This window comes from Adhaeribacter sp. (assembly GCF_057359045.1).
This window is the reverse complement of record NZ_JBMQUD010000131.1, coordinates 1-41,816: the sequence shown is the minus strand read 5'-3', so window position 1 is coordinate 41,816 and position 41,816 is coordinate 1. Positions and strand designations below refer to the sequence as shown.

At 43.9% G+C, this 41,816-nt stretch carries 30 protein-coding genes and 1 pseudogene; 15 read left to right on the top strand and 16 right to left on the bottom strand.

Annotated elements, in window-relative coordinates:
• Positions 1 to 358: 358 nt before the first annotated feature.
• The 6 genes from ACO1R6_RS21035 to ACO1R6_RS21010 all read left to right on the top strand — a co-directional run bounded on the left by ACO1R6_RS21035 (position 359) and on the right by ACO1R6_RS21010 (position 10,674).
• Complete coding sequence (locus ACO1R6_RS21035; RefSeq protein WP_486267080.1) at positions 359 to 970, top strand: RNA polymerase sigma factor; 612 nt, start codon at positions 359 to 361, stop codon at positions 968 to 970.
• 327 nt (positions 971 to 1,297) lie between these two features.
• Entirely contained in the window at positions 1,298 to 2,338 is a 1,041-nt protein-coding gene (locus ACO1R6_RS21030) for a FecR family protein (RefSeq protein WP_486267079.1), read from the top strand.
• A 118-nt stretch (positions 2,339 to 2,456) separates the two neighbouring features.
• A complete protein-coding gene (locus tag ACO1R6_RS21025; protein ID WP_486267078.1) occupies positions 2,457 to 5,939 on the top strand; it encodes a SusC/RagA family TonB-linked outer membrane protein in 3,483 nt (1,160 codons plus the stop codon).
• Between the two features lie 20 nt (positions 5,940 to 5,959).
• Entirely contained in the window at positions 5,960 to 7,414 is a 1,455-nt protein-coding gene (locus tag ACO1R6_RS21020) for a RagB/SusD family nutrient uptake outer membrane protein (RefSeq protein WP_486267077.1), read from the top strand.
• A 113-nt stretch (positions 7,415 to 7,527) separates the two neighbouring features.
• Complete coding sequence (locus ACO1R6_RS21015) at positions 7,528 to 8,994, top strand: BNR-4 repeat-containing protein (protein ID WP_486267076.1); 1,467 nt, start codon at positions 7,528 to 7,530, stop codon at positions 8,992 to 8,994.
• A 414-nt stretch (positions 8,995 to 9,408) separates the two neighbouring features.
• Positions 9,409 to 10,674, top strand: a complete 1,266-nt coding sequence (locus ACO1R6_RS21010; protein ID WP_486267075.1) for an alginate lyase family protein — start codon at positions 9,409 to 9,411, stop codon at positions 10,672 to 10,674.
• A gap of 33 nt (positions 10,675 to 10,707) precedes the next feature.
• Here the strand turns inward: ACO1R6_RS21010 and ACO1R6_RS21005 are convergent, their stop codons facing one another.
• The 10 genes and pseudogenes from ACO1R6_RS21005 to ACO1R6_RS20960 form a co-directional block, all read right to left on the bottom strand.
• A complete protein-coding gene (locus tag ACO1R6_RS21005; protein ID WP_486267074.1) occupies positions 10,708 to 11,280 on the bottom strand; it encodes a pentapeptide repeat-containing protein in 573 nt (190 codons plus the stop codon).
• 171 nt (positions 11,281 to 11,451) lie between these two features.
• A complete protein-coding gene (locus ACO1R6_RS21000; RefSeq protein WP_486267073.1) occupies positions 11,452 to 11,649 on the bottom strand; it encodes a hypothetical protein in 198 nt (65 codons plus the stop codon).
• Between the two features lie 1,422 nt (positions 11,650 to 13,071).
• Positions 13,072 to 13,644, bottom strand: a complete 573-nt coding sequence (locus ACO1R6_RS20995; protein ID WP_486267072.1) for a class I SAM-dependent methyltransferase — start codon at positions 13,642 to 13,644, stop codon at positions 13,072 to 13,074.
• Between the two features lie 245 nt (positions 13,645 to 13,889).
• Positions 13,890 to 14,987: a glycoside hydrolase family 43 protein gene (locus tag ACO1R6_RS20990; protein ID WP_486267071.1), complete on the bottom strand. Its 1,098-nt coding sequence runs from the start codon at positions 14,985 to 14,987 to the stop codon at positions 13,890 to 13,892.
• Positions 14,988 to 15,271: 284 nt separating this feature from the next.
• On the bottom strand, positions 15,272 to 16,648 hold the full coding sequence (locus ACO1R6_RS20985) for a sulfatase (RefSeq protein WP_486267070.1): 1,377 nt from the start codon (positions 16,646 to 16,648) through the stop codon (positions 15,272 to 15,274).
• A 145-nt stretch (positions 16,649 to 16,793) separates the two neighbouring features.
• Complete coding sequence (locus ACO1R6_RS20980; protein ID WP_486267069.1) at positions 16,794 to 18,857, bottom strand: hypothetical protein; 2,064 nt, start codon at positions 18,855 to 18,857, stop codon at positions 16,794 to 16,796.
• Positions 18,858 to 19,375: 518 nt separating this feature from the next.
• Positions 19,376 to 19,580 (bottom strand): annotated as a pseudogene (locus ACO1R6_RS20975) (IS1 family transposase); the annotation flags it as partial.
• A gap of 16 nt (positions 19,581 to 19,596) precedes the next feature.
• Positions 19,597 to 20,607: a glycoside hydrolase family 5 protein gene (locus tag ACO1R6_RS20970; RefSeq protein WP_486267068.1), complete on the bottom strand. Its 1,011-nt coding sequence runs from the start codon at positions 20,605 to 20,607 to the stop codon at positions 19,597 to 19,599.
• Positions 20,608 to 20,879: 272 nt separating this feature from the next.
• Entirely contained in the window at positions 20,880 to 22,118 is a 1,239-nt protein-coding gene (locus ACO1R6_RS20965) for an MFS transporter (RefSeq protein WP_486267067.1), read from the bottom strand.
• Between the two features lie 77 nt (positions 22,119 to 22,195).
• Positions 22,196 to 22,936: a 3-keto-disaccharide hydrolase gene (locus ACO1R6_RS20960; RefSeq protein ID WP_486267066.1), complete on the bottom strand. Its 741-nt coding sequence runs from the start codon at positions 22,934 to 22,936 to the stop codon at positions 22,196 to 22,198.
• 427 nt (positions 22,937 to 23,363) lie between these two features.
• Here ACO1R6_RS20960 and ACO1R6_RS20955 point away from each other — a divergent pair, with 427 nt between their 5' ends.
• Positions 23,364 to 26,750, top strand: a complete 3,387-nt coding sequence (locus ACO1R6_RS20955; protein ID WP_486267065.1) for a ThuA domain-containing protein — start codon at positions 23,364 to 23,366, stop codon at positions 26,748 to 26,750.
• Between the two features lie 685 nt (positions 26,751 to 27,435).
• Here ACO1R6_RS20955 and ACO1R6_RS20950 read toward each other — a convergent pair.
• From ACO1R6_RS20950 to ACO1R6_RS20940, 3 genes are all read right to left on the bottom strand, one after another.
• Complete coding sequence (locus ACO1R6_RS20950) at positions 27,436 to 28,482, bottom strand: sugar phosphate isomerase/epimerase family protein (RefSeq protein ID WP_486267064.1); 1,047 nt, start codon at positions 28,480 to 28,482, stop codon at positions 27,436 to 27,438.
• 220 nt (positions 28,483 to 28,702) lie between these two features.
• The gene (locus ACO1R6_RS20945) at positions 28,703 to 29,848 is read right to left on the bottom strand and encodes a Gfo/Idh/MocA family protein (RefSeq protein ID WP_486267063.1); all 1,146 of its coding nucleotides are present in this window, start codon (positions 29,846 to 29,848) and stop codon (positions 28,703 to 28,705) included.
• Positions 29,849 to 29,979: 131 nt separating this feature from the next.
• Positions 29,980 to 31,119, bottom strand: a complete 1,140-nt coding sequence (locus ACO1R6_RS20940; RefSeq protein WP_486267081.1) for a Gfo/Idh/MocA family protein — start codon at positions 31,117 to 31,119, stop codon at positions 29,980 to 29,982.
• Positions 31,120 to 31,515: 396 nt separating this feature from the next.
• Here ACO1R6_RS20940 and ACO1R6_RS20935 point away from each other — a divergent pair, with 396 nt between their 5' ends.
• The 3 genes from ACO1R6_RS20935 (at position 31,516) to ACO1R6_RS20925 (ending at position 34,223) form a co-directional block, all read left to right on the top strand.
• Positions 31,516 to 32,469, top strand: a complete 954-nt coding sequence (locus ACO1R6_RS20935) for a hydroxypyruvate isomerase family protein (RefSeq protein ID WP_486267062.1) — start codon at positions 31,516 to 31,518, stop codon at positions 32,467 to 32,469.
• A 282-nt stretch (positions 32,470 to 32,751) separates the two neighbouring features.
• Positions 32,752 to 33,123, top strand: coding sequence for a transmembrane 220 family protein (locus tag ACO1R6_RS20930; RefSeq protein ID WP_486267061.1), 372 nt, complete (start codon positions 32,752 to 32,754; stop codon positions 33,121 to 33,123).
• A gap of 272 nt (positions 33,124 to 33,395) precedes the next feature.
• Entirely contained in the window at positions 33,396 to 34,223 is an 828-nt protein-coding gene (locus ACO1R6_RS20925; RefSeq protein ID WP_486267060.1) for a transporter, read from the top strand.
• A 40-nt stretch (positions 34,224 to 34,263) separates the two neighbouring features.
• On the opposite strand, the gene ACO1R6_RS20920 is transcribed toward ACO1R6_RS20925, so the two are convergent.
• Positions 34,264 to 34,710 (bottom strand): GNAT family N-acetyltransferase, encoded by a 447-nt coding sequence (locus ACO1R6_RS20920; protein WP_486267059.1) that lies wholly within the window; start codon positions 34,708 to 34,710, stop codon positions 34,264 to 34,266.
• A 123-nt stretch (positions 34,711 to 34,833) separates the two neighbouring features.
• Here ACO1R6_RS20920 and ACO1R6_RS20915 point away from each other — a divergent pair, with 123 nt between their 5' ends.
• Together ACO1R6_RS20915 and ACO1R6_RS20910 are read left to right on the top strand one after the other, a co-directional pair.
• The gene (locus ACO1R6_RS20915; protein WP_486267058.1) at positions 34,834 to 35,325 is read left to right on the top strand and encodes a YajQ family cyclic di-GMP-binding protein; all 492 of its coding nucleotides are present in this window, start codon (positions 34,834 to 34,836) and stop codon (positions 35,323 to 35,325) included.
• A 314-nt stretch (positions 35,326 to 35,639) separates the two neighbouring features.
• Positions 35,640 to 36,443, top strand: a complete 804-nt coding sequence (locus ACO1R6_RS20910) for a TerC family protein (RefSeq protein WP_486267057.1) — start codon at positions 35,640 to 35,642, stop codon at positions 36,441 to 36,443.
• A gap of 100 nt (positions 36,444 to 36,543) precedes the next feature.
• Here ACO1R6_RS20910 and ACO1R6_RS20905 read toward each other — a convergent pair whose 3' ends face one another.
• Entirely contained in the window at positions 36,544 to 37,440 is an 897-nt protein-coding gene (locus tag ACO1R6_RS20905) for a phosphatase PAP2 family protein (protein WP_486267056.1), read from the bottom strand.
• A gap of 558 nt (positions 37,441 to 37,998) precedes the next feature.
• Complete coding sequence (locus ACO1R6_RS20900; protein ID WP_486267055.1) at positions 37,999 to 38,361, bottom strand: hypothetical protein; 363 nt, start codon at positions 38,359 to 38,361, stop codon at positions 37,999 to 38,001.
• A 291-nt stretch (positions 38,362 to 38,652) separates the two neighbouring features.
• Here ACO1R6_RS20900 and ACO1R6_RS20895 point away from each other — a divergent pair, with 291 nt between their 5' ends.
• The 3 genes from ACO1R6_RS20895 to ACO1R6_RS20885 form a co-directional block, all read left to right on the top strand.
• On the top strand, positions 38,653 to 39,354 hold the full coding sequence (locus ACO1R6_RS20895; protein WP_486267054.1) for an SGNH/GDSL hydrolase family protein: 702 nt from the start codon (positions 38,653 to 38,655) through the stop codon (positions 39,352 to 39,354).
• A gap of 220 nt (positions 39,355 to 39,574) precedes the next feature.
• Positions 39,575 to 40,465 (top strand): hydroxypyruvate isomerase family protein, encoded by an 891-nt coding sequence (locus ACO1R6_RS20890; RefSeq protein ID WP_486267053.1) that lies wholly within the window; start codon positions 39,575 to 39,577, stop codon positions 40,463 to 40,465.
• A 371-nt stretch (positions 40,466 to 40,836) separates the two neighbouring features.
• On the top strand, positions 40,837 to 41,816 hold a 980-nt coding region (locus ACO1R6_RS20885), incomplete at its 3' end, for an ROK family transcriptional regulator (protein WP_486267052.1).

Here is a 41,816-nt window from a genome sequence, read left to right as displayed (position 1 = left end):
TAGGATTCCAACGTGAATCGCTTCCAGGTTTATTTTTTTATATTAACTATGAATATGTCACCTTTTCAAAATATTTTGCGAATTTTGTTGTAACTTGCCAAAATTAAATGTAAAATTTTCCTATGAGCTCATTATGGTGGTGAGAAAATGGAGATCACGACACACCTTTTCATCAATCTCTCTCTGTTAATTATTTTACTATTTATTAGATAACAGCTAGTTGTTGTTTGTAAATTAAATTTGTAAGCTGCTAAAAGTTTTCCTTAAGGAGGCTATTTATAAGTTAGCTGGTAAAAGCCAATATTCCTGAATCAGCTTTTTAATCCAAAGAGCTTGGGCTAAAGTTTGTATTTTTACTATGAAAGATTTTGACCCGAAAGTAACCGGTAATTTAGCTACGGCAGTTAAAGACGCGGCGGTCTGGCAATCTTTTAAAAATGGCGAAGAACAAGCTTTAACCTATATTTATAACCAAAATTTCGATTCGCTTTATACTTATGGCCTTAAACTAGCCAGCGAGCCCGAAATAGTAAAAGATGCCATCCAGAATTTATTTCTGCAGCTCTGGCATACCCGGCAAAATTTAAGCGATATTTCGTTTATAAAACCTTACCTGCTCCGGGCACTACGCAACCATATATTTATTTCTATTAAGCAGTCTAAAGAGCACGACGACGTAAAATTGGCTTTGCCCGAACCTGATAATGTTATTTTCCCGGAAGAGGAAATATTAGTAGAACAGCAAATTGCGCAAAAGCAAAGCCAGTCTATTACAGCCATATTGCCTAAACTTACCAAGCGCCAGAGAGAAGCCATAAACCTGAAATTTTACGAAGGATTGTCTTATGAACAAGTGGCCGAAATAATGGATTTGAATATTCAGTCGGTACGAAATCTGCTTTACCAAGCCTTAAAAATATTAAAAGAATATTTGCTCTCCTGCTTAATCTTAAGCTGGTTTTTAGGTTGAGAATAAATTATCATCTCTACTATCTGCTTTCTTTCAGCCCCTTCATTTATTCTTACGCCCAATTATATACTCACCAATTTTTTTTAATTCAGGAAAATCGAGAATCGATAAAATTTAGAATATTTTTAAGTATTTAAATATCCTTTATAATTATTTCTATTAAAACAGTTTTCGTTACTTGTTGTACGCATCAGTTGCTGGGTTTTTGTTAAATAATTTTCAGGCAGATTTCTTATTCCGGCGAAATAAAATGAGTATAAAATATGGGTATTGTTATTAAGTATTTGAAAGTCATTCAACCCATTTTAGCAGCCAAACTTAGCGCGGATGAATTTTGAAAATTACAGAACAGAAGACCTTATTTTAGAAGAAACCTTCCAGAAGTTTGTCCTGAAAGCCGACCCGGCAGCGGAGGCTTTCTGGCATAACTGGCTGGCCGTTAATCCAGATAAACAACCGGATTTTGATCAGGCAGTGGCTTTACTAATGCAACTGGAGGCGGGGCAGGAGCAAGTACCCGCTACGTACAAAGAAGAAGGCTTAAAGCGTCTTTTAGCTTCTATTCATAACCCGGAAGCAGCGGCCGATACTAGCCAGGAAGCCGTAGTGCGGCCATTGCCTGTGTACCGTGCAGCTTGGTTTAAAGTGGCAGCGGCCATTACCGGATTAATTTTGGTAAGCGTACTAATCCGGTTGGTAGTTCTTAATTATTTCTCTACTAAACAATACCATACGGCTTATGGTCAAACCCAAACCATTTTATTGCCCGACCAGTCTACGGTAATTCTAAATGGCAATACCACCATCCGGTACGCGGTAAACTGGTCTAAGAATGCACCACGCGAAGTTTGGTTAGCAGGCGAGGCTTATTTTTCGGTTAGGCATAAAGCCAATAACCAGAAATTTACGGTGCGCACCAAAGATGGCTTTGCAATTGAAGTGCTCGGGACTCAATTTTCTGTTACTGACCGCAAAAGCCACAACCGGGTGGTTTTAAACGAAGGCAAAGTAAAGGTGCAAATTCCGGAAAAAAGCATTGGCTCCCCCACGCAGTTAATTTTAAAACCCGGCGAGTTGGTGCAGTTTGGTAGTGGTAAAAAGCTGGTGCACAAAAAAGTAAATGCCGAAGCTTATGCTGCCTGGAAAGACAATGTACTGGTTTTTGAGGAAACGCCTTTAACCGAAATTGTGAGCACTTTAGAAGAAAGTTATGGCCTGCAGGTAAAAATAACCAATGCCGCACTGGCCGACATAAAAATAACCGGAGCTACCTCCACCACCGATTTAATCGGGTTTTTAAACGGTTTGGCCAAGCTCCACAACTTTAATATTAAACAGACTGGCCGGAATATTTATATCGGTCCTTAAGCGCCGGATCAACTTATTTAAATATGCATTACAAGCTTAACCAAGGGTAAATTTAGCTTACCCCGGCGATAGCTATGCCCTATATATCCAAAATATCCACCATTAATATTAAACTGCTATGAGAAGAATTTTACAACCGGCAGGTTACTTTGTATGCGTACTAAGTTGGTGCCTGCCCACTTATGCAACTGCCCAGAGTTACGCGGCTTTACGAGCCCCCCAGGTAGCTGCCCAAACGGCTCAAACGTCGGAAGCGTACGAAGCCCAGTTACGAACCAAAATTTCGCGGCTGGCTTCTAAGTTTAAAGTTTCTATTATTTATTACAAAGAGGGCGCCACCTTTAACCCGGCAGCGCCTAATCCGCCTGTCCGGCAGGTTAATCCGGTAGAAAAAGAATTAGAAGTTTTATTAAAAGACTCGCCGTACAAATTCGAGAAGGTAAAAAGCAATTTTTACATTGTGGTGCCCCATAAACCCGAGGCGGATAAACAAAGTAATCTGCCAACCTTTAATGCTGTAACCCATAGCTTGCCGGCTCCTACCAAAGCGGTTCTGGCTACGGTTACCGGTAAAGTTACTGATAAAAATGGGAGCGCTTTACCGGGCGTAACAGTTTTAGAAAAAGGCACAACCAATGGCACTACCACCGATACCGAAGGTCGGTATACGTTGCCAGTAGCCACCGAAACCGGTATTCTGGTATTTTCTTTTATTGGGTACACCACCCAGGAAGTGCCTTACAAAGGGGCCGGCAATTATAATGTAACCTTAACCGAAGACGCCAAAAGCCTGGAAGAGGTGGTGGTGGTGGGCTACGGCGTGCAGCAGCGGAAAGATGTAACCGGGTCCATTGCTTCTATCTCAGCGCAGAAATTAAAAGACCAGCCTTTGCCTAGTGTAGATGCCGCTATGGCTGGTCAGTTGCCCGGCGTGCAGGTGGCCCAAACTACCGGGGTACCAGGCGGCGGCCTTACCGTGCGGGTACGCGGAGCCGGTTCATTAAGCGCTGGTAATGAGCCTTTGTATGTGATCGATGGTTTCCCGGTTTCGGGTAGTTACAGCCAGACCACCAACCCGCTTAACACCATTAACCCCAACGACATTGAATCTATTGAAGTTTTAAAAGATGCGTCGGCTACGGCTATTTACGGATCGCGCGGTTCTAACGGTGTAGTAATTATAACCACCAAAAGCGGTAAGGCCGGTAAAGCCAAAATAGATTTAGATGTTTATACCGGCGTGCAGGAAGTGGCCCACAAAATGGATGTGCTGGATGCCCGGGGTTTTGCCGAATACATTATTGATACCCGCAACAACGCCTGGGTAGATGCCGGCGGTAAAATAACCGATCCCAATGCCACCCGCACCAACGCTATTTACCGGATTCCGGATGCCCTGCAAAATCCTGCTGCTCTGGGAAAAGGAACCGACTGGCAGGATGAAGTATTCCGGCGGGCTCTGATGCAAAACTACCAGGTAAGTTTTTCGGGCGGCAACGAGCGGGTAAAATATTTTGCTTCTGGTGGCTACTTTAAGCAAGACGGCGTGGTCATTAATTCTGATTTTGAGCGCTATTCTTTTCGGATGAATTTGGAATCGGAGTTAACCAAACGCTTAAAAGTAGGTATTAATTTATCGCCTTCTTATACCTTTAGCAATATTAGCGATGCCGAAGGCCACTGGAGCTCCGGCGCGGTTATTTTATCGGCGTTGTTAATGGCGCCGCATTTGCCGGTATATAACCCCGATGGTTCTTACACCACCGGTTTAGACTTAGGCAATGGTTTTAGTAGCATTGAAAACCCGGTAAAAACCGCTAAAGAAAAAGTAAACCAATACGGCCGGTTACGGTTGCTGGGTACCACCTTTGCCCAGTATAATATTACCGATAACCTGGTTTTTAAAGCCACCGTGGGTACCGATTTTAGAACCAGCCGGCAAAATACTTTTGTACCTTCTATTGTGGGCCGCGACGGCGCCCCGCCGCCATCTATTCCAACCGGTACGTCGGCCTCGTCGCAAACCATCAACTGGCTTACCGAATATACCTTAGCTTATAATAAAACTTTTGGTAAACACAGTTTAAACGGTTTGTTGGGTTATACGGTGCAAAAAGAAACCGGCGAAGGCAACAATGTGTCGGCGACCAACTTCCCGAATGATATTGTCCAGACGCTGAATGCTGGTATTATTAACGGGGGCAGTTCCGACCGCGACCAATGGACTTTGCTTTCTTACATTGGCCGCCTGAATTATGTGTTTGCCGACCGGTATTTATTAACGGCTACTGTGCGCCGCGACGGCTCTTCGCGGTTTGGCTCCGCTAATAAATGGGGCGTATTTCCCTCGGCATCTTTGGGCTGGCGGGCTTCAGAGGAGGCTTTCCTGAAAGATTACAGTTGGTTAAGCGAACTGAAATTCCGGACGAGCTACGGCATAACCGGTAATAATTTTATTGGCAACTATGATCACGTGGGTTTACTGGCCGAGCAAAATTATGTGTTTGGTGGCAAAGTGGTTAACGGGTTGCGCCCCAGCCGTGTGGCCAACCCCGATTTAGGCTGGGAAACAAACCACCAGTTCGATGCCGGAGTAGAGTTAAGCATTTACCAGAACCGCCTGGGCTTTACCGTAGATTATTACGACAAGCGCACTTCTAATTTATTGCTTAATGTGCCGGTACCAACCGTTACGGGTTACGCTACAGCCATCCAGAATATTGGTAAAATCCGGAACAGTGGTTGGGAGTTAGCCGTTAATTCGCGCAATTTTGTAAATGCCTTTACCTGGAGTACTGATTTTAATATTGCTTTTAACAAAAATAAAGTATTGGCTTTAGGGCCCGAAGGCGCACCTATTTTTGGTAATTACCAGCTTACCAGCAGCCACATCACGCAAATTGGCAGCCCCTTAGGTAATTATTACGGTTACCTCGTCGAGGGAATATTTCAGGATGAACAAGATATAGCAAACAATCCGCACTTTGCCGATTCGGCGCCTGGGCAGTTTAAATTTAAAGATGTAAGCGGCGATGGTAAACTAAGCGTCGACGACCGGGTAATGCTGGGTAATCCGTTCCCGGATTTTACTTATGGCTTAACGAATAATTTCTCTTTTAAAGGCTTCGACTTAAATATTTTGCTGCAGGGCGTGCAAGGCTTTGAAATATTGCACCTAGGCCGCCGCTTCTACGGCAATTACGCCGGTACCGCTAACTCCCTCGCCGATGTAACCAATCGTTGGCGTTCGGCCGATGAACCCGGCGATGGAAAAACGCCCCGGGTAAACCGCGATTTGGCCAAGTACAGCAGCAGCAATGCCAGCGCCAATATTTCGTCGCAGTTTGTAGAAGATGCCTCGTTCCTGCGTGTCCGGAATATTTCGCTGGGCTATAATTTTTCGCAAAACCTGGTCCGGCGCTTAGCTTCACGCAGCCTCCGGCTTTACCTGAGTATCCAGAATGCCCATACGTTTACCAAGTATACTGGCTATAACCCCGAAGTAAGTGTTACCGGAGCCAGCTCCTTAGAACCGGGCGTCGACTACGGCGGTTACCCGGTGCCGCGCACCTATACCATTGGTTTAAATTTAGGCTTGTAGTATTCTTAATGGCTATTCTCATGAAAAATAATCTAATAAAAGGCATGCTTTTTTTAACCGGTTTACTGGTTAGCTGCAACGAAAAATTTATCGATCTGGCACCTATCTCGCAAAATAACGTGGTTAATTTTTACCGCAATGCCGCCGATATAGAAATAGCGGTAAATGCCGCCTACGGCGCCTTGCAATATTCGGGGCAATACAATCTGGCCCTACACGAGGTGGGCGAAGTGCGGTCCGACAATACCGAAATATTAGATGTGCAAACCGGTATTGATGTGGTGCAGATAGATGCTTTTACCACTATTTCCAACAATGGCCTGCTCAATACCATGTGGGCCGATTCGTACCGCGGTATTCAGCAGTGTAATATTGTAATTGATCGTATTGGTGCAGTTAACATGGATCAGGCCCTGAAAGACCGCTACGTAGGTGAGGTTAAGTTTTTAAGAGCGCTCATGTATTTTAATATGGTACGCACCTTTGGCGATGTTCCGTTGGTTTTAACAGAAATTCAGAATGTAAAGGAAGGCTATACTTTTAAGCGTGAGCCGGTAGAAACGGTGTATACCCAAATAATTACCGATTTAACCGATGCTGAACCAAGCCTGCCGCTGAGTTATGCCGCCAAAGATGTTGGCCGGGCTACCCGCGGCGCGGCCAAAACGCTGCTGGGTAAGGTATATCTCACTCAAAAAAAATACGACCTGGCCCTTACCAAGTTAAAAGAAGTAATAGACCAGAATAATTACCGGCTATTAACCAATTATGCCGATATTTTTAAAACGACCAACGAAAACCACGCCGAATCGATTTTTGAGATACAATATACCAAAGGCGGTTTTGGTGAAGGCAGTCCGTTTAATAACCAGTTTGCGCCCCGCCAATCCGGCACTATTGTAAGCACCATTGGCGCCGGCAGTGGCTACAATGTGCCTACCCAGGATATGGAAAATGCCTACGAAGCCGGCGATTTGCGCAAAGATATATCTATGGCCAGCGGTTACCTGGATAAAGGCAAATTTGTAGCGCTTAAGTACGTGAAAAAATACCTCGATACGCCTTTTCAGGCCGGCGATGCCGATAACAACTGGCCTGTTTTACGCTACGCCGATGTGTTACTGATGTATGCCGAAGCCCTGAACGAAAGAGGTTTTGTAGCCGATGGCGAAGCGTTTACGCTCCTGAACCAAATCCGGCGCCGTGCTGGCTTACCCGTTAAAACAGCCGTTAATGCCAACGCGGCGCTACAAGTAAATGATCAGCAAGCATTCCGGTTGGCTATTGAGCAGGAGAGAAGGGTTGAATTGGCATTTGAAAACCACCGGTGGTTTGATTTGGTACGTACCGGCCGGGCCTTGGACGTAATGCGGGCCAAAGGATTTAATATCCAGGAACACCAGCTTTTATTTCCGGTGCCGCAAAGCCAGATCGATATCAACCCGCTGGTAATTAAACAGAATCCGGGTTATTAAAACTAAAATCTTACTTTAAAATAATAGCAATAACAGATAAGCAGGCGTGAATTTTCTCCTGTTACTGCCAAAGTCTTCTGAAATATTAGATCATTATTTTTAAATAATTACTTATGCCGAAATTTATTTTAATACTCCTTCTGGTTCTGATTTATTATCCGTTTAAAGTGCAGGATAACCCTTCGGTCACGCTCAATACCAAAGACGATGGCTACCGCGGTATCTGGTACAGCAACCAGCCTTCTAAAGACGAATACGTGTTTAAATACAGCGGTGGCCTGGGAACTTACCCGGCCAATCATTACCCGTTTTCGGTGTATGTGCCCAAAGTAAATAAAACGTTTTTCTGCTACGGCGGCTCCGACAAGCAAGGTAAAACTTTACTGCACGCCGTATCTTATTTTGATCATAAAACCGGTACCGTACCCCGGCCCACCATTGTAATGGATAAAAAAACCGACGATGCCCACGATAACCCGGTCATGAATATAGATGCACAAGGCTATATCTGGTTATTTTCTACTTCTCACGGCACCGGACGCCCTTCTTATATTCATAAAAGCAACAAACCTTACGACATAAGCCAATTTACTTTGGTAAATGCCACCAAGCAAGAAAATGGCAAGGCCGTACCACTCGATAATTTTTCGTACCTGCAAAGCTGGCACTTGCCGCAAAGTGGTTTTATTAATTTATTTACCCATTACGATGTAAACGTAGTGCCGGGCCAACCCAAAAAATCGCGGCGCACCATTAGCTACATGACCAGCCCCGACGGCGTAAAGTGGTCGGAGTGGAAAGATTTAGCCGCAATAGAAGAAGGGCATTACCAAACCAGTGGCCAGTTCGGGAAAAAAATTGCTACTTCTTTTAACTACCATCCGGTTACGGTGGGCGAAGCCGGTTTAAATTTTCGTTCTAATCTGTATTACATGGCTACTCAGGATATGGGTAAAACCTGGCAAACCGCCGATGGAAAAAGCATAACCTTGCCCTTACGCGAAATTAAAAATCCGGCTTTGGTAAAAGAATATCGTTCGGCTGGTTTAAATGTGTACATCAACGATTTAGCTTTTGATGCCCAGGGTAACCCCATTATTTTGTATATAACTAGCAAAGGCTTTGAAGCCGGCCCGGAAAAAGGGCCCCGGGCCTGGTATACCGCCCGCTGGCAAGGTAAAAGCTGGGAAATATTGCCGGTTGCCCAATCAGATAATAACTACGACATGGGCTCATTGTATATAGAGCAGGATGGCACCTGGCGCATTATTGCACCTACTACCGATGGCCCGCAAAAATATAATACGGGCGGCGAAGTAGTTATGTGGGTAAGCAAAGACAAAGGTAAAACCTGGAAAAGTACACCCATGACGGCCAATAGCCCCTTAAACCATTCGTATCCGCGCCGGCCGGTAAATGCCCACGATGATTTTTATGCTTTCTGGGCCGATGGGCACGGTCGCCAACCTTCCGAATCGACGCTGTATTTCTCGAATAAAAAAGGCGAAGTGTTTGTATTGCCCCGCGACATGCAAGGCGAAACGGCTAAACCCATGCGGCTAAAAACCGGAAATAAGTAAATGGCGGCTAAAAACGAATTAACTTAACCCAGCTTTTAATATTTGGTGACAAAAATTATTAAGTATTAGTACAAAATTAGATGGCTATATTTTTATTCAATCTTTCCGTCATTCTGGCAAGAATATTCTGGTTTACTTGTAGGTAACTCGCCAGATGCTTCCAGTAGGAAACGGGCAGATTGTTTCTTCTGTATTTATCCACTTACTTAATTTATAAAGGGCAAAGAAGAAACCTGCATGGGTAAACTTTTTTGCCCTTGTTATTTAGGTGTTGGCTAACTTAAAAGTGTATTATTTTATTTAACTTACCTGGGCAGTCTGCTCCCAGAATAATAGGGTAAGCCAATTATTATTTAACGCATTTGCGACAAGCTATAAGGTAAGGGGCAAATGCGATGGTTTAAAAGATAAAATATGTTAAAAAAATACTTTGCCCAGTTTAGATACAAGTATGTAAATGCCAGCTTATTGATTATTGGATTTCTGTTTTTTTGTATAAAAGTAGTGGTGGCCAAACCGGCAGAGGAAGTTCGGGTATTCTGGGCATTTATCCTGGACCCAGCGGCAATGCACGAAGCCAATTTAAAAATAAAAGCCGGTGATCCTACCTTTGTTGCTGCTTATAAAAATTTACTCGCCGAAGCCGATAAAGCCTTGCAAGCGGGGCCTTTTACCGTAATGCATAAACAGATTACCCCACCCAGCGGCAACAAACACGATTACATGAGTGTAGGGCCTTACTGGTGGCCCGACCCCCAGAAGCCCGCTGGGTTGCCCTACATCCGGCGCGATGGCGAAGTAAACCCAGAACGCCTGAAAAATGGCGACAATGATGCGTTAAAACAAATGCAGGATGCGGTTTGTACCTTGGCTTACGCCTATTATTTCAGCAGAAACGAAAAATATGCGGCCCACGCTACTAAGCTACTCCGGGCCTGGTTTCTCGATGAAGCCACCCGCATGAATCCGAACCTAAACTATGGGCAGGCCATTCCGGGTATTACGCAGGGCCGGGGCATTGGTATTATCGATACGCATGATTTGCCTTACCTAATAGATGCCGCAGGTATATTGGAGAATTCTAAAGCCTGGCGCCCCACCGACCAGCAGGCGCTGCAAAAATGGTTTGGCGAGTTCCTGACTTGGCTGGTAGAAAGCCCTTTGGGCAAAGACGAAGCCGATGAGCACAACAACCACGGTACCTGGTACGATGTGCAGGTAGTTTCTTACGCGCTTTTTTCCGGGAATAAAGATTTAGCCAAAAAGGTATTGGAGCAGGTTAAAACCCAGCGTATCGCCACCCAAATAAAACCAGATGGCACGCAACCCCACGAATTGGCGCGTACCTTGTCGTTTAACTACAGCGTGATGAACCTGCAAGCCCTTATGCACCTGGCCACAATGGGCAAACTGGTGGGCATAGATTTATGGCATTACACCACCCCCGACGGAAAAGGGATTAAAGCTGCCACTGATTATTTTTTGCCGCTGATAAACGGCGCCCAAAAATGGGAGCATCAGCAAATAAAACCAATTGATATTACCGCCGCTTTGCCTTTGTTTTTAAAAGCAGCCCGGCAGTTTCCCAATCCTAAATATGCGGTGGCCGTGGCAAAAATAGCGGCTGCGGGTAAACCTGGCAACAAAGCCTTTTTATTTAATCCTTTGCCTGGTAAATAACGGCTGCGCGAAGCCAGTACACGGGTTTAAATATTAACTAATCTGAAGGTCGTACTTATCTAGTAAACCGGCTAAACCTGAGCTGGAAAATTTGGCTTTTTTTAACCGGTTAATTTCCGGGTCAATCGAAAAATTAAAGGCATTCCGGAAGTCAGCTTTTTCTAAATTGGTTTGCCGGAAATGGGCCCGGTTCAGGTCGGTGCCGGAAAAGCTGGCCCCGGTTAAATTGCAATCGTTAAAAACGGCTTCTTTCAGGCTGCAGTCGTTAAACTTAGTGCCTTTAAGCTGTTTACGGGCAAAATTGCAAAAATCGAGCAGGCAATGGTTAAAATTGGCCGAAAAAAGAAAATCGGAACAGGCATTAAAATTAATGCCCAGCATTTTGCAGTAGCTAAAATGGGCGTTATCTAACTTAACCTGCGCGAGTTCAACCATGCTCATGTTACAGGTATCAAAAGTGCAATCGCTAAAGGTTGCGCCAACCAAAGTAGTACCGGTAAAATCGCAATGTTTAAAGGTACAATGGTTAAATTCTGCCCCTCTTAGGTTCTGGCCCGTAAAATAGACCTTGGTAAAAGTTTCCTGGTCGTGGAAGTGCTCCGGCATTGTTTGGTGTTCTGGTTTTTGCTACACCAAAACTACAAAGTTTACCTTAATATTAGCGACTGATTTTAGGTGTTTGTGCTAATCAGTTGCTCCAGAATACCTTTATAATTTAGAGCGAAATAAATAATTCTTTTACCAGGTTAACGCCATTGCGCGAGCAGGAAAAGGTATTTATTCGTTGATATAATATTTGTTGCCTTCTTCGTAATAAATAATATGGGCTACATGGTTGGTGCCGGTCCATTTCTCCTGTTCTTTCGGAAAAAAATATTCAATAAACGGGTCCTCGTTGGTATCTATTTTTGATTTATACCCGCCATAATAGCGGTTGGTAAACTGTTCGAATTCGGTTTGGGTAACTTCTCTCATAAAGTATAATCTAATAGTAAAAGCAGCTTTTAAATTTGGGGTAAGATACTGCTTAAACAAAGCTAGTGCAATTACCAATACTGCACAGGTAATTATAAATTAAACCATAGGAATATTTCCTATCCACGTTACACCATTCGCATTACTATAATTGTAGCAGCGGCTTATGGTTGCCTGGGTTTAGCCAGTTAAAGCAAATTTTTTAATTTACTTAGGTAACAGTTGGCTAACCTGGGTCAGGCAAGATTAAGCAGTTAATAAAATTGGTTTTTCAAGCAAATAATAGTTGTGGGGGAAAAGGGTTACTGCTGGGGGAAATACAATTTCTAATTATATAGTTAATTTAATATATTATAATAATTATATATAATTTTAAATCAGATATTATAAACATGCCTTCATTTTTATTAAAGTATTTTTATATTTTATGCTTAATAATTATTAACTTTAAATTCAGTTTTTAATAGGACTAACAGAAAATACGATTTTAAGAATAAACATAATTAAAATAATATACCATGACGTTTTTATCTTTTTTGAGCGTTTATACTTATACTTTTTCGGCTTTTGGCGAAAATTTATTTTTTGATAATTTTGCACTTTCTACTAAAATTTAGGGTTGGGGAGTAATCAGAGATGGCAATGGTAGGATTGATTCATACAATTTTTGATAATTTAAAAGTTGGAGATCTGAATAAGGAAGAAACCTTGGAATGTCTTTATTATGTAGATTACGTGATAGATAATGAAGAGAGCCCGGAGAGTTTCTTTAAATACCAGTTATATAAAATAAAACTGGAAGAGCGTTTAAAAGAAATAGTTAAATTTGAATCTGCCCAATAGAAAAAACATTACTCCTTTCTACTTTTTCTGGCTTAAGTATTTGTTTCTGTTGCCCGGCAAACCGGGTTAAAGAATATTTATGTCTTCCTTTTTGCCGATAAAAAGGAAATGCTTTTAGGCATCTGCCCTATAAAAGGCAGATGCCTAAAGGTTTATTTATCCTTAATCATTTATTGAGGAATATTTTCTTAGGCAGAGTGCTTGGTATTATTGCTGTCAGGTACTATTAAAACTATTTAGCCTTACGCCTGCAAAGCAGTTGGAGCGTTATACGTGGTGTTTTCACCAACTGTTATCTATTTTCTTGTCGGTGAAAACGCGTACCAATAAAAGGAAGTTTTGTACAGCCTGCCAGTTGAAAACTGGCCATTATCAGTGGACACAAGTTACGCTTCGCTAAACCTGCGCCAGATCGAGGTGACCCAAGCTGCAACCAGCCTGGGTAATCGGTAAAGCGTTTATGTATAAGCTGATTAAAGTAACTTTAATTAGGGCACTGATTAACTAATTGATATTGCTAAGTCGTTGGCTAAAGGTGCCGTTTACTTATTGCTGTGTGCAGCCAAGGGAATATTCTGGTTAAATTTTAACAGCGCTGTAATAATGGTTCCCGCTTTCTGCTACAAATGTTTCTAGCAAAGATAATCCAGATGCTGATAATACTTCTTGGTACGTTTTTGCTCCAAGTGATATAGACTGTTGCCCTGTTAATACATCTATCCACTCTGCTTTTTCATAAGGAGCCGTAAACAACAGTTTTCCTTCGGTTTTCAGAGCGTCGCTTATTTTTTCTATTAATCGAACCTGTTCTTCCTTGGCCATCAGAAACAGTAGCCCCCAGGAGATAATGCCGTCAAACTTTCTATTAAAGAACGAAGACTCCTCGGCTGGTTCGCATGCAATAGGTGAATTAGGGAAATGCTGCTGAAAAGCTTTAGCCAGCGATGGTGATGCGTCAACCCCATACACGGTCATACCTTCCTCTAGCAATGCCTGGGAGATGGGTAAACCCGTTCCGCAGCCCAAGTCCAGTATAGTAGAATTTAGCGCTAGTGTGCGGGCCCAGTTTCGCACAGGTGCTATACCGATGGTTTTACCACGAGCCTCGATAAAAGTTGCCGCTATGGCTTCGTAACCATTTGATTTATCCATTACTTATATTTAGAGAGAGTATCGTATTTATATATGGGAAGGATAAGGTTAAAGTTACCCAGGGCAATGGTAAATACCTTTGCCAGCGGTATTAGATAAGATTAAGGTTACTTTAATAAATAGGAGCTAGGTCGTTGAAATTGGTATAGAGTTTCTTTTAAATAAGCTTAAAGTATTTTAAAAAGAAAAGCCCCTGAACCAGGGGCTTTTTATGAACAAATTTTTTAATTGTTCCCTTTTCTAATTCATTGAGCTTCCGCAGCTTTTTCGCCGGAAGGCAATTTAAGGGGAACGCCGGCCGAAACAGGCTTGCCAAAATCCGGGGAACCATCTTTTTTCCAGGTAAATTTCTGCAATCTGATTCCCCGCTGCCACCCCGGCGTAGTCGATTTTTTTGCGTGGTAGTAAATCCAGTCTTCGGTATTATCCGGCGATTTGGTAAAGCTGCAATGGCCTACGCCAAAAACATCTTCGGTGCTCTGGAAAACCGGCCCGGATTTTTTCCAGTTAGCAGGGTCCATGGGGTTTAATGTGGTATCGGCTAAGGCCAACTGTGCCAGGCGGTATTCTTTCAGCCACGACTCGCGGCAGGAATAAATAATAAAAGCTTTTTCTTTTTTCCGGAGCAGTTCGGGGCCTTCGTTTAAATCCAGTTCGCCGCCGGTTTCCCATTCTTCGGTCGGCGACGATATTTTAACCCGGTTGCTGCTAATGGTATAGGGGTTGCTCATGCGGGCAATGTATAAATGCTGCTTGGTTTTATCAGTAGCAGCGTTTTCTTCCCAACCCGACCACACGGCGTATAGTTGCCCATTCATCCGGAACGGGCTTAAATCAATGGCCCATTTTACCGCGGCCGGGTCCTGTATATTATCGCCGGTATACAGCATGCCTTTGTCCTGGTAAGGGCCAAACGGGTCGGCGGTTTCCGACTCCAGCACTCCCGACCGTTGGTGTATAAACGGTGAACCCGGCTGACTGCCCGCCGCGTAATAAATATACCAGCGGCCGTTCATAAAATGGATTTCGGGTGCCCAAATATTGGCCCGGTTCCACCCGGTGGCGGGTGGCCGCCAAACAACTACCCGCTCGCCCAGCTTCGTTAATTTATCTGATTTAGAAACGTAAATGCCGCCCCTGCCGGAGCCGCAGGCATAATAAAAACCATTTACTTTAATTACCCACGGGTCGGCACCATCGGCCAACGGGTTGGTAAAATAAGTATCGGTGGCTAATGGTTTATTTCCGTTGGTTTTCTTTTCGGGTGCTACTGTACTGGTAGTGCAGCTCCAAAAAAGCGCGGCCGAAAACAAGCTGGCTAAAAATAATTTATGCAGGCGCATGGCGGGTTAATATTAGTGAGCAATGGATTATTAGGTGGAACTAAATAATTTTAGTTAGACTAATTCATTTAAGTTAGTAATAAGTATGTACATGCTGACTTTGAATTGCTTGTTGAAATCCGGACAAAGTTAGATTGATATACATTGGTATCTCATTTTGGTCATCTTGTAAAGGATCTTCGGTTTAAACTGCAAGTAATGCAATAGATGCTTCCGGCATGACAAGTTCGGATGATTTAATATATTTTGTTCTGGTACTTATATACAAAAACCTTAAAGTAAATTTATTTGGTGGCGCCGGTTTTAGTTTGCCAATCCAGTAGCTGGGTACTTAATTCTTTTACTTTGTCGGGATGTTTTAGGGCCAGGTTTATTTTCTCGCCGGGGTCGGATTGTAAGTTATATAATTCAGTGGCGTTGGTCGCGTAAAACTTAATCAGTTTCCAGTCTTTTTGCCGGATAGCGGCCGCCGAGGTACCACCCAAAAAATGCTTTTCTTCTAAGGGGTAATGCCAATACAAAGTCTCGTGGGGTAAGGTGGTTTTGGAGTTGGTTAATAAAGGTGTCAACGAGGTGCCCTCGAGCAGTTGTTGGGGATTTGGTTTAAGGCGGGCCATGTCCAGAATAGTAGGATAAAAATCGGTGGTAGTAACCGGTACCGGGCTCTGGCGGCCGGCTTTTATTTTGCCGGGCCACAGTACCAGCAACGGCACCCGTATACCGCCTTCGTATAGCATACTTTTGCCGCCGCGCAAAGGGGCATTGGTGGTAACAGCTTTGGCCCAATCCGATTCGCCGCCGTTATCCGAAGTAAAAATAATAATGGTATTATCGGCTAAACCCAGTTCAGTTAATTTTTGCCGGATTAAACCTACACCGGTATCAATAACCTCGAGCTGGGCCGCCAAATGCGGATTATTTTGCCGGGCCAGAGCTCCTTTACCGGCACCGGGTTTCCGTTCGTACTTTTCTACTAATTCTGGTTTACCAGCCAGCGCAGTGTGCACCGCATAATGGCTCAGGTACAGGAAAAAAGGTTTTTCTTTGTTGCGCTGAATAAATTCCAGGGCTTCGGCATTAGCGCGGTCTACGAGGTATTCTTTGCCCGGCAGTTTGGGTTTAATGTCTTTGTTAAAATGGTACGGATAGAAATAGCTACCCCAACCAATGCCTTCATTCTCCGAAATGATGGTTTCGGTAAAGCCGTGCTGGTTGGGGCCCACTTCCTGCGCACCAGCTTTGGCGTAACCCGTAAGGTGCCATTTACCTACAATACCGGTATGGTAGCCTTGTTTTTGCAGCAACTCCGGAAAAGTAATATGTGCCGTAGAAAGGTGTACCGATTCTTCGGGCCGGAGGTAATCGGTAATGCCAATCCGGGCCGGCGACTGGCCGGTTAGCAAAGCCGCGCGGGTAGGCGAACAAACGGGAGCCGCTGCATAGGCCTGGGTAAACAAAATGCCGTCCTGCGCCAGCTTATCCAGGTTAGGCGTTTCGTTAAACCGATTATGATAACAACCCAGTTCACTCCAGCCCAAATCATCGGCCAGAATAAAAATAATATTAGGCTGCGCGGACTTGGTTTTTTGTCGCTTACCGGTACCCGTAAAACCCAGGCCAATCAGGCAGCCAATAATAAGCAAAATGCCGGGTGTTTTCATAGCTGATTTAATTAAACTGCCTTAAGTGGGTGCTTAGGTAAATATTTGATTTTTAGAAGCAAATATTTTTTCGGAACACAGAATATTTGAAACTAAATTTTATTCTCCGGGCAGCAAGTTTATTCCCGAAAATATGCCCCATAAATTATTTTTTCTGAGTCAGGTAATTTTTTGCCCGGTCGTCGGTCAGTAATTCCCAGATAGAGGCTACCGTCCAGCCGGGGGCAAAGTGCAGGTTGTAAAAACCTTTGCCAAAGTGGCCGTAATCCCACTGGGTATGCTGCACCACCTCGGGGTAGTAGCCTTCTTTGGCAATGCCCACCATGTGGCCTTGGTACGGCAATAATTGTTCCCGCATAGAGCTCCGGATAACCTGGGCAAAATCAGCAAACCGTTGTTCTTGGGTTTCCTGGGCCAGCCATTTAAGTACTTCATCAAACTCAAAAATAAATACATCTATGTGGTTATTCTCTACCGATACGTTGCCCCAGCCCCGGCTTTTTAACCCAATATCGCCGAGCATCTGGCCGGTCGCAAACGGCACATCCCAAAGATAATACCACGATAAAGTAAAATAGGCCGCTTGCCGTGCCAGGTTTACGTAGCGTTGCTGTTCTTTGCCTTTGGTTACCATGGCCATGTAATACAGGGCCGTAGCTGCGTACAGCGAGGCTTCTTTGTCTTCGCAATTGGCATCGAGGGTAGACGAAAAATAATCGGATTTAGAAATAATTTCGCGTTCCTGGTAATCTATTACCTGGCGGGCAGCATTCAGGTAATTGGTATCGCCAAAATATTTAAAAGCCATAACCAATGGCAATACGGCCGAGGGAGAGCTGCCGCCGGAGCGATCGACCAGCTCCAGGTTATCTTTAAACTTACGCGGGTAACTGCCGTCGCGGCCCTGTAACTGGCGCATAATATCTAATAATTTCCGGAGGCGTTGTTCCCACTGCGGATGGTTCCGGCCCCGGCGCTTTTCGTAATCGAGGTAGAGCAATACGGCATAAACCCCTTCTGATTGCCGCCGGATAGAAAAAGTGGTTTCTTCGGTGTTCCGCTCGGCATTTACCACTTCCCGGAAAAAACCGCCCGGCGTAAAACCGTTTTGCTCGTAGGCGTTCAGGGTGGCATAAGCTATATTTTTTAGTTCGGGGTCGTTGTGCTGCTCGGCATATTCCAGGGCGTTAAACGCATTTAAAAGCACCCGGCCAATAAATCCTACTTCTAACACCTGTTTCTTTTCCGAAATATGGGTTTGCAGGTGAATACCCGAAAAGCCTTTCAGGTTGCCGGCCTCAACGTAAGATTGTTTAAAGAATTTAGTTAAAATGCCTTTTACCTGGTCGTCGGTAAACTTTTGGTCAGTTAAAGGTTTGGGCTGATACAAATCGTAAGAACGGGTCCAGATTTGCCGCATATAATCGGCGTAATCGGTGGCGGCAAATTTCATTAGGCGATAACGCAACGTAATGCGTTCACCTTTTTTCAGGGGCAGGAAGGTCGTTACGGGTGCCCCCAAGGTAAGTTTGCGGTAATAGGTGTGTGGTGCTTCGTGGTACGGAAAAGCAAAGGCCAGGTAACCTTTACCATTATCTTCGCCAAAGCCAATGGCCCCTAAGTTGGTGCTGCCGCTTAATACCACTTCGCCCTGGTTGTGTTGGGTCAGGGCTAGTTTGTCTATTTTATCGAGCCGGGCCAACGAGTAACTTATTTGCTTTTCCTGGTCGAAGATGCCGGCCAGTGGCGAGCTTAACCGGTCTTCCCGCACAATCCAGTTTTTACTTACCCGCACCGACGGCGCTTTGTCGGGAGAGCGTAAATTTTTCCGGTACCAAAAACCCGGCAGGTACATGAAAGCGGTATCGTAGTTAATTGTGGCAGCGGTAAATTTTCCTTGCAAACTGAAATAAGTATCGGCCAGGGCTTCTATGGTAATGGTTAATTCGGCAGCATCGTTTACCGGCTTAATTTCGCGGCTAATTTGCAGGGGAATATTTTTATCGGCTTGTAACTGGTTTTGCGCGCCAGTAGCTTTTAAATCAAATACTTCGGTAGGGTTGCCCGGCGATTTTACCAGCAACTGGTAACTTATATTATTTTGTAATTCGGATTCCAGGCCCTGGGCAGCCAGGTGTAAGCTACTTGCCAAAAGCAGGCACAGCAAAAAATAACGCTTTAAAGACACTATGGTTTGGGGTATTTGCATATAACAAAAGTTAAATGGTCGCAATTAAGCGGTTTAATTGGTAGTGCCTCAGTTTAAATTTTGGTAAAATATACTAGGGACTTGTTTCGTATTTTCCTAAGTGGGCTAACAACTGCCATTGGTGGTGGTATCACCGCCAATTTTTTAACTTTTGCCCGACTGCTTGCCGGTGAAAACACGCGGCCAGGGCAAACGTTCAGGCTACTTCCAAAACACTAAACAACTTCTAAGTGTGATTGTGTAAGAAGTTATTCTAAATATTTTTTAACCTCTGCACTCTGAATACCCTATATTTTAAAGACACCTTAAAATTTAAGCTTATGAGAAACAACATTAAAAAAGTGCGTCCTAGATTTTTTAATTGGGATAAATGTACAGATTGCTTAGAAATTACTAAAGATATATACAACTTTATTCCAAAAAATAGCGGGGAAGTCGTGGGCTAATTTGAATATTTATGTGAGGGATGCTATTGTAAAAGAAAAAGAGAACTAGGTATTGACTAAGGACTGGTTAATTTAAAAAAGAGGGTTGTCTGCCCTCTTTTTTAAATTAATCAAATTAACAATATCTTCTATCCTCATTAACCTTTTAGTTAATCCAGCCTCCATCGTGGGCGTTACCCGCAAGGATTTATGTGTTTTTCAAAGCAACAGCATAGCAATTGTTTTCCACCTTTTTTGAAAACACATTGGTAAGCCGGGTGAACTTATGCATGTGCAGAGAGAAAGAAGAAGCTTTACTGCGGATTTTTGGCTCTTAATTCGGCTCGTACAAATAACCCAGAAGGCGATAATTCGGCCTCGGACCAGTTGCCGGTAGCTTTGGCCTGGGGCTTTAGGGCAGCCGAAGCTTCGGCTTTGTCGGCCACCGACCAGTTTACCCAACTTATTTTATTCTGATCCAGAAATTGCCACCAGGTGCGGGTTTCCTGCTCATCTATATAACCATTGCCACTGGCTTCGGTAGTACCAAATTCGGTTACCATTAAGGCAATACCTTTGTTTAGCGCCCGCGCGGCCTTGTCGCGTAGTTCTTTTTTATGGGTAGCCGCGTAAAAATGCAAGGTGTAGGCAATATTGGTATCGGCAATGGGGTTTTGGGCGGCTTCTTCTACTTCCTGCGACCAATTACGGGTGCCGCAAATAATTAAATTATCGGGGTCGTGCTGCCGGATAGCGGCAATAATGGTTTCGGCGTAAGGCTTAATAACATTAGCCCAGGAAACGTTTAGAGGCTCGTTGTAAATTTCGTAAATAACATTGGGTTTGTTGCCGTAGCGTTTAGCCATCTCGGTAAAGAAGGCTTTTGCCTGTGCCGTGTGTTTTTCGGCTTCGTGGTCGTGCCAGTCAATAATTACATAAAGCCCCTGCGCAATAGCGGCATCTACTACAGTTATTACTTTTTGCTTTTCAACGGTGGGGTTTTGCAGGTACCCATCGTGATCGACGGCCATTGCCGCCCGAACCACGGTGCAGCGCCAATCGGATTGCAGCCATTTTACGGTGCCGACATTATAAAACTGGCCCATCCATTGGCTCCAGAAAAAAGACATACCCCGTAACTGTACGGGTTGGTTCAGGTGGTTTACTATGCGATTGCCTTTTACCTGTAATTGCCCGTGTTGGGCTACCGGCGAGGTGTTAGCTGCAGCTGGAGGTGAAGCTTTAGAGCAGCCAAAAGTTAATACGATTAAGCAGATAATGCCAGTGCTAATAACTAGCCCACACCGGTAAGCAGATTGCCACATGGTTACAAGGAGGTTTATTTATAAATATTACTCCTGAAAGCTACGGCAATATTTGCGGGCAACCGGGTAGCGTTTTATTATTTTTTAGGCCTGAAATGTTAATCAGCCTCTTTAAAATGGGAAAGGGCTGCTATTTTACGAGCAGCCCTTTCTTGGTGGTGGATAATATAGAACTAAGTTTTATTGGCAAGCCGGATTAAGGAATCCTGATTTTGCTTAACTAAAGACAGCCAATAGCAGCATATAAGCCGTACTGTACTTCTTTGCATAAATTAATGGTGCACGGCCATCTCCATCTCCTTGGCTTTCTTGGAATTTTTTTGCCAGAAGAACAGGATGGTAAACAGCACAATTAATATAGCCGGGAAAGCAATCATTTTTTGTAAAGTATCTTGCCCGGTAGCCAGGTCTAATGCGTTGCCGGTAAGTCCCTGGGCGGTAAATGCCGCTTTGGCGTTATCAATCCAACTGCCGATGAAAGGCTGAAAAATGGAAGAAGAGAACATACCCACGGCACCAATAATAGACATACCCAAGGCGCTGCTCAAAGGAACTCTTTGGGCAACCGCGCCCACCATTACCGGCCAGAAATAGCAATAGCCTAAGGCAAATATAACTGCTGCCACATACGCCATAGGGCCAGTTACCGTACTGAACATGTAAATGCCTATCGCGGAGAATATTGCACCGCCCAGCAGAACACCCGTTTGCCCAAGGGCGGCCACTACCGGACCGGCAAAGAACCTGCCTATGGTTACTAAACCAGCCGTAAGCGCTAAAATTAACATTGGTTCGGCACCGCTGCTACCCAAAATTATGCCTACCCACTGACCGGGGCCAAATTCAGTAATAGCCGTAAGGGCCATGCATACAATCAGGAATATATACAACGGGCTAAACATGGCTCTGAGGTTCTGGCCAATAGAGGTAGCTCCTTCCACCTTTGGTTTGGGGAAAGTTTTGCCAAAAAACAAGATGGCATAGGTAATAGCCGGTACCACAATAACCCACATTTGCGTTTGCCAGGAAAGACCTAAGTTGGTCATTAAATTAGAGATTAAAGAGCCAACCAGAATACCGCCGGGGAACCACATGTGGAACCTGTTCAGCATTTTATTCATTTTAACCCCGGAGTACATGTCAGCAATCATGGGGTTACAGGCCGCTTCGGTACAACCATTGGCAATACCAATCAAGAGCGTCGAAATAAGCAGGGTGGTATAGCCGCCAGCATAAATAGTTAATAAAATACCTAGGGCGTGGGCCACAAAGGCAATATTCATAATAATTCTAGGCCCCACGGTATGGTAAACCAACCCCCCGATAACCATAGAAATAGGGAAGCCCAAAAACCACATAGAGTTAATAAAACCCAACTGCTCGGCAGATAAACCAAATTCGGCTCCCAATTGCGGTAAAATACCTGCCCTAATTGAAAAGGTAAAGCCTGTAGTAATAAGAGCAAAACAACTCCCATAAAACAGAGCGCTTTTGTTAATGTTCTCGTTCATTCAATTTAGTGTTTAAAGTTTTAAAATGAGTAGTTTAAAACAACTTGCGTATTTTCTAGCAGTAGAAAGAATAAAAATTAAAGCTGACGGATCTTAATATTTTTATACCAAACTTTATCGCCGTGGTCTTGCAGGGCAATATGGCCTTTTTTAATGCGGCCGTAACCTGGCATGCTGGCAAATTTGCTGGCCTTTACCATGGCTTCCCACTCGGGGCTGCCTAATTGGTATTCTACTACTTTTTTACCGTTTAGCCAATGCTCTACGTGGCCTTTGTTAACTACTAATTTTACGGTGTTCCATTGGCCGGCCGGTTTAACCGCTGGGGTAGATAACGGAATCATGTCGTAATTGGCGCCCGCCTGGCGATTGCCGTTTTTGCCTTGTTTGGCGTCCGGGTGTCTTTCATCGTCGAGCACCTGCATTTCGGGGCCGGTGTGGTAGGTCGCTTTGTATTGCGGATCTTCCGACACATTATATATAATACCACTGTTACCACCTTCCGATATTTTCCAGTCCAGCATGAGTTCGTAATTTTCGTACTGGTTTTTGGTAATAATATCGCCGGCTCCTTTACCGTTAAGGGCAATGGCGCCATCTTCTATTTGCCAGGCTGCCGGTACATTGTCTTTCCGGAACCCACGCCATTGGTCTATCGATTTGCCATCAAATAAGAGAGTCCAGCCAGCGGCTTTTTCGGCTTTGGTTAAGGTATTATCGGTTTTGCTTTTGGTTTTGCTGGTTTGGGCCAGAACAGAATACCCTGATAAAACAGCCAAAGCCAGCAAGGCAATAAATTTTGCTTTTTGTAAGCTCATTTTTTAGTTGAATAAAGATAGATAGTTAAACGGAAGACCAAATTTGTTTAAAAATAAATAAATAAAATCTAATGAACGCAATATTTAGCGAACCTTATTTTAGGATTTTATTTATTTTTTAATTTTTATAAAGATTAAGAATATTCTCTTAAAACTTTTAAACGATTGTTTTAAATTGTTGTGCTATTTGTAATAAATAATATGCTATATATTCTGGCAGTGCGGTTGTTTATACTAAAGCCATATGCAAGGATATTTAAAATATTGGCAATAAACCAGAACTAATTTGCTTTATTCCTGAACTACAACTTATATCTTTATGTAATTATTTCATAATCCCAAACTTTAGCAATATTTTTGATATTATAAATGTTTTAATTACACCCTACTATATTAATTAGCAAGCATAATGAAAATAAATAACCGAATGAGGTTTCTCTTAGGGAGTGTTTTAGCCTTATTTATTTTTGCCCTTTTTTCTTTTAATAAATTTTTAGCCAAGCCCAAAATACTAATTTTTAGTAAAACCAGCGGCTTTCATCACACTTCTATTGCCAAAGCAAACCTAGCCTTAATAAAATTAGCTGCCGACAACGGCCTGGAAGCCGATACCACTACCAACGCGGCAATGTTTGCCGATGCTACTTTAAAAAATTACGCGGCCGTAGTTTTCCTGAGCACCACCGGCGACGTGCTAAATAATTACCAGGAGGCCGCTTTTGAACGCTATATTCAGGCGGGAGGCGGTTTTATGGGCATCCACGCCGCCGCCGATACCGAGTACGACTGGGGTTGGTACGGCCGTTTAGTAGGTGCTTATTTTCTGAGCCACCCCAAACAGCAAGACGCCGTAATACAGGTAACTAACCGCAAGCATGGTTCTACCAAACATTTACCTAAAAAATGGAAACGTTTTGATGAATGGTATAACTACAAGAAAATAAATCCGGACATAAAGGTTTTAATGAACCTGGACGAGAGTACGTATGAAGGCGGTAAAAACGGCAAAACCCACCCCATTGCCTGGTACCACGAGTACGATGGTGGTCGCGCCTTTTATACGGGCCTGGGCCACACCGACGAATCTTTTACCGAGCCGGAATATTTAAAACATGTGCTGGGCGGTATACAATACGCCATTGGTAAAAATGCGCCTTTAGATTATGCCAAAGCCAAAACCCAGAATGTACCCGAAGACGATCGGTTTGTAAAAACCTTACTGAACCAGGGCGCTTTTTCCGAGCCTACCGAAATGGCCATTTTGCCTAACCTGGACATATTAGTAGTGCAACGCCGCGGCGAAATTATGTTTTACAACCAGAAAACCGGCGAAGTAAAACAAGTAGGTGAATTAAATGCATTCTTTAAAAGTACAACCATGCAAGGTCCTGGTAACGCCGAAGAAGGTATTATGGGATTAGCCGCCGACCCGGATTTTGCTACGAACCATTATATTTATATTTATTATAGCCCCGCCGAAAAAGAGGTAAACCGCTTATCCCGGTTTACTTTCCAGAACAACACCTTCGACCCTAAATCCGAAAGAGTAGTACTGGAGTTGTATTCGCAGCGGCATATTTGTTGCCATACCGGTGGTTCTATTGCCTTTGGCCCCGATAAATTATTGTACCTCTCCACCGGCGATAACTCAACCCCGTTTGATAAACCTAAAACCAAATATGTAAACTCTGGTTTTGCGCCGCTAAACGATTTGCCTGAGCACCAACAGTATGATGCGCGCCGGTCGTCGGGGAATACCAACGATTTACGCGGTAAAATTTTGCGTATCCGGGTAAAACCCGATGGTACCTACGAAATTCCGGCCGGTAATTTATTCCCGGTAGGCACTGCCAAAACCCGCCCTGAAATTTATACCATGGGCCACCGCAACCCGTACCGCATCTCTGTAGACCAGAAAACAGGTGTACTGTATTGGGGCGAAGTAGGACCAGATGCCCGGGTCGACAGCATGGCTACCCGCGGACCTAAAGGTTACGATGAAGTAAACCGGGCTGCTAAAGCCGGTAATTTTGGCTGGCCTTTGTTTATTGGTGATAATTATGCTTACCGTCCTTATAATTATGCTACCGGCAAATCCGGTGAGCCTTTCGACCCGGCCAAACCCCAGAATACATCCCAATTTAATACCGGTTTAACTCAATTGCCACCTACGCAACCGGCGTTTATCTGGTATCCTTACGACGAATCAAAAGATTTTCCGCAGGTAGGTATTGGTGGCCGTAACGCCATGGCCGGTCCGGTTTATTACGCCGATAGGTACCCGAAAGAAACCCGCTACCCCGATTATTTTAACGGCAAGCTGTTTATTTACGAGTGGATCCGGGACTGGATTAAAGTAGTAACCATGAATGAAAAAGGCGAATACGATAAAATGGAGCCTTTTATGCAAAACGGCAAATTAGCCGCTGCTATTGATATGGAAGTTGGGCCCGATGGCCGTCTGTACGTTTTAGAATACGGTAAAGGCTGGTTTACTAAAAACCCGGATGCGGGTTTGTCCCGGATTGATTATTTGGCCGGTAACCGTCCGCCTAAAGTATCTAACTTAAAAGTAGATAAACTGAACGGCAATTTGCCCTTTAATTTAACCGCCAGTGTAACCGCTACTGATCCGGAAAAAGATAACCTGACTTATGTTTGGCGTATTGGCGATATTAAACAAGAAACCAAAGAGCCGCGCCTGCAATACGCCATTACCAAACCCGGTGACTATAAAGTAAATGTACAGGTACTCGACGACAAAAAAGCTTTTAGCACCAGCAATACCGTAGAAGTATATGCCGGTAATGCCCAGCCCGAAGTTAACATTACTTTGCAAGGCAACCGTTCGTTTTACTTCCAGGGCAAACCGGTAAATTACCAGGTTAAGGTAAATGATCCGGGTGCCAAAGTAGATATGAAAAACCTGTACGTGTCTTCGGATTTTATTCAGGGTCGTGATATGGCCTCGGCCTCACAAGGCCACCAAATAATTTCGGAAGCTATTCTGGGTAAAAATATTATGCTTAGCTCAGATTGTAAAGCCTGCCACAGCATCACCGAAAAATCGGTTGGCCCGGCTTATACCGATGTAGCCAAAAAGTACCAGAAAGACACCAAAGCGCAGGAATATTTAACGTCTAAAATTATAAAAGGCGGTAGCGGTGTTTGGGGCGATCACGTAATGCCGGCGCACTTAACCATGAGCGAAGGCGATGCCCGCCTGATTGTAACGTATATTTTATCGTTGGCCAATGCCGGCACCTCTAAACCTAGCTTACCAGCCAGCGGCAAAGTTGTACCGGCCTTAAACGAGCAGAAAAAACAGGAAAATGTTTTCCGGCTTATAGCTACTTACACCGATAATGGCGGACCGGGTATTAGCCCCTTAGCGGGTTCTGGTGTGGTGTACCTGCGTAATAATGTTATGAGTGTAAACCAATTTCAGGAAGTAAATGGTTTAGCTAAGAAAGATTCGGCTGGTGCCAGTTATTTGGTAATGCCTGCCGCACAAGGTTGGTTGAAAGCTACTCAGTTAGACCTAAATGGCCTTAGCCGCATAGAAGTAACTGGTCTGAGTGCCAGCCGGGCCGGCGCTTACCAGGTAGAAGTACGCGGCGGTAAACCCAACGGACCGGTAATTGGCCAAGCAGTTATGAATTTTGCGGGTAACCGGCAAGTAGCAACTGCCAGTGTACCACTCCAGAAAAACGGTGAAAGTGGCCAGGACTTACAAGATATTTATATTGTTGTCCGGCAGCAACAATCAGGTGGCCGCGCCATGCTTAAAACGGTGAGCTTTATGCCGGAGTAAATTTTTAAATAAAGAACTTGTTTTGTGTTTTTCTAATGGACTAACCGTTGCCCTGGGTGTTGTTATCACCGCCCATCAATCCTGCAGCTTCTGCCGGACTACTTGCCAGTTAAAGGCGCAGCAAGGCAAACGCTAATGCCATTCCCGAAATACTAAACAGCTTCAAATATTAAAACCGCTTCTGTACTTTTATGTGCGGAAGCGGTTTCTTTTTTATAGGAGTTAGTAAATAATTTAGGTTTTATTTGGGCAGGAAAATATTTGCGTCTCTACTGTAAATTTGGCGGTGTAAATAGAATAATTGAGAAGGAAAGCTTGAAGTATGCTCTAATTCTATTTTAATTAATGCTTTCGAGTAAATATTAGAACCTTGTTGTTATTGTGAAGGCTGAAGCTGTTTCAAGATAGAACCATTAGAATACGGGTGTTCTTATTATCGCTGACGGTCCGTCTATAATAGCTTTCTGCTGGGCTCTGGTTGTTAGCCCGAAATCTTTAGGAAGGATTAAATGCCGGAATATTGATATAAGCAGTCTTAGATGTTATAGTAGGCTTTACCTGACCCCGCTCCAGGACTTCTTGAGCCGCGTGTTTAATTGCCGGAAAGAGCAGGAACTGAATTATTTTAAACAAAAAAGCGCCGGTTAAATATTTAACCGGCGCTTTTTTGTTTAAAATAATTCTTCTAGTCTAACCCCAATACTTTGCGGTTATAGGCTTCGTCGGAACCAGTACTGGCAAAATCGTCGAAAGCGCGCTCGGTGCGCCGGATCATGTGCTGCTGAATAAAAGGAGCGCCTTCGCGGGCACCATCTTCCGGATGCTTTAAAGCGCATTCCCACTCCAGCACGGCCCAGCCTTCGTAATTATATTGCGCCAGTTTACTAAATACGCCTTTAAAATCAACCTGTCCGTCGCCTAAAGAACGGAAACGGCCGGGCCGGTTTACCCAGTCTTGGTAACCGCCGTACACGCCGGAACGGCCATTTGGATTAAATTCAGCATCTTTTACGTGGAACATCTTGATGTATTCGTGGTAAATATCAATGTACGCGAGGTAATCTAATTGCTGCAATACAAAGTGGCTGGGATCGTAAAGCAGGTTTGCCCGCTTGTGGTTACCAGTTGCTTCCAGGAAACGCTCAAAAGAAATACCATCGTGCAGGTCTTCGCCGGGATGAATTTCGTAGCAAAGGTCTACGCCATTTTCGTCGAATACATTTAAAATAGGTAACCAGCGGTTAGCCAGTTCTTTAAAGCCGGTTTCTACCAGGCCGGCCGGGCGCTGCGGCCACGGGTAAACAGTGTGCCACAACAACGCGCCCGAAAAAGTAGCGTGGGCATTAATACCCAGGTTGCGGCTGGCTTTGGCGGCATACTTAAGTTGTTGTACGGCCCACTCGGTACGGGCGGCAGGGTTGTTGTGGTACTGTTCGGGTGCAAAACCATCAAACAAACTATCGTAGGCGGGGTGCACCGCTACCAACTGCCCTTGTAAGTGCGTAGATAGTTCAGTAATTTCCAGGCCCTGCGCCTGCGCTACGCCTTTTAATTCGTCGGCGTAGGTTTGGCTTTCGGCTAATTTTTGTAAATCTACCAACTGGGTAGCCCAAGTGGGTAGCTGTACTCCTTTGTAACCTAAACCGGCCGCCCATTTACACATATTCTCGAAAGAATTAAAGGGGGCCTCATTGCCCACAAACTGGGCTAAAAATATTGCGGGTCCTTTCATATTTCAATTTTTAAGTCCGCAGCCATTGGCCACAGAGCATTGTTATGAATAAAATTTATTAAAAGCCTTAGTTAGTGTTATAGCCCCCATAAAGCAATAATTGCTTTAAGCAAACTAACAAAATTAATGCTGTTATTCCGGCAGAAACATGTTGGCTAACTGCTAAATAGGTTCCGCCGGAATATCAGCGTTGGGCTTCATCCAATTGTAACTTACTTTGTTAAACCGCTACCCAGGCCTGTTTCCGGTTCGATTCCAGGATGCGCTCACAAATAAGCAGTTCGCGGTAACCATCAGCAAAGGTCGGGAAAGTTGGGTTTTCGGGTTGTTTACCGGCTTCAATAGCAGCGTACACTTCTTTAAATAATTGCTTAGAAGTATCGGGGAAGCCTTCGTTGTGGCCGCCGGGGAATGTAATAATGGAGCGTACTTCCGGGTGTACCAACGAGGGGTCGCGCTGCAATACCTGGTTAGCACCGTCGCGGTTGCCAATCCACATTTCGTTAGGAGCTTCCGAATTCCAGGCAAAAGTAGTTTTAGAGCCCGCTATTTCCAGTTTCATCTGGTTTTTACGACCCGCCGATACCTGCGAAACTGTAATAACACCGCTGTTACCATTGTCGAAACGCAATAATACGTTGGCGTGGTCTTCGGTGGTAATTTCTACATCGGCGTAGTCTTCGGGTGTCAGCATTTTGCCGGAATACGTTTCTACAGGCTTCAGCGGTTTTTTTCGGGTTTTATGAATGGTGTTAAAATCAGCCATAACCGAAGTGGTTTTCAGGCCGGTAATATATTCCAATACATCCATTAAATGCGAACCAATATCGGCAATAGCGCGTGAGTCGCCAGATTTATCGGGTTCTAAACGCCAGTTGTAATCGGTGTTGTAAAAAAGCCAATCTTGCAAATAAGAGCCAATAAAAGAATAAATATCGCCCAGCTCACCTTTTTCGCGCATGGTTTTCATTTGCCTCACCAGCGGATAATAGCGCAAGTTAAAGTGCACGGCGTTTACCAAGCCGGTTTGGGCCGCAATGCTCACCAGTTCTTCGGCTTCTTCTAAATTTTTAGCCAGTGGTTTTTCGCATATCACGTGTTTGCCGGCTTCTAAGGCAGCTTTCGATTGCGAGTAATGCAAAAAGTTAGGTGTACAAATATGTATACTCGTAATATCCGATTGCTTTAACAGGTTTTCAAAGGTGTAATACCGCTCAATGCCCAGGCTTTCGGCTTTTTGTTTAGCCAGTTCTTCGGTTACTTCGCACAAAGCCGCTACTTCTACGTTGGGGAGCCGCCGCAGGGCCTCTATATGGGCCGGACCAATAAAGCCCGTGCCTACTACACCTACTTTAATTTTCTTCATAGTGGATTTTAATGAATTAATATTTTTTGAGTTGATATTTAATTAAATAATTAGTTCTGTGTCCGGTTAATTTTTATAAACAGGCAACTGTTTAAGCCTTTGGGTTAATATTTCTAAAATTAGCCGGCGGTTTAAATTACAAACTTTGTCCATTTCTGGTCGGAGTTGGCCGAGGCCAGGCAAGTATCGATAAAAGCCAAACCCCGGATGCCTTCTTCAATGCCCGGAAAATCATTGTAAATCGGGTTGATTTCCTGGCCGGTCATACGGGCCCTGAGCGTATAGGCAAAATTGCGATACAGGTTGGCAAAAGCTTCCAGAAAGGCTTCGGGGTGGCCGGCGGGTATGCGGGTGTGGGCTTTGGCCGCTTCAGATAAATTGCCTACGCCCGTCCGGATGCGGCGGGCACCTTCTTCGTTGGTTTTGTAAATAAGGGTGTTGGGTTCCATTTGCCACCACTGCAAACCGCCAAATTCGCCGTAAATCCGAATATTAAAATCGTTTTCTTCGCCGTTGGCAATCTGGCTGGCGTGCAACACGCCTTTAGCGCCGTTATTAAAGCGTAATAACACGTTGCCGTCGTCTTCTAGTTTGCGGCCTTCTACAAAAGTGGTTAAATCAGCGCAAAGTTCGGTTATTTTCAGGCCAGTAATGTATTCGGCCAGGTTCTCGGCGTGGGTACCAATATCGCCCATGCAACCGGCAGCCCCCGAACGGGCCGGGTCGGTGCGCCAATCGGCTTGTTTATTGCCGGTAGCTTCTAATAATTGCGCCAGCCAGCCTTGCGGATACTCAACAATTACTTTCCGGACCTGCCCTAATTTACCGCTACGAATAATTTCGCGGGCTTCTTTTACCATGGGGTAGCCGGTGTAGTTGTGGGTAAGGCAAAACAACATACCAGTACGTTCTATTACTGCTTTTAGCTCCAGGGCTTCGGGCAAATTAAGCGTTACCGGTTTATCGCACACCACATGGAAGCCGTTTTCGAGCGCCATTTTGGCGGGCGAAAAATGCAGGTGGTTAGGCGTAACAATCGAAATAAAATCCATGCGCTCGCCTTCGGGCAATTCTTTTTCGCGTTGGATCATTTCTTCGAAGCTGCCGTAAACCCGGTTGGCAGGTAAATACAAATCGGCACCCGAGGCCTGCGAACGCTCGGGATCGCTGCTAAAGGCGCCACAAACCAATTCTATTTCGCCGTCGAGGGTAGCTGCCATCCGGTGAACAGCGCCAATGAAGGCGCCCCGGCCGCCGCCAACCATGCCCATTCTTAATTTTCTATTCATAAGCAATTGTAAACTTTTGATTAAATATTTTGCAGGGTTAACCTTTTGTCCAGAACGATAAAATCTGGAGTTAGCGTTTAAAGCTACTATTAAATAAATAAATTAGAAATATTGTATTCCATTTTTTAACCACAGGTGGTAGCGGGTAAATGCCAACCCAAGCAGCTTGAATTTTATTAATCTGGAGCCAGAACAAGGCTATTTAGATTGTTTTAATAAAATAAGTAATTATTAAAAAGATATATAGCAGATAGGAGAAGATGTTGCAGAATTATTAAATATTGCCAATCCTGAACGAATATGCTTACCCGATATAAATAAATATTTATTTTTAGCCAGCTTTAACCTTCGCCATTGCAAAAAATTAAACTCAAGTATATGAAACGTCGTGATTTTGTTACTAAAACCCTGGCAGCCGGTTCGGCCGCTTTAGCCATGGGTACATCGGCTATGGGGGCAACCGCCGGCTTGCCATTTGTAAAAGGCCCGGTATTAGCGCCCGCCGCACCTAAACGCAAGTTTAAACTTAACTACGCGCCCCACTTTGGTATGTTTAAGAACCTGGCCGGCGACGACCCGATTAAGCAATTACAATTTATGGCCGACCAAGGTTTTACGGCCCTGGAAGACAACGGTATGATGGGCCGCCCGGTAGAAATGCAGGAAAAGATTGGCAAAGAACTGGCCCGGCTGGGCATGACCATGGGTGTGTTTGTGGTAGATAAAGGGGGCAATGGCGCCAATACGCTGGCGGCTAATAAACCCGAACACGTAGAAATATTCCTGAATGGTTGTAAGCGGGCCGTAGAAGTAGCCAAGCGGGTAAATGCCAAATGGGTTACGGTGGTACCCGGCAATTTTGAACGTAATTTACCAATTGGGGTACAAACCGGCAACGTAATTGAAGCCTTGCGCCGCGGTGCTGAAATATTGGAGCCGCACGGCATTACCATGGTACTGGAGCCACTCAGCGATTCGCCCGACCTTTTCCTGCGTACCTCCGACCAAACTTATATGATTTGCAAAGGCGTTAACAGCCCGTCGTGTAAAATATTGTTTGATATTTACCACATGCAAAAAAACGAAGGCCGCATAATTTACAACATGAACCAAACCTGGAGCGAAATTGCCTACATCCAGATTGGCGACGAACCAGGCCGCAAGGAGCCGGGCACCGGCGAAATTAATTACAAGAACGTATTTAAATATATTCACGACAAAGGCTACAAAGGCGTAATGGGCATGGAGCACGGCAACGCTACTCCCGATAAAAAAGGCGACCAAGCCGTAATAGATGCCTACGTACAAGCCGATAGTTTTACCATATCGTAAAAAAACAGGCTTTATTTTAGTTTTACCCGGTTAAAGCCGGTTTCTATAAAACCTGTTTAAGCTTATGTGCCGGCAAGTACAAAAGAACTGAATTGCCGGTAAAAGTAATACCAGGATTATGGATGTGCGGGTGCAGTAATGGGCATTATATAAAATAAATTATTACCTGTACGCTGGCAATAATTAAGTATCCGGGAAAATAGCTTTTAATTAAAAATTTAATTAGTTTTATACTATATTGTAAATTATTAATTTAAATAAGTACCTCTTAAAAGTTTACTTATGGCTTTCCGTGTATTTGCCATTTTAATGGCGATTGTATTTTTGGTATTTGCTTTTTTTCAATACAACGACCCCGACCCGTATATTTGGATTCCGCTTTACCTGTTTCCGGCGGTATTATCGGTGTTGGTGGCCTGGAAAAAAGATAACCGGCCGTTTCTGTTACTTTCGGTGTTATTAGCGGCGGCTTTATTTTACTTTGTTGGGGCCATATACCAATGGCCCGAGCATTGGGAAGGCGTAGCCCTTAAAAACGGGATGAAAACTGTTTTTATTGAAGAAGGCCGCGAATCGCTGGGCTTGGGCATTACTTTTATAACCCTGCTGGTTTACTGGTTAGTGCTTCATTTCCGCAATCCCAGCCGGTTATAGTTATTTTACCCGAATCAAATTAAAAGGCAGTATATAAAAGTACTGCCTTTTTTTATGGCCGTTTTAAAGTGAGATGGTCACACGGCTACAGATAGTCACTTAGATGGTATAAATTATAATAATAGCATTAGCGCATGATTAAATTCTGTTTTTGTAAGCGATAACTGTTCAGAAAGGGGTTCTGACAAAACAGTTTGCAGCGCCACCGATGAATTTTAAACATGCGCTATACCGGAGAGAAGATTAGCCGTATCAGAGAAAAAAACTGAGCAATGCTAAAAACACAAGCTTTCAAAATCATTGTTTTTTTACTCCTGATACTGCTTACGGGAGCTGGTAGCCTGGTGGCCCAGCAATCAGATCCAGAAAAGCTGCCCCCACTAAACTCTGACCGGCCAGACCGCAGCCAGGGACCAACTGTAGTGCCGCGGGGCACCTTGCAGATAGAAACTGGCTTTGAGTTCCAGAAAGATCACAGTCAGGCTTTAGACCGAAATGAATATTTATACCCGAATTTACTTTTACGCTGGGGTTTGTTTTCCAGGGCCGAACTGCGGGTAAATATAGATTACAAGCGCTCGCGGGAAAAAATATTGCCCGAAGTTTTAGGCCAGATAACCGAAGAAGACAAAGGTTTTAACGACATACGGGTGGGTACCAAAATACGGTTGTACGAGGGTAGAGGCCTTATTCCGCAGATTGGTTTTCTAGGGAGGTTAACTTTGCCCATTGGCGAAAAAGAATTTAGGCCGCCCCACATAGCACCGGGCGGTAGCCTGTTGTTTAGCCATGAACTCTCTAAAAAAGTAGAATTGCAATATAATGTGGGCTACGAAAAGCAAAAAGATCAGGAAAACTACCAGGGGCAAACGTATTATGCCCTCAATAGCAGTGTAGCCCTTACCAAGAAACTAAAAGGCTACGTAGAAGTTTTCGGGCAAAAACCGCATCATCATCACGCCGAAAATAATTTTGATACTGGTTTTTTGTACTTGTTAAGCCCCAACTTTCAGGTTGATGTAATGGGGGGCTTAGGGTTAAACGAATCGCCGTCCAGTTATTTTGCCAGTGGTGGTTTTACCTGGCGTTTGCCTCACTAACCGGCTCTAACTTATTGTCCGTTGCCAACCAGCATTAGTTTTAAGGTTTTACTGGTTCCAACGCTTTTTGCATTTTATAGTGCTGGATGCTATTAAAAAGCAAGTGGGTTTTCTCCAGTACCTGATAGCCGCAGGTCTGGTAAAAAGCAAGGGCATTGTCGCGGGCTTGTAAGGTAATAAGCGTAGCCCCGGCCTGGCGAGCTTTTTCTTCTAAATAAGTAAGTAATTGCCGGCCCAGGCCCTGGCCCTGGTAATCAGGATGAATGGCCATAAACCGGATTTGCGCTTCGGTGGGTGTGGCCAGGTGCAGGCGGCAAACGCCAATAGCTTCGCCGGAGTCGTTTAGCACCAGCGCGTGGGTAGCGGTATTATCGTCGGGGGCTTTTTCGCTCCCTTCGGGTTGGCCCCAGGGTGCCCGTAATACTTCCCAGCGCAAACGGTAATATTGGGTAAAATCGTGCGGCGTAAGCGGGGTAATAATTTTCATAGCGAGGTTTAACAAATAGATTATCTTTTCCAGATAAAATTCGTTTGATTTTTTAAAATATTACCTTTACGGCCATTAAAACGCAAAAATATTTAATCTACCTAAATTTTAAATTATAAAGCTATGGCTTCTTTTGATATTGTAAGTAAAGTAGACCCGCAAACGCTTGAAAACGCCATTAATACCGTTAAAAAAGAAATTCAGAATCGTTACGATTTCCGCGACACCAAGGGTGGCGTAGAATTAGATAAAAAGGCCAATATTATTCATGTGTCTTCCGAAAACTCGATGCGGGTGGGGCAAATAGAAGATATTATTATGAGTAAAATGGTAAAACAAGGCTTAGATGCCACTGCCCTGGATTTTAGTGCCGAAGAATATGCCTCGGGCCCGATGATGAAAAAGGACATAAAAGTAAAAGCCGGCATTGATAAAGAAGATTCTAAAAAAATAGTGAAGCTGATTAAAGACAGCAAATTAAAAGTGCAGGCCGCTATTATGGACGATCAGGTACGGGTTACCGGTAAAAAGATAGACGATTTGCAAGACGTTATTGGCATGTTGCGGAAAGCCGAACTGGATTTTCCGTTGCAGTTTGTAAACATGAAGTCATAAAAAATATTAAGTATCAGGACAAAATTAGAGTGCTATAATTTAGTTCTATCACTCCGTTTTTCTGGCAAGAATATTCTGGTTTACTTGTAGGTAACGCACCAGATGCTTCCGGCAGAACACGGGCAGATTGCTTCGTCTATATTGCCCACTTAACTTTATAGAATATATTTTACCAGAAAAGTGAATAGCTCTGGTAAAATATTCTCTTGCTTTTTGCTAGGGTTTCCTACAGATAGCAACAAAGCATTTATTTTTATTACCCTTAGCTGTTCGTAAATTTTTACAAATAACTTCTAAAGCATAATTGAAGAACCATGTTTGATATATTTGCCAGCCCAGACACCTGGATCAGCCTGCTTACGCTAACCTTTATGGAAGTGGTATTGGGCATTGATAATATAATTTTTATTTCTATTGTAGCGAGTAGGCTGTCCCCCGAAGAACAAGGCAAAGGCCGTACCATTGGCTTATTACTGGCCTTAGTTTTCCGGATATTGTTGCTTCTGGGTATTTCCTGGATTGTGGGCCTGAAAGAGCCGCTATTTGTATTGGATCTGCCCTGGGGAATTGAAGATTTTGGCGTAACCGGCCGGGATTTGATTTTATTAGCGGGCGGTTTATTCCTGATTGCCAAAAGTACTACCGAAATTCACCATAAACTGGAAGGCCAGGAAGATGAAATGGGCGTGGGGAAAGTAGCGCATTCAATGGGGAAAGTAGTAATTCAGATTATTCTGGTAGATATTGTTTTCTCTTTCGATTCTATCTTAACCGCCGTAGGTTTAGTAGACCACGTAATTATTATGATTATTGCCGTGGTTATTTCGATGGGTATAATGCTGGCTTTCTCTAAATATATTGCCGATTTTGTAAACAACCACCCCACCATTAAAATGCTGGCCCTCTCTTTCCTGATTATGATTGGGTTTATGCTGGTGTTGGAAGCACTGCATACGCACGTGCCCAAAGGTTATATTTATTTTGCTATGTTCTTTTCTTTGGTAGTAGAAATGCTGAATATGCGGCTACGGAAATCATCTGCACCCGTTAAACTCCGCGATTCTAATTTTAGCGGAGATATTAGCGAAGATGTAGATAGAATTACCCACAACCGCTAAAGAACTTGCTTCTTATTAAGCAAAAAACCTCCGCGCTATTAAGGGCGGAGGTTTTTTTGTTTTATTAAGGATTTCTTTGGTGCACGCGCTGCTCTTTATTTTAGCGTAGGGTACGTGGGTTCTCCAGGTTGTAGAATAGGCTTACCCCCGCATTTTTGTTCGTATAAGCAGGCATAATCATAAGCTTGCTTTGTAGCCCTTGCGGCATAACCCGACTAATTTTTTGTTGCAGCCACGGGTAAACCGCATACACTACCTGGGTAGAAAGAATACCTACACCGGCGCCCGCCAACACATCAGAAAGCCAATGCCGGTGGTTTAGCATACGCATAGCCCCAGTTGCCGAAGCCACAGCATAGCCACCTACACCGTACCAAATGCTATGGTCTTTGTATTCCAGGTACAAAATGGTGGCTTTTGCAAAAGCTGCGCTGGTATGGCCCGAAGGAAACCCATCGGCTGTAGAATGGTCGGGCCGTACCTCTGCTGATAATTTTTTGGTATTATCGGTTATGGTTTTGTTGAGTAAACCCGTGAGTCCGTACAAAATGGTTAGGTTTACCAAATCGTGTTTGCCTTTTACGCCGGTCAGGTTTAAGCCGTAAACAGCCGCAATGGGCAGGTGGCGTGTGTAATTATCGAGAGTGGTATGAAAACCGGAAAAATGTTCTTCTACCTCTTCGTTTACCTCGTGGTTATAATCCATTAAAGGCTTTTTACCTAAACCGGCTAATCCAAAAGCAATAAATGTAACCGGTACGCCCATTTTGGGCAATAAATTGCCAGATAAGTTAAAATCAGCGTAAGAAAACGGCTTAATTGGTATAGGGGTGTTTACTATAAAATTATTACCGGTACTGGTGCTTACCAGAGTGGGCAAATCAAGTTTTGCCGGATTAGAAACGCGGGGCGTTAACCTAACGGCCATGGGCAAAAGTAATACCGCCGGTGCGGCCAGGGCAGTATCCGGTAATTGAGCCAGGGCCAACTGGGGCATAAACAAAAATACCAGCAAGAGCTTACCTATAAGTAATTTATTTTGCCATAAAACTCTATAAAACAGGGAAAATCGCATAGACTAAAGACGTAATGAATGGTTAGTAATATTATAGTTGTTTCGTTTTTTAATACGCTGTATGTCCGCAGCCTTGGTGGTGCTTTTACCGCCAATCTATAAGCATAGGCCCAACTGCTTGCCGGTGAAAACACCACTAAGGGCAAACTTTTAGATGCATTAAAAAATGCTAAACAGGTTTATTTTTAATTAATATTTGCTGTTAAGCCAACCCTTTTCATTTAGTTGGAAATTGGTTGTCTTTTAAAAACGGGGCCTGCCCGATTATATTAAGTACCGCCAGTTTTCCCTTGAACGCTAAGCAAACAGACTTCTTTAATTAGTCCGCTCTAGTTGCAAATGCGTTATGTGGCTGGCTGGTAAATAATTGGTGCAGAAAAGGTTGGCAAAAAGAATAAAGGAGGGGAGTGGCCTTGCCCAATCGGAATACAAATTACGTTCGGTCTTTTTAGCCGCACGCCAGGAGCAATGCCGGAAATATTATAGTCGGAAAACTTGCAGCAACAGGTAACGGGTGGGAAGCTTACTTTTAATGCTGACTGCGTAGTGTACTAAAAAGTGTTTGTTCTGAACCGAGAATATGGGCAGATAAGCATATACCTGGGGGCAAACGCCCAACAGATCTGGTAAGTAATTTGCTTTTTCTGTTTCGTCGTTCTCCTGTTGTAAAAGCTGGTTCAGGTATTGTAAGAGTAGGCCTTTTTTTTCTGAAACTGAGGTTTTACCCGGAACGGCAACCGCTTGCCCGGCGGCAACTGAAGTAACGGTAGCAGCCAAGGCATACCCTCCCGAAAGCTGGAAGGATGTAAGAAAAACCAACAGTAGAGTTAATGCCTTTTTCACTATTTAAAGATAAGTACACAAATATAAAGTTATTCGGCATTTTGCAAAGCAAAACGCCTGGTTTTATTTACTTTATAAATTCGGGTAAATTGTTTAGTGGGAGTTAAGAGCTAAACTAATCTTGGAAAATAATAATTCCGGGGAGATAAATTAACTTCAACAAAAGCGTGCCGATAAATCCCTGTAATAAAAGACTAAAAAATAAGCCGGAATTTTTGGGTAGTTCTATAAAATTAGTGTATTTGGTGGGTTCATAAATTAACCGGTAGTTCTAAAAACAAAACCACCATCATGAAAAAATTTACCCTTTTTAAAGTTTTCTTCGGAGGCTTTATTTTATTAGCTTTTCTGGCTTTTACCAAACCGGCCGCCGATAAGCGGGTGGTATTTTTAGGCGACTCTATTACCCAGGCCGGGGCACAACCAGGCGGTTATATTAGTTTAATGCGCGAATCTTTGGCCGCTGCGGGGTTTAGCGAGGCCATAGAACTGGTAGGTGCCGGCATAAGCGGCAACAAAGTGCCCGATTTGCAAAAACGTTTAGAAACCGATGTACTGGCCAAAAATCCGGATTTGGTTTTTATTTACATCGGCATTAACGATGTGTGGCATTGGTCGCACCCTTGCTGTAAAGACAAACAAGGTGGTACTACCAAAGAAAACTACGAAGCCGGCCTCCGTGATATTATTAAACGGATACAAGCCAAAGGTGCCAAAATTGTGGTTTGTACGCCCTCGGTTATCGGAGAAAAAGCAGACGGTAGCAACGCACCAGATAAAATGCTGGACGAATACGCCGAAATCAGCCGCAAAGTAGCCCGCGAAAATGGTTTGGCCGTGTGCGACCTGCGGAAAGCTTTTATTTCTTACCTGAAAATTAAAAACAAAGAAAACGCCAGCAAAGGCGTACTTACCACCGACGAAGTACACCTGAATGGTGCCGGCAATGCTTTAGTAGCTTTGCAAATGATGCCTTATCTGGCAAATTTGTAAAAGCAGCAACCTCAGTAAAGTTTTGTTAAGCTGGTGATAAAAATGCCTATAAAGGGTAAATGAATGCTGGTAAGCCTACCGGAATCATTCCTGAATATTAGCTACCAATTGTTCAACAGAAGTTACAGGGCGTTGTGCTTTTTTTAGGTATAATTAAGTATATTGCTTATTATCAGATTGTTTCCAAAACCTTGTTCAGCAAAAACTAAATTCCACCACTATGTCTAATAATAATTCCCGTCGTATGGCGCTAAAAAAAATAGCCGGCTCTGCCGCTGCAGTTAGTGTAGGGGTAGCCTTAACCAACCGCCTCGAAGCCGCCGAAGCCGTGGTAGGTTCCCAAATGAAAGGCCGCATCAATCATTCTGTTTGCCGTTGGTGTTACGATAAAATTCCGCTCGAAGACTTATGTAAAGCTGCCAAAAATATTGGTTTACAATCAATAGAGCTGGTAGGCCCTGACGAGTGGCCGGTATTAAAAAAATATGGCTTAACCTCGGCTTTGCCCAATGGTGCGGGTTTGGGCATAGAAAAAGGGTTTAACGATAAGCAGTACCACGATACTTTGGTAAAAAGTTACGAAGAAGTAATTCCGAAAGTGGCCGCCGCCGGCTTTAACCAAATTATTTGTTTCTCGGGTAACCGGCGGGGTATGTCGGATGAGCAAGGAATGGAAACAGCCGCCATTGGTCTGAAGCGCCTGATGCCCATTGCCGAGAAGTACAAAGTAACCTTGGTGATGGAGTTACTCAACAGCAAGGTAAACCACAAAGATTATATGTGCGATCGGACCCATTGGGGAGCTGCCCTGGCCGAAAAAATTGGCTCAGACCGGTTTAAATTGCTTTACGATATTTACCACATGCAAATAATGGAAGGCGATGTAATTGCCACCATCAAAAAATACCAGCAATATATTTCGCATTACCACACCGGCGGCGTGCCCGGCCGGAACGAGATAGACGAAAGCCAGGAATTATATTATCCGGCTATTATGAAAGCCATTGCCGATACTGGTTTTAAAGGCTTTGTCGCGCAGGAATTTATTCCCAAACGCCCCGACAAGCTAGCCTCGTTAAAACAAGGTGTGCAAATCTGCGATATTGCTTAAAATATAAACGCTAATGTGTTACTCTAAGCCCCAGTTGTAAAAACAACCGGGGCTTTTTGTTGTAAGATGCTTATACTAAGTTAAAAGGCAAATACCCGGCACCATTAAGAATCTTTACGCAACACCTTGTTTGCAGTAATCAATAGGTACGGTTTAACTCTGCGCCAGCACCCCATTAATTCTAAGGTTAATCTTAAAATATAGGTGATTGACTGCTAAAAGAAGATAATTTTTTTAAGCTAATCTTGTTTTTAGGGTCAAAAATCAAAAAGTATTCTTTTATTTAAGACTTTATTAAAAAAATAGCAGAAGTATTTTTTGATTGCACAAAAATTAATTTAGATTTAGAGCAATAAAGCAAAAGTTAATTAATGATTAGCGGAGAACACGATGTAGCTTCTTTAAATAATGTTGAGCGGAAAAAACGTATTCAGAAGCTCAAAATTATTAAGCATCTTTATATTAAAGGGGCTAAATCTATCGCTGATATTTGTGAGCGTTTCAAAATTAGTGCGCCTACTGCTAACAGTTTAATTAATGAGTTAATCCTTGAGAGGTATGTAGAAAAGCAAGGCCGGGGCCATACCATAGGTGGCCGCAAACCAGATTTGTACGGTTTGCAGCATAATTCGCTTTTTGTACTGGGTATTGAAATGGACTTGTATAAAACCAAAATGGCCATTTATAATAACAACAACCAAAACCTGGCGGGCACCCAAACTTTTCATATCCCGATAAGCAGAAAGCTCGATACGCTTAAAGATATTTACCGGTACGCCTCTGAGCTGATTACCGATGCAGGCATTAACCCCAAAAGATTACTGGGTATTGGTATAAGCATGCCGGGCCTGGTAGGCGCCAAAGAAGGCAAAAATTACACCTATCTCTGTACCCCGGATAATGCACCTACATTGCGCGACCTGCTCGAAGCAAAATTTAAAAAGCCGGTTTTTATTCAAAACGATATAAAAGCCACCAGCCTGGCCGAGTACCGGTTTGGGTTGGCCAGGGCCCGGCGCGACGTGCTCGTTATTTCTATGGACTGGGGCATTAGCATCGGGATGATCATGGACGGGAAACTCAGAGGAGGGACTTCCGACTTTTCGGGCGAGTTTGGCCACATACCTTTAATAGAAGATGGACTTTTGTGTTACTGTGGCAAACAAGGTTGTTTAGAAACCGTGGCTTCGGGCGTTGCGCTGGTACGGATGGCACAAGAAGGCATTCAGTCGGGTCAGACATCCAGCTTAAATAATCTATCGGAGCAGGAATTGGCGGCTTTAGAGCCCCAGGTTATTATTAAAGCGGCCAACGCCGGCGACCAGTTTGCCATTCATATTTTATCGGAAGT

Coding starts and splice junctions, on each gene's coding strand:
- ACO1R6_RS21035 (WP_486267080.1), top strand. CDS start 359: ATGAAAGATTTTGACCCGAAAGTAACCGGTAATTTAGCTACGGCAGTT.
- ACO1R6_RS21030 (WP_486267079.1), top strand. CDS start 1,298: ATGAATTTTGAAAATTACAGAACAGAAGACCTTATTTTAGAAGAAACC.
- ACO1R6_RS21025 (WP_486267078.1), top strand. CDS start 2,457: ATGAGAAGAATTTTACAACCGGCAGGTTACTTTGTATGCGTACTAAGT.
- ACO1R6_RS21020 (WP_486267077.1), top strand. CDS start 5,960: ATGAAAAATAATCTAATAAAAGGCATGCTTTTTTTAACCGGTTTACTG.
- ACO1R6_RS21015 (WP_486267076.1), top strand. CDS start 7,528: ATGCCGAAATTTATTTTAATACTCCTTCTGGTTCTGATTTATTATCCG.
- ACO1R6_RS21010 (WP_486267075.1), top strand. CDS start 9,409: ATGTTAAAAAAATACTTTGCCCAGTTTAGATACAAGTATGTAAATGCC.
- ACO1R6_RS21005 (WP_486267074.1), bottom strand. CDS start 11,280: ATGCCGGAGCACTTCCACGACCAGGAAACTTTTACCAAGGTCTATTTT.
- ACO1R6_RS21000 (WP_486267073.1), bottom strand. CDS start 11,649: ATGAGAGAAGTTACCCAAACCGAATTCGAACAGTTTACCAACCGCTAT.
- ACO1R6_RS20995 (WP_486267072.1), bottom strand. CDS start 13,644: ATGGATAAATCAAATGGTTACGAAGCCATAGCGGCAACTTTTATCGAG.
- ACO1R6_RS20990 (WP_486267071.1), bottom strand. CDS start 14,987: ATGCGCCTGCATAAATTATTTTTAGCCAGCTTGTTTTCGGCCGCGCTT.
- ACO1R6_RS20985 (WP_486267070.1), bottom strand. CDS start 16,648: ATGAAAACACCCGGCATTTTGCTTATTATTGGCTGCCTGATTGGCCTG.
- ACO1R6_RS20980 (WP_486267069.1), bottom strand. CDS start 18,857: ATGCAAATACCCCAAACCATAGTGTCTTTAAAGCGTTATTTTTTGCTG.
- ACO1R6_RS20970 (WP_486267068.1), bottom strand. CDS start 20,607: ATGTGGCAATCTGCTTACCGGTGTGGGCTAGTTATTAGCACTGGCATT.
- ACO1R6_RS20965 (WP_486267067.1), bottom strand. CDS start 22,118: ATGAACGAGAACATTAACAAAAGCGCTCTGTTTTATGGGAGTTGTTTT.
- ACO1R6_RS20960 (WP_486267066.1), bottom strand. CDS start 22,936: ATGAGCTTACAAAAAGCAAAATTTATTGCCTTGCTGGCTTTGGCTGTT.
- ACO1R6_RS20955 (WP_486267065.1), top strand. CDS start 23,364: ATGAGGTTTCTCTTAGGGAGTGTTTTAGCCTTATTTATTTTTGCCCTT.
- ACO1R6_RS20950 (WP_486267064.1), bottom strand. CDS start 28,482: ATGAAAGGACCCGCAATATTTTTAGCCCAGTTTGTGGGCAATGAGGCC.
- ACO1R6_RS20945 (WP_486267063.1), bottom strand. CDS start 29,848: ATGAAGAAAATTAAAGTAGGTGTAGTAGGCACGGGCTTTATTGGTCCG.
- ACO1R6_RS20940 (WP_486267081.1), bottom strand. CDS start 31,119: ATGGGCATGGTTGGCGGCGGCCGGGGCGCCTTCATTGGCGCTGTTCAC.
- ACO1R6_RS20935 (WP_486267062.1), top strand. CDS start 31,516: ATGAAACGTCGTGATTTTGTTACTAAAACCCTGGCAGCCGGTTCGGCC.
- ACO1R6_RS20930 (WP_486267061.1), top strand. CDS start 32,752: ATGGCTTTCCGTGTATTTGCCATTTTAATGGCGATTGTATTTTTGGTA.
- ACO1R6_RS20925 (WP_486267060.1), top strand. CDS start 33,396: ATGCTAAAAACACAAGCTTTCAAAATCATTGTTTTTTTACTCCTGATA.
- ACO1R6_RS20920 (WP_486267059.1), bottom strand. CDS start 34,710: ATGAAAATTATTACCCCGCTTACGCCGCACGATTTTACCCAATATTAC.
- ACO1R6_RS20915 (WP_486267058.1), top strand. CDS start 34,834: ATGGCTTCTTTTGATATTGTAAGTAAAGTAGACCCGCAAACGCTTGAA.
- ACO1R6_RS20910 (WP_486267057.1), top strand. CDS start 35,640: ATGTTTGATATATTTGCCAGCCCAGACACCTGGATCAGCCTGCTTACG.
- ACO1R6_RS20905 (WP_486267056.1), bottom strand. CDS start 37,440: ATGCCCCAGTTGGCCCTGGCTCAATTACCGGATACTGCCCTGGCCGCA.
- ACO1R6_RS20895 (WP_486267054.1), top strand. CDS start 38,653: ATGAAAAAATTTACCCTTTTTAAAGTTTTCTTCGGAGGCTTTATTTTA.
- ACO1R6_RS20890 (WP_486267053.1), top strand. CDS start 39,575: ATGTCTAATAATAATTCCCGTCGTATGGCGCTAAAAAAAATAGCCGGC.